The organism is Phycicoccus sp. (assembly GCF_035325325.1).
Taxonomy (GTDB): Bacteria; Actinomycetota; Actinomycetes; order Actinomycetales; family Dermatophilaceae; genus Phycicoccus.
This window is the reverse complement of record NZ_DAOLAC010000012.1, coordinates 1-55665: the sequence shown is the minus strand read 5'-3', so window position 1 is coordinate 55665 and position 55665 is coordinate 1. Positions and strand designations below refer to the sequence as shown.

49 protein-coding genes and 2 tRNA genes are annotated in these 55665 nt (G+C 72.2%); 33 read left to right on the top strand and 18 right to left on the bottom strand.

Annotated features, from left to right (window positions below; all coding sequences use genetic code 11):
• Positions 1 to 265 precede the first annotated feature (265 nt).
• Positions 266 to 2137, bottom strand: coding sequence for an acyl-CoA dehydrogenase (locus tag PKA89_RS09450; protein ID WP_324418939.1), 1872 nt, complete (start codon positions 2135 to 2137; stop codon positions 266 to 268).
• 143 nt (positions 2138 to 2280) lie between these two features.
• Here PKA89_RS09450 and PKA89_RS09445 point away from each other — a divergent pair, with 143 nt between their 5' ends.
• Both PKA89_RS09445 and PKA89_RS09440 read left to right on the top strand, forming a co-directional pair.
• Complete coding sequence (locus PKA89_RS09445) at positions 2281 to 3528, top strand: low temperature requirement protein A (RefSeq protein ID WP_324418878.1); 1248 nt, start codon at positions 2281 to 2283, stop codon at positions 3526 to 3528.
• Positions 3525 to 4064, top strand: a complete 540-nt coding sequence (locus PKA89_RS09440) for a hypothetical protein (RefSeq protein WP_324418876.1) — start codon at positions 3525 to 3527, stop codon at positions 4062 to 4064. Before PKA89_RS09445 ends, PKA89_RS09440 begins: the two co-directional genes overlap by 4 nt.
• A gap of 78 nt (positions 4065 to 4142) precedes the next feature.
• Here the strand turns inward: PKA89_RS09440 and PKA89_RS09435 are convergent, their stop codons facing one another.
• Both PKA89_RS09435 and PKA89_RS09430 read right to left on the bottom strand, forming a co-directional pair.
• Complete coding sequence (locus tag PKA89_RS09435) at positions 4143 to 4607, bottom strand: anthrone oxygenase family protein (protein ID WP_324418874.1); 465 nt, start codon at positions 4605 to 4607, stop codon at positions 4143 to 4145.
• Positions 4608 to 4771: 164 nt separating this feature from the next.
• Positions 4772 to 6055 carry a D-alanyl-D-alanine carboxypeptidase gene (locus tag PKA89_RS09430; protein WP_324418872.1) on the bottom strand — a complete coding sequence of 428 codons (1284 nt, stop codon included), beginning with the start codon at positions 6053 to 6055 and terminating at the stop codon, positions 4772 to 4774.
• A gap of 523 nt (positions 6056 to 6578) precedes the next feature.
• Here PKA89_RS09430 and PKA89_RS09425 point away from each other — a divergent pair.
• Positions 6579 to 7799 carry an IS256 family transposase gene (locus tag PKA89_RS09425; protein WP_324418870.1) on the top strand — a complete coding sequence of 407 codons (1221 nt, stop codon included), beginning with the start codon at positions 6579 to 6581 and terminating at the stop codon, positions 7797 to 7799.
• A 592-nt stretch (positions 7800 to 8391) separates the two neighbouring features.
• Positions 8392 to 8835, top strand: coding sequence for a hypothetical protein (locus PKA89_RS09420; protein ID WP_324418868.1), 444 nt, complete (start codon positions 8392 to 8394; stop codon positions 8833 to 8835).
• 195 nt (positions 8836 to 9030) lie between these two features.
• On the opposite strand, the gene PKA89_RS09415 is transcribed toward PKA89_RS09420, so the two are convergent.
• Entirely contained in the window at positions 9031 to 11907 is a 2877-nt protein-coding gene (locus PKA89_RS09415) for an NACHT domain-containing protein (protein ID WP_324418866.1), read from the bottom strand.
• Positions 11908 to 12466: 559 nt separating this feature from the next.
• Positions 12467 to 13249: a GntR family transcriptional regulator gene (locus PKA89_RS09410; RefSeq protein ID WP_324418864.1), complete on the bottom strand. Its 783-nt coding sequence runs from the start codon at positions 13247 to 13249 to the stop codon at positions 12467 to 12469.
• Between the two features lie 108 nt (positions 13250 to 13357).
• On the opposite strand from PKA89_RS09410, the gene PKA89_RS09405 reads away from it, so the two are divergent.
• From PKA89_RS09405 to PKA89_RS09375, 7 genes are all read left to right on the top strand, one after another.
• Positions 13358 to 13768 (top strand): plasmid replication, integration and excision activator, encoded by a 411-nt coding sequence (locus tag PKA89_RS09405; protein ID WP_324418862.1) that lies wholly within the window; start codon positions 13358 to 13360, stop codon positions 13766 to 13768.
• A complete protein-coding gene (locus PKA89_RS09400; RefSeq protein WP_324418860.1) occupies positions 13765 to 14025 on the top strand; it encodes a hypothetical protein in 261 nt (86 codons plus the stop codon). Before PKA89_RS09405 ends, PKA89_RS09400 begins: the two co-directional genes overlap by 4 nt.
• 386 nt (positions 14026 to 14411) lie before the next feature.
• Entirely contained in the window at positions 14412 to 15566 is a 1155-nt protein-coding gene (locus PKA89_RS09395) for an FtsK/SpoIIIE domain-containing protein (protein ID WP_324418858.1), read from the top strand.
• Entirely contained in the window at positions 15563 to 15940 is a 378-nt protein-coding gene (locus PKA89_RS09390) for a WhiB family transcriptional regulator (RefSeq protein ID WP_324418857.1), read from the top strand. The genes PKA89_RS09395 and PKA89_RS09390 overlap by 4 nt, the downstream gene beginning before the upstream one ends.
• A gap of 12 nt (positions 15941 to 15952) precedes the next feature.
• Positions 15953 to 17509 (top strand): replication initiator, encoded by a 1557-nt coding sequence (locus tag PKA89_RS09385; RefSeq protein ID WP_324418856.1) that lies wholly within the window; start codon positions 15953 to 15955, stop codon positions 17507 to 17509.
• Between the two features lie 5 nt (positions 17510 to 17514).
• Positions 17515 to 17730: an excisionase family DNA-binding protein gene (locus PKA89_RS09380; RefSeq protein ID WP_324418855.1), complete on the top strand. Its 216-nt coding sequence runs from the start codon at positions 17515 to 17517 to the stop codon at positions 17728 to 17730.
• On the top strand, positions 17730 to 18833 hold the full coding sequence (locus PKA89_RS09375; protein ID WP_324418854.1) for a site-specific integrase: 1104 nt from the start codon (positions 17730 to 17732) through the stop codon (positions 18831 to 18833). Before PKA89_RS09380 ends, PKA89_RS09375 begins: the two co-directional genes overlap by 1 nt.
• Positions 18834 to 18924: 91 nt before the next feature.
• Here PKA89_RS09375 and PKA89_RS09370 read toward each other — a convergent pair.
• Positions 18925 to 18998: transfer RNA gene (locus PKA89_RS09370), tRNA-Gly, on the bottom strand.
• Positions 18999 to 19094: 96 nt separating this feature from the next.
• Between PKA89_RS09370 and dcd the strand changes: the two genes are divergently transcribed.
• The 3 genes from dcd (at position 19095) to PKA89_RS09355 (ending at position 20823) form a co-directional block, all read left to right on the top strand.
• Positions 19095 to 19670, top strand: coding sequence for a dCTP deaminase (gene dcd, locus PKA89_RS09365; RefSeq protein WP_324418853.1), 576 nt, complete (start codon positions 19095 to 19097; stop codon positions 19668 to 19670).
• Between the two features lie 9 nt (positions 19671 to 19679).
• Positions 19680 to 20051 (top strand): divalent-cation tolerance protein CutA, encoded by a 372-nt coding sequence (gene cutA, locus PKA89_RS09360; RefSeq protein WP_324418852.1) that lies wholly within the window; start codon positions 19680 to 19682, stop codon positions 20049 to 20051.
• Between the two features lie 82 nt (positions 20052 to 20133).
• Positions 20134 to 20823 (top strand): alpha/beta fold hydrolase, encoded by a 690-nt coding sequence (locus PKA89_RS09355; protein ID WP_324418851.1) that lies wholly within the window; start codon positions 20134 to 20136, stop codon positions 20821 to 20823.
• On the opposite strand, the gene PKA89_RS09350 is transcribed toward PKA89_RS09355, so the two are convergent.
• Together PKA89_RS09350 and PKA89_RS09345 are read right to left on the bottom strand one after the other, a co-directional pair.
• Positions 20786 to 22201 (bottom strand): MFS transporter, encoded by a 1416-nt coding sequence (locus PKA89_RS09350; RefSeq protein WP_324418849.1) that lies wholly within the window; start codon positions 22199 to 22201, stop codon positions 20786 to 20788. The two genes, PKA89_RS09355 and PKA89_RS09350, sit on opposite strands and share 38 nt — an antisense overlap.
• A 49-nt stretch (positions 22202 to 22250) precedes the next feature.
• On the bottom strand, positions 22251 to 24035 hold the full coding sequence (locus PKA89_RS09345; protein ID WP_324418847.1) for a chloride channel protein: 1785 nt from the start codon (positions 24033 to 24035) through the stop codon (positions 22251 to 22253).
• Between the two features lie 27 nt (positions 24036 to 24062).
• Here PKA89_RS09345 and PKA89_RS09340 point away from each other — a divergent pair, with 27 nt between their 5' ends.
• From PKA89_RS09340 to PKA89_RS09320, 5 genes are all read left to right on the top strand, one after another.
• Positions 24063 to 24578, top strand: coding sequence for a MarR family winged helix-turn-helix transcriptional regulator (locus PKA89_RS09340; protein ID WP_324418845.1), 516 nt, complete (start codon positions 24063 to 24065; stop codon positions 24576 to 24578).
• 73 nt (positions 24579 to 24651) lie between these two features.
• Positions 24652 to 25791 (top strand): ATP-binding cassette domain-containing protein, encoded by a 1140-nt coding sequence (locus PKA89_RS09335; protein ID WP_324418843.1) that lies wholly within the window; start codon positions 24652 to 24654, stop codon positions 25789 to 25791.
• Positions 25792 to 25793: 2 nt separating this feature from the next.
• On the top strand, positions 25794 to 26438 hold the full coding sequence (locus PKA89_RS09330; protein ID WP_324418841.1) for an ABC transporter permease: 645 nt from the start codon (positions 25794 to 25796) through the stop codon (positions 26436 to 26438).
• The gene (locus PKA89_RS09325) at positions 26435 to 27196 is read left to right on the top strand and encodes an ABC transporter permease (protein ID WP_324418839.1); all 762 of its coding nucleotides are present in this window, start codon (positions 26435 to 26437) and stop codon (positions 27194 to 27196) included. The genes PKA89_RS09330 and PKA89_RS09325 overlap by 4 nt, the downstream gene beginning before the upstream one ends.
• Before the next feature lie 74 nt (positions 27197 to 27270).
• The gene (locus PKA89_RS09320) at positions 27271 to 28194 is read left to right on the top strand and encodes an ABC transporter substrate-binding protein (protein ID WP_324418837.1); all 924 of its coding nucleotides are present in this window, start codon (positions 27271 to 27273) and stop codon (positions 28192 to 28194) included.
• A gap of 122 nt (positions 28195 to 28316) precedes the next feature.
• Here the strand turns inward: PKA89_RS09320 and PKA89_RS09315 are convergent, their stop codons facing one another.
• Complete coding sequence (locus PKA89_RS09315; RefSeq protein ID WP_324418937.1) at positions 28317 to 31868, bottom strand: heterodisulfide reductase-related iron-sulfur binding cluster; 3552 nt, start codon at positions 31866 to 31868, stop codon at positions 28317 to 28319.
• Positions 31869 to 32071: 203 nt separating this feature from the next.
• Between PKA89_RS09315 and PKA89_RS09310 the strand changes: the two genes are divergently transcribed.
• The 3 genes from PKA89_RS09310 (at position 32072) to cysE (ending at position 34503) form a co-directional block, all read left to right on the top strand.
• On the top strand, positions 32072 to 32803 hold the full coding sequence (locus PKA89_RS09310; RefSeq protein ID WP_324418835.1) for a hypothetical protein: 732 nt from the start codon (positions 32072 to 32074) through the stop codon (positions 32801 to 32803).
• 171 nt (positions 32804 to 32974) lie between these two features.
• Positions 32975 to 33904, top strand: coding sequence for a cysteine synthase A (gene cysK, locus PKA89_RS09305; protein WP_324418833.1), 930 nt, complete (start codon positions 32975 to 32977; stop codon positions 33902 to 33904).
• 2 nt (positions 33905 to 33906) lie between these two features.
• Positions 33907 to 34503: a serine O-acetyltransferase gene (gene cysE, locus PKA89_RS09300; RefSeq protein WP_324418831.1), complete on the top strand. Its 597-nt coding sequence runs from the start codon at positions 33907 to 33909 to the stop codon at positions 34501 to 34503.
• Here cysE and PKA89_RS09295 read toward each other — a convergent pair.
• From PKA89_RS09295 to PKA89_RS09270, 6 genes are all read right to left on the bottom strand, one after another.
• On the bottom strand, positions 34496 to 36862 hold the full coding sequence (locus tag PKA89_RS09295; protein ID WP_324418829.1) for a CHAT domain-containing protein: 2367 nt from the start codon (positions 36860 to 36862) through the stop codon (positions 34496 to 34498). The genes cysE and PKA89_RS09295 overlap by 8 nt on opposite strands.
• Positions 36863 to 37041: 179 nt before the next feature.
• Positions 37042 to 37524, bottom strand: a complete 483-nt coding sequence (locus PKA89_RS09290) for a carboxypeptidase regulatory-like domain-containing protein (protein ID WP_324418827.1) — start codon at positions 37522 to 37524, stop codon at positions 37042 to 37044.
• The gene (locus PKA89_RS09285; RefSeq protein ID WP_324418825.1) at positions 37521 to 38123 is read right to left on the bottom strand and encodes a sigma-70 family RNA polymerase sigma factor; all 603 of its coding nucleotides are present in this window, start codon (positions 38121 to 38123) and stop codon (positions 37521 to 37523) included. The genes PKA89_RS09290 and PKA89_RS09285 overlap by 4 nt, the downstream gene beginning before the upstream one ends.
• Positions 38120 to 39928, bottom strand: a complete 1809-nt coding sequence (locus tag PKA89_RS09280) for a S8/S53 family peptidase (RefSeq protein WP_324418824.1) — start codon at positions 39926 to 39928, stop codon at positions 38120 to 38122. The genes PKA89_RS09285 and PKA89_RS09280 overlap by 4 nt, the downstream gene beginning before the upstream one ends.
• 477 nt (positions 39929 to 40405) lie before the next feature.
• Complete coding sequence (locus PKA89_RS09275; protein WP_324418822.1) at positions 40406 to 40792, bottom strand: protoporphyrinogen oxidase; 387 nt, start codon at positions 40790 to 40792, stop codon at positions 40406 to 40408.
• 97 nt (positions 40793 to 40889) lie between these two features.
• The gene (locus PKA89_RS09270) at positions 40890 to 41270 is read right to left on the bottom strand and encodes a hypothetical protein (protein ID WP_324418820.1); all 381 of its coding nucleotides are present in this window, start codon (positions 41268 to 41270) and stop codon (positions 40890 to 40892) included.
• 94 nt (positions 41271 to 41364) lie between these two features.
• On the opposite strand from PKA89_RS09270, the gene PKA89_RS09265 reads away from it, so the two are divergent.
• From PKA89_RS09265 to PKA89_RS09255, 3 genes are all read left to right on the top strand, one after another.
• Positions 41365 to 41451, top strand: a tRNA-Ser gene (locus PKA89_RS09265).
• Between the two features lie 126 nt (positions 41452 to 41577).
• On the top strand, positions 41578 to 41970 hold the full coding sequence (locus PKA89_RS09260; RefSeq protein ID WP_324418818.1) for a cupin domain-containing protein: 393 nt from the start codon (positions 41578 to 41580) through the stop codon (positions 41968 to 41970).
• Positions 41967 to 42932, top strand: coding sequence for a DUF1206 domain-containing protein (locus PKA89_RS09255; RefSeq protein WP_324418817.1), 966 nt, complete (start codon positions 41967 to 41969; stop codon positions 42930 to 42932). Before PKA89_RS09260 ends, PKA89_RS09255 begins: the two co-directional genes overlap by 4 nt.
• Before the next feature lie 9 nt (positions 42933 to 42941).
• On the opposite strand, the gene PKA89_RS09250 is transcribed toward PKA89_RS09255, so the two are convergent.
• On the bottom strand, positions 42942 to 43940 hold the full coding sequence (locus PKA89_RS09250) for a LacI family DNA-binding transcriptional regulator (protein WP_324418814.1): 999 nt from the start codon (positions 43938 to 43940) through the stop codon (positions 42942 to 42944).
• Between the two features lie 166 nt (positions 43941 to 44106).
• Between PKA89_RS09250 and PKA89_RS09245 the strand changes: the two genes are divergently transcribed.
• The 5 genes from PKA89_RS09245 (at position 44107) to PKA89_RS09225 (ending at position 48024) form a co-directional block, all read left to right on the top strand.
• Entirely contained in the window at positions 44107 to 45216 is a 1110-nt protein-coding gene (locus PKA89_RS09245; RefSeq protein WP_324418812.1) for a substrate-binding domain-containing protein, read from the top strand.
• Between the two features lie 2 nt (positions 45217 to 45218).
• Entirely contained in the window at positions 45219 to 46244 is a 1026-nt protein-coding gene (locus PKA89_RS09240; protein ID WP_324418810.1) for an ABC transporter permease, read from the top strand.
• The gene (locus tag PKA89_RS09235) at positions 46241 to 47074 is read left to right on the top strand and encodes an ATP-binding cassette domain-containing protein (RefSeq protein ID WP_324418808.1); all 834 of its coding nucleotides are present in this window, start codon (positions 46241 to 46243) and stop codon (positions 47072 to 47074) included. The genes PKA89_RS09240 and PKA89_RS09235 overlap by 4 nt, the downstream gene beginning before the upstream one ends.
• A 98-nt stretch (positions 47075 to 47172) precedes the next feature.
• The gene (locus PKA89_RS09230; RefSeq protein ID WP_324418806.1) at positions 47173 to 47571 is read left to right on the top strand and encodes a universal stress protein; all 399 of its coding nucleotides are present in this window, start codon (positions 47173 to 47175) and stop codon (positions 47569 to 47571) included.
• Positions 47572 to 47820: 249 nt separating this feature from the next.
• Entirely contained in the window at positions 47821 to 48024 is a 204-nt protein-coding gene (locus PKA89_RS09225; RefSeq protein WP_204132061.1) for a cold-shock protein, read from the top strand.
• A gap of 270 nt (positions 48025 to 48294) precedes the next feature.
• Here the strand turns inward: PKA89_RS09225 and PKA89_RS09220 are convergent, their stop codons facing one another.
• Positions 48295 to 50175: a penicillin-binding transpeptidase domain-containing protein gene (locus PKA89_RS09220; RefSeq protein WP_324418804.1), complete on the bottom strand. Its 1881-nt coding sequence runs from the start codon at positions 50173 to 50175 to the stop codon at positions 48295 to 48297.
• Positions 50176 to 50330: 155 nt separating this feature from the next.
• Here PKA89_RS09220 and PKA89_RS09215 point away from each other — a divergent pair, with 155 nt between their 5' ends.
• Together PKA89_RS09215 and PKA89_RS09210 are read left to right on the top strand one after the other, a co-directional pair.
• Complete coding sequence (locus PKA89_RS09215) at positions 50331 to 51785, top strand: LCP family protein (protein ID WP_324418802.1); 1455 nt, start codon at positions 50331 to 50333, stop codon at positions 51783 to 51785.
• A 153-nt stretch (positions 51786 to 51938) separates the two neighbouring features.
• A complete protein-coding gene (locus PKA89_RS09210) occupies positions 51939 to 53405 on the top strand; it encodes a mannitol dehydrogenase family protein (protein WP_324418800.1) in 1467 nt (488 codons plus the stop codon).
• Here PKA89_RS09210 and PKA89_RS09205 read toward each other — a convergent pair.
• A complete protein-coding gene (locus PKA89_RS09205) occupies positions 53402 to 54433 on the bottom strand; it encodes an AraC family transcriptional regulator (protein WP_324418799.1) in 1032 nt (343 codons plus the stop codon). The two genes, PKA89_RS09210 and PKA89_RS09205, sit on opposite strands and share 4 nt — an antisense overlap.
• 265 nt (positions 54434 to 54698) lie before the next feature.
• Here PKA89_RS09205 and PKA89_RS09200 point away from each other — a divergent pair.
• On the top strand, positions 54699 to 55665 hold a 967-nt coding region (locus PKA89_RS09200), incomplete at its 3' end, for a sugar ABC transporter substrate-binding protein (RefSeq protein WP_324418797.1).

Sequence of the window (55665 nt, the reverse complement as noted above, 5' to 3'; positions counted from 1 at the left end):
CGGAGGCTGCCGCCCGCGGAGGCGGGGGGGTGCCGGCAGCCGCCGCACCGGGCGGGTGACGACGACCCGCGAGAGCCACGTCGACCCGGCCACCGGCACGCGCGTCGACCGCACGGACATCGACCCGCACTGACCGACCCCCCGCACGACGACCGACGGCCCGCCCTCCCGAGAGAGGGCGGGCCGTCGTCGTGGGTCCGGGCTCGGCGCGTGCTCCGGGCAACGCGCCGGGCCCGGGGTCGAGGGGGCCGCAGGAGGCGAGGCCTCAGAAGGCCGACTCGGGGACGTCCATGAGGTCGTTGTCGGTGGCCTCGGCCATCGCCCGCTCGGCGGTCAGCCGCGGGAGGACCTGCCGGGCGTAGAACTGTGCCGCCGCGACCTTGCCCTCGTAGAAGTCCTTGTCCCGGCCCTCGGCGCCGGCCTCGAGCTTCTCGAGCGCGACGGCGGCCTGGCGCAGCAGCAGCCAGCCGACGACGAGGTCGCCGGCGCCGAGCAGCAGCCGCGAGGTGTTCTGGCCGACCTTGTAGAGGTTCGGCAGCTCGCCGCCCTGGCGCGGGTCGGACTTCATCAGCTCGCCGACCATGTAGCCGAGGATGCCCTGCACGTCCTCGACGCCCCGGCCGAGCAGCTCGCGCTCGCGGTCGATGCGGCCGCCGTGCGCGCCGAGGTCCTTGGCGAACTCCTGCATCTGGGTGGCGAGGTGGGTCAGGGCCTGGCCCTTGTCGCGGACGATCTTGCGGAAGAAGAAGTCCATGCCCTGGATGGCCGTCGTGCCCTCGTAGAGCGTGTCGATCTTCGCGTCGCGGACGTACTGCTCGACCGGGTAGTCCTGGAGGAAGCCGGAGCCGCCGAAGGTCTGCAGCGACTCGGTGCCGAGCAGCACCCAGGCGCGCTCCGACCCGAGGCCCTTGACGATCGGCAGCAGCAGGTCGTTGACCCGGTTGGCGACGTCGGCGGGCGAGCCCTTCTCGAAGGTCTCCTCGCCGGTGGTCAGCACGTGCTGGTCGACGACGTCCTGCTGGCTCGCGGTGTAGAGGACGAGCGCGCGCAGGCCCTCGGCGTACGCCTTCTGGAGCATCAGCGAGCGGCGCACGTCGGGGTGGTGGGTGATGGTGACCCGCGGCGCGGTCTTGTCGGTCATCTGGGTCAGGTCGGCGCCCTGCACGCGCTCCTTCGCGTACTCGAGCGCGTTGAGGTAGCCGCTCGACAGCGTGGCGATCGCCTTCGTGCCCACCATCATCCGGGCGTTCTCGATGACGTGGAACATCTGCGCGATGCCGTCGTGCACCTCGCCGAGGAGGGTCCCGGTGGCCGGGGCGTCGCCGCCGAAGGTGAGCTCGCAGGTGGGGGAGACCTTGAGGCCCATCTTCTTCTCGACGTTGGTCACGTAGACGCCGTTGCGCTCGCCGAGCTCACCGGTCTCGAGGTCGACGTGGTACTTCGGCAGGATGAAGAGGGAGAGGCCCTTCGTGCCCGGGCCGGCGCCCTCGGGGCGGGCGAGGACGAAGTGGACGACGTTGTCGACCATGTCGGACTCGGCGCTCGTGATGAACCGCTTCACGCCGGTGATGGTCCAGGTGCCGTCGTCGTTCTGCACGGCCTTGGTGCGGCCGGCGCCGACGTCCGAGCCGGCGTCGGGCTCGGTGAGCACCATCGTGCAGTGCCAGCCCTTCTCGACGATCCACTTCGCGAGCTGCTTCTGCTCCGGGGTGCCGAGGACGTGGAGCAGCTTGGCGAAGGAGTAGGACGCCGCGAACATCGCGAGGGCCGGGTTGGCGCCGAGGAGCATCTCGTTGACCGCCCAGCGCAGGCTCGGCGGGGCCACGGTGCCGTCGAGCTCGGCGGGCAGGTCGATGTTCCAGAAGCCGCTGTCGCGGTAGGCCGCGAAGGACTTCGCGAACGACTCGGGCATGGTGACGGCCTGGGTCTGGGGGTCGTAGACCGGCGGGTGGCGGTCGGCGTCGGCGAAGGACTCGGCGATCTCGTGCTCGGCGAGCCGGGAGACCTCCTTGAGCATCTCGCGGGCGGTGTCGGCGTCGAGCTCGGCGTACGGGCCGGTGCCCAGCACGTCCCCGCGACCGAGCACCTCGAAGAGGGTGAACTCGATGTCGCGCAGGTTGCTCTTGTAGTGGCCCATGGTGGTCCTCCCGGAGACGTCGCAAAGTGAGCGCTTGCTCACCAGTGTGCTACTCATGGGTAACACACGCAACCGGTCGGGTCTTCCCGCAGGTGGTGCGCCGTGCCGGGCCGCTCGCGCCGGGCGGCGGCATACTCGGGGAGGTGAGCATCGTCCCGGTCCCGCTGCGACGCGCCGTCACCGCGCGCGACCCGCACGAGGACGGACGCGTCTCGACGCCGCTCGAGCTCCTCTTCGACCTCGTCTTCGTCGTCGCCGTCGCGAGCAACGCCGCCCAGCTGCACCACGGGCTGTCCGCCGGGCACTACGGCACCGTGCTCGGGTACGTCCTCACCTGGTTCGCCATCTGGTGGGCGTGGATGAACTACACGTGGTTCGCCTCGGCGTACGACAACGACGACGTCGGGTTCCGGCTGCTCACCTTCGTCATCATGAGCGGGGCGCTGGTCCTCGCGGCCGGGGTGCCCCAGCTCTTCGACAGCGGCAACTCGGGAGTCGTCGTCGCGGGCTACGCCGTCATGCGGTTCGGGATGGTCGCGATGTGGCTGCGGGCCGCAGCGGGGCACCCGGAGGGGCGGTTGACGGCCCTGACCTACGCCGGCGGCATCGCGGCCGTCCAGGTGCTGTGGATCGCCCGGCTCTGGGCGCCCGAGGGATGGCTCGTCGCGACCTTCGTGCTCCTCGTGGGCGCCGAGCTCGCCGTGCCCCTGCTCGCCGAGGGTCGCAGCGGCTACACGCCGTTCCACCCGCACCACATCGCCGAGCGCTACGGCCTCATGACGATCATCGTCCTCGGTGAGGTCATCCTCGCCGCCGTGGCCGCCGTCCAGGGCGTCATCGCCGCGGGTGCCGGCAGCGAGGGCGGTGGGGGGCACACGGCGCCGTTCGAGACCTCCGCCACCGCCGGTGTCACGTGGGGGATGGTGCCGCTCATCGTCGGCGGGCTCCTCGTCGTGTTCTCGCTGTGGTGGGGCTACTTCGCCCGCGAGAACGCCGAGCTGGTCGAGCGGGAGCGGATGGTGTGGGTCTTCGGCTACGGGCACTACCTCGTGTTCGCCTCGATCGCGGCGGTGGGGTCCGCGCTGGCGGCCGCCGTCGACGTCGTGGCGGGGTCGTCCGAGGCGTCGCCCCGGGGCATCGCGCTCGCCCTGGCGGTGTCGGTGGTGGTGGCGATGCTCGCGCTGTCCGCCCTGCACGCGCTCGCCGACGGCGGCGGGCTCGCGTCGCTCGCGCCGGGGCTCCTCGTGGCCGGCGGCTGCGTCCTCGTCGCCCTCCTCGCGCCCTCGATCGCCTGGGCGGTCCTCGGGGTGGGGATCGTCGCGGCCGGGGTCGTCGTCCACAAGGTCGTCGTGGGGTCGGCGGCGGCCGGTCCGGTGGAGGTGGCCGCGTGAGCGCCGACGACGTCCTCGCCGAGGCCCGTGCCCACGTCGACGCCGGGCGCTCGTGGAAGGCGCGCGACCTGCTCGCGGCGCACGTCGAGACCGCCGAGGACGCCGAGGCGCTCACCCTCCTCGGTCACGTGCTCCACGGGATGGGTGACCTGCCGCGGGCCGGGGCGATGTGGTTCGCCGCCGGTGCGAAGGGTCCGGAGGCCGACGAGGCGGTCGCGGCGTGGCGCGAGCAGTCCGGGGACGACTTCGCCGTGATGTGGCGCTCGCTGCCCCAGCCGGTGCGCGCGGAGCCGCGGGCCGCCCGGATCGAGGCGCTGCACGCGAAGGCGCTCGTCGCGGAGCCGCGGCTCGACGCGCCGGACGAGCCCCTCGTGCGGCACGGTGAGCTCGTCGCGCGTCCCGAGGACGGGGACGACGCGGAGGGCGGCGGAGTCGACGGCGCCCAGGTCATCGGCTGGATCCTCGCCGCCCTGTTCGTCGTGTGCGCCGTCATCGGCGTCGTCACCGTCATCGGCTGGGTCGTCCCGAGCAGCTGAGTCGCTGCCGCGGTGGCGTCGTGTGCTCAGGTGGTCGTCCCGGCGACCACCTCGGCACACGACCCCGGGGGCCAGGGCTCAGCCGCGGGCCAGCGCCGTTGCGATCAGGGCCGTGGCGGCCACCGACACGACGACGCGGACGAGGTTCCAGCGCACCCAGGTCGGTTCGTCGAGCAGTGGGCGCGCGGCGGCCGCGTCGTCGCCGGCTGCGGCGGCGGCCTTGAGTGCGTCGTTGCGCGGCAGGTGGACCCGGACGGTCACGACCGTCCCGACGAGGTGCAGCACGAGGGCGGCGCCGACCCAGGGGCGCTGGGTCGGCGAGGCGGCGAGGAGGGCTGCTGCCGCGAGCAGCGGAGCCCCGACGAAGGCCGTGGCCATGAACCACGGGTTGACGATGCGGCGGTCGAGCGCGGCGAAGGTGGTGACGGCGACGTCGTCGGGCAGGTCGCGAACGGCGGGCATCACGGTGTGCGCGTAGAGCAGGTAGACGCCGGCGAGCAGTCCGGCCGAGACTGTCGCCGCGACGAGGAGGACCTGCGCCATGCCGCGAGCCTAGGCCCCGGACGGCTGCGCCCCGTCGAGCTGGCGCGACGGACGCGGGTTCGCGTCGTTCCGGCGCGTCACGGTCGTCGCGCCCCACCAGCGCAGCCGGTGCGGCGGGCCTGCCTCACCGATGTCGCGGCGGTCCCCGACGGCAGGCGACCCCGTCACCAGCAGCCGGTGATCGTTGCGGCCAGGCCGTCGACCGCCCGCTGCAGCGCCAGGCTCGAGCGCTTGCCGTTGACGAGGAAGGAGAACACCTTGGTGCGTCCATCGGCTCCCACCGTGTACCCGGAGAGCGCGACGACGTCGGAGAGGGTGCCGGTCTTGGCGCGGACGAGCCCCGCGGCGCAGCTCGACGGGGCGGTGGTGAAGCGGCCGGACGACGCGGAGAGCGTCCCGGTCCGCCCCGATGTGGGGAGCGCCCACGGCCCGGTGATCGCGGCCAGCTGGGGTCGGGCGGGGTCGACGGCGGCGTCGACGATGCGGGCCAGCTGCACCGCGCTCATCCGGTCGGCGCGCGAGAGGCCGGAGCTGTCGTACAGCGTGGTCATCGCCAGCCCCGAGCGGGTCATCTGCACGTGCTGGCCCACTCGTCCGCCGCTCCAGGTCGCGGCGTAGCCCAGCTTCAGGGCGACCAGCCGGCCCAGGGCCTCCGCGATCTCGTTGTCGCTGCTGATGAGCATCCGCTGAACCATCGTCGAGACCGGGGAGCCGGCCGCTGACGCGATCACGGGGGCCGTCGCGGCGACCTGGGTCCTGCCGCGGTAGTGGGAGGTGATGCCCTGGGCCTGCAGCCGGGTCGCGAAGTAGACGCCCACGTCGGCGGAGGTGTCGGCGACGTCCCGCTGGTCCCGGACCAGTCCGCGCAGCGGGGTGAAGGAGGAGGGCACGTAGCTGCTGAGCCAGCCTCCGGCCAGCGTGGGTGCCGGGAACACGCTGTCGTCGATGTAGATCTGGGCCCTCGGCTGGCCGCTGCTCCGCAGGGCCGCGGCGGTGCTGGCGGCCATCGAGTCGAGCATCGCACTCGACAGGGTCGGGTCGCCGACCCCGTGGACGACGACGACGTCCGGTGTCGCACCCTGCTGCACCGTGGTGGTGTACCGGGTGTCGGGGCCGAGGGCCGACAGCGCGTTCTGGGCGGTGACGAGCTTGGTGTTCGAGGCCGGCATGAGCGCGGTGGAGGCATTGCGCCCCCAGAGGACCTTGTTGGTTCCCGCGTCGATGACCACACCGCTGAATCCCGCGCCGAAGGTCGAGCTCGCGGCCCGGGCGGTCAGCATCGCCACCATCCGCTGGTCCGCGACGTTCGGTCCCCACACGTACGGCTCGGGGGGACGGGTCCCCGGCAGGGGCCGGGCGGAGGCGCCGGGCTGGCCCAGCAGCACCGTCAGCGCCATGGCCGTCAGGAGGGAGAGGAGGACCGTCGCGGGTCGGCGGTGGAGGGTCATGGTGGGACCTTCTCGGGGTACGGGCACGGGGCCGAGGGCCCCTGCCAACCGACGGTGCCAGGAGGCTACCTCCGTGCTGCGGTCGGCGTGCGGAGGACACGGGAACCCGACGGCGTCGGCTTGAGTGGTTCCACAGGAATGCGTTGCGCTCGAGGTCCTGACGCCGAGGTGCTGGCACGGTTGCCGGCGTGGACCTGCCCACGACCCGAAGGGCCGATGACGGGATCCCTCACGGGGGGCTCGCTTCGCTCGCGAGGGGATCGTCCCGATTCCCGTCGTGCTTCCGTGTCTGAACGAAGGAACCCCCGACGAAAAGCGTGTCGGGGGTTCCTTCGTTCAGAGCCGATGACGGGATCCGTCCCAGGGGGGCTCGCTGCGCTCGCGTGCGGGTCCTCCCACGCGGCGCGACAGCGCCCCGTGGAGTGGTGGGGTTTGGGTGACGGCGCGGCGTCCTGAATAGAGGGGGCCACCGGCGAGATTCTCGATGTGTACCGCCAAGCACGCATCGAAGGAGACCTCACCGATGGCCTTGCCCCAGTCTGCCGTGTCCGAGCTGTTCGAGGTGTTCCGCACCGGCGAGGGCACCGACTTCATCCGAGAATGCGTCCGGGTCGCGATGCAGGAGCTGATCGAGACCGAAGCCACGGCCGCGGTCGGAGCCGGCCGCTACGAACGCACCGAGACCCGCGCGACCGAACGCAACGGCACCCGGCCGCGGCTGCTCACCACGCACGCCGGGGACATCCAGCTGGCGATCCCGAAGCTGCGCGCCGGGAGCTTCTTCCCCAGCATCCTGGAGCCGCGTCGGCGGGTGGACCAAGCGCTGTACGCGGTGGTGATGGAGGCCTACGTCCACGGCGTGTCCACCCGCTCCGTCGATGACCTGGTGGTCGCCCTCGGCGGGTCGGGCATCTCCAAGTCCGAGGTCTCCCGGATCTGTGCCGGCCTCGCCGAGACCGTCGGGGCGTTCCGCACCCGACGCCTGGACCATCTCGAGTTCCCGTACGTGTACCTCGACGCGACCTACCTGCACGTGCGCACCGAGCAGGCCATGGTCGTGTCCAAGGCGGTCGTGGTTGCCACCGGCGTCACCAGTGAGGGTCGCCGGGAGATCCTGGGTCTGGACGTCGGCGACAGCGAGGACGAGGTGTTCTGGCGGGCGTTCCTGACCGGGCTGAAGAAGCGCGGCCTGTCCGGGGTGCGCCTGGTGATCTCCGACCAGCACGCCGGCCTGACCGCCGCGATCGGTCGGGCCCTGCAGGGCGCGGCGCACCAACGGTGCCGGGTGCACTTCATCCGCAACGTCCTGGCGCACGTGTCCAAGGGCGAGCGGGAGATGGTCGCCGCGGTGTTCCGCACGATCTTCGCCCAACCCCGTCTCGCCCCGATGGCCAAGCAGTGGGACAAGGTCCGCGACGAGCTGGCCGCCCGCTACCCCAAGGTCGGGCCGTTGATGGACGACGCCAAGACCGAGGTCCTCGCCTTCGCCGGGTTCCCCCGGGAGCACTGGCGCAAGATCTGGTCCACCAACCCCCTGGAGCGGCTGAACAAGGAGATCAAGCGCCGCTCCCGCGTCGTGGGCATCTTCCCCAACGAAGCCGCCGTCATCCGCCTCATCGGAGCCGTCCTGGCCGACACCCACGACGAGTGGGCCACCGACGAACGCCGCTACCTCTCCGAAGAATCCATGGCCAAGATCGGCACCACCGAGCATGATGACCCCGTCGCCCTCAACCAGGGCTGACCGGTCGGCATCGAGATGACCTCAAAGCCCACCACTCCGCGGGACTCTTACCGCGGCGCGCGTGGGACCCGCCGATTCCCGGCTCACCTCACCAGTGAACGACGAAGGACCGGACGGAAAAGCGTGTCCGGTCCTTCGTCGTTCAGAGCCGATGACGGGATCCCTCACGGGGGGCTCGCTTCGCTCGCGAGGGGATCGTCCCGATTCCCGTCGTGCTTCCGTGTCTGAACGAAGGAACCCCCGACGAAAAGCGTGTCGGGGGTTCCTTCGTTCAGAGCCGATGACGGGAATCGAACCCGCGTGTCCAGCTTGGGAAGCGAGCGGACGGGTCCTTCCGGGCTGCGATCACGCACGGCTGCAGTGGCTTTGGTGGTGCCTGATTGGTGCGTTCTGGAGGGTGATTGGGCACGATTGGGCACGCGGGCAGGGAGAGCCACCGATCCGTAGCGGAGCAGGGGAGCCAGCCGGAGTGGTCGGGTCAAGGGTGGCCGGAGGTCATCGCGCAGCGACGCGTAGCGCCCTTGAGGCGGCCCGGAGGCTGGCGGAGAGTGGAGCGCAGGGTCGGCGGCGGTTGATGGGTCATCATGTATTCGTGGCGAACGTCTTCCGCTTGTCGCGCGTGCAGCGGCTGGTGTGTGCGGCCCCTCTCCTGTTCGTGGTGGTGGTTCTGGCTTCGACGGCGTTCGAGGCCCGCCTGTCGACAGGGCAGAGATCGGTTGGATCGTTCGGCGCCGCCGTAGTCCTCGTCGTGATCGTTCGGTTCTGGTTCTTGCGAGTGATCGCTATGAGTGAGTACGTGCTGGTCGTCAACTTCGTGCAGCGGTATCGCATCCCCTGGGACGAGGTAGATCGGTTCGTCTTCGACGGCGGCATGTCGATGCGCTTGGGCGATCTTCGAGAAGTCCGTGTTTCGGCGTTCTCGTGGCCGCGAGGGGCTTCCCCGATCATCGGTCGTCGAGCGCACGGCGCGGTCGTAGAGCTGGAAAGGCTGCGCCGCCAGGCCGTCGACCGTATGCGTGCGGATGGCGGAGGCTGAAGCCCAGTTCCGGCCGGCCGCTGAGGGGAAGCACTTGCCGTAAGGTTGGGCGCGGGGTGCGACGGGGGTGCGCGGAGGGCGCGCAGCGCCCGGAGCGCGGGGGTCCCTGTCGCGGGGCCCCCCGCGCTTCTGCGCGCCGGAGGCGCGCCTTGAGTCAGTAAGGAAAGTCCTCACAGGCATGCTAGGAGTGCCAAATTATATGGAGCGTTCTGGCGGCCTGGCGGCGCTCACGACCGCCTTATTAAAGAATCCCTTGCTAGTGTCTGCAGACCGGCTGGATGGGACGATGCGGTAGTCGCCTCTGAGCCACATTGTGAACCAAGTGGGCGCTCCGGGGACAACGACTTCGACCTGAGGGGTTGGCTCGTCTCTGTTTCGGGGTCCTCGGCTTGTCCGGTGGAAACTAACTGTCTTGAGCGTCCGAACCGGTATGTCCGGATCGTCGCGCAACGCAAACGTAATAGTGTCGTCCAACGAGCTTTCGATGAGAAGGCATTGAAGCCACAGCATCACGTCGCGCACATGCTTGGGCCTAGCAGAACTCCAAGCGAATTCACGAAACTTGTGCCAATCGCGAGACAGTTCCTCAACTGAATACATAATCGTGCGAGCAATCTCATCCGTTACCTGCATGCGCGGTATCACGCGCTCACTCGTCCACTGAAGCACATCGCCAGCATGCGGAATTGGAGCGCCAGTGGCAACGCTATGCAGTGCCATCAGGGGAAGTCCAGGCACGCAGGTTCCGAAAATGCGGTTTGCAAGCCTTAGTTGTGGAGATGTCGCCTGGAGAAATATCTGGAACTGGCCTGCATCTCGAAGGGAGAGGAACTGAGCAACTGCCGAATCTGACCAAGTCCGGGAATCTGAGACAAGGCACTCTTCAACAGTTGGGAGCCAGGTAGAATCGAATACGGATGATTCGCTTATCAAGTACAGCCTGGCATACCGCCGCGAGAATTCAATCAGCGCATCAGTGGCGTGGCCTTCGTCCTCGCCGATCCCCAGCCGCACTAGTACCCTAGCCATCGGATCTCGGTATAGCTCGAGAAGGGCAAGCATTTCAGAGTGTGCAAGATTTGGATCACCATCGCGCCATGTTCCGAATAGACGATCGAGAACCCAATCCATAGTCTTGGCGCGAAGGGGTGTTGCGTTCGCAACTCGCAGACAAAGGCTCAATGACCCAGCTTCGCCCGCGACGGGCTGCACACGCGAGCCGATAAGCCGAGAAACGAGTGTCTCTGCGGCACCCTCATACTTATCCTCGGCCGCTTGAACCATTAGTTCCGCGATAAGAGAGCTAGGGTTTCGTGCGTATGCTTCCATGATCTTTTGGACGGCGGCATCCTTGGAGCCACTCTTGCGGATCATAGCCTCCGCGGAAAAGAATTCCAGGAATGTGCTGTGCGTGAACCCGAACAGTCGTAGATCATTGGTTGAATATCCGCGGGCGCTGAGGAGCCACGCGCGGTCCGCGCAAAACTCAAGGAAGTCGCTTGCGCGAGTCGCAGCGGACTCAGGATCGATCCCGGCGGTGTCCGTAAGGAAGCTGCATATGACTTTGGCCAGCTGACGTTCGTCAAGCGCACCCCGTGTTGACGGTGTGGTGTAGTAGAAGTACGCAAGCTCTTGCATAAGTCGTTCGCCGTACTGGCGATGGTCGAAAGGCTGCGCCACGTGTCGCATAGCGTCCCAGCGTCGAAAGAGTAGGTCGGCGCAATCAGAGTAGACGCTCCGCCGATTCTGGGGTATGTAGCCCTTCGCTCGATGAAGAGTACAAAGAAGGGACAGCATCAACGGGTTGCGGCGCACATCCTCAATCGTTCGCGATTCCGCCAGGAAATCGTCGACTTCATCGATGGGCCTCCCGGTTAGCGAGAACCACCTGCGCGTATATTCGACGACTTGCGCGTCGGAGTACTGATTGAGTAGATAAACTCGATAGTCGTCATTGAACTTTGCTCGTGGATACCCTATGCGCCTGCTCGAGATCACAACCTTGCACAAAGGATAGCGTCTGGCTAGCGCTTCAATCCGCCGGATAAAGTCCCGCCTATGGGTGAGATCCGTGATCTCGTCAATTCCATCGAAGATCAGAGCCGCTTTCCCGATGGTCAAACAGTCCAGCAGGGCGTCTTCCGTCAGAGGAATTGCCAACGTTGTCTTGAGTTGTTCAACGATGAGATGCGTGAGCGGTGCCGCATCGACTGGGACTTCTCGCACTCGGACGAAGATCGGGGCGACTCGGCGGTGGCCCGTCGCGGTCTGATGCGTAAGGCGACGGAGAAGCGTGCTCTTCCCCACGCCGGGATCCCCGATGATCACGGCTCTATGAGGAAGATCGTCCGGCGCGACAAACTTCAGCGATTGAGATTCATCTTGATAGTCCGACAGGGTGCGGTCGACGAAGAGCTGATCAAGAGAGTAGCGGGAATCCTCGTACAGCTGTTGCGTGACGACATCGCTGAACATGTCGGCACTTGCCGTTGAGATGTCGGCCGTTGCCAACCGGGCGCGCTCTAGTCGTTGAACGTCCCTCACGACTTCTAGCAATTCAGAGAGCGCTGGGGGAAGCGCCGCTGAATAATCGTCCAAGACGGAGTAGGAAGGCGAGGCCAGTAGCGCGTGGTAATCGGATCCGAGGAAGGAAGTGACGACTTGCTCGCTCGGTAGTAGTTGGTCGGCATAATTTCGCAATAGGTCCCAGACGACGGGCGTGCTATCTGACCAATCTTCGCGTTCACTGGCCACGCTGTACGCAACGGCACGGCGCGTGAAGTCATCTCTCAAGTGGCCATCCAGTGCCTTGGATTCCGATCTTGAGAGCGGGGACAACAACGTCGCCAGGCAAGGTAAATGAATGGCGTCCGTGGTGCGCAGGAAGTTCAGGATGTCCTGCAACTGGTCGTCGGTGAGCAATACCTTGTCTTCGCGGCCTTGCAGCACTTGGTGGGCCGCGCTGCGGGCCTGCGCATCGTCAAACGAAGGGTTGGCTACCGTCCGTACGACACTAACGAGCATTGCAGAGCCTACGTTCGCCAGGAAGCCGGCGAGGATCTCGTCAAGCAACTTCCCTCCTTGGTTGCTTTGCGCCGACGTCGGCAGTGGCCCGACGACTAGCAGTCTGTTGGCGGGCCCACCATAGCGATGGCAGGTTCTGCGCGGTGTTCGTTGACGTGGTGCGCCACTTCCCCTAGCGGCGTCCATCCCAGGCGGACGTAGAGGCCTACGGCGGCTTGATCTTTCCGCATGACGTCCAGGACTGCCCGGCGACCGATCCTTCGTGCCGCTTCACTCGCTGTTGCTACGAGCGCTTGGGCGAGTCCTTGGCCGCGAGCGGGTGGTGCGATGAAGAGGCGGCCAAGAACGGCTGTGGGGACCGCGCCGAAGCGGCGGGCGAACAGTCGCGGCGCCTCGTCTCCAGGCCCTGGCTCCGTAAGGGAGACGTGCCCAACTGGCGTTCTGTTAACTTCGGCCGTCCATGCTCCGATGGCGTTCGGCAGGTCGAGCCAGGCAAGGGGGTCGTCGACGCCCTCGACGGGGTAGCCATCGGTGGCGTGCACTTCGACGAGCACCTTGGCCAGAGCGGGCAAGTCTTCGTCGGTTCGGGGCCGGATCGTCGCAGTCATCAGTCGTCCACCTTCATCGTGTAGTCCAGACCTGAGTAGTCGGCGCGCATCTTGAACTCGGTGAGCTCGAACGGTCGCCGCTGTTCGTCCAAGCCGGTGTGGGTCACAACGAGCAGCGGAACGCCGCCGGGCATTCGGAGGTCCCGCGCCTCGTCTCGGGTGGGCATGCGGGCGGTGACCTCTTCACGCGTGTAGGTGATGGCGTAGCCCCGGTCCTCGAACCGCGCGTAGAGGTCGCCGGCCCCGAGGTTGTCGCCCGTCGCGAGTTCGGTGCCCTTGGCGATTTCCCAGGGGATGTAGGTGGCGCCGACCTGGACGGGCTCACCGTCGACGAAGTACCAGTTGACGCGCTCGACGACGCTCTTGGTCCGAGGCGAGACGTCCAGGCGCTCGGCGACGTGTGCGGGTGGCTGAACGCGGCCGATGCGGTCGAGGGTGGCGTTTGGCGTGAGGCCCTGGGCGATGACCTCGGCATGGAAGGGGGAGAGCCCTGTCTCCTCGCGCACCTTGCGGGAGTAGCGATGCTGCCCGAAGCGCATGAGGCGCGGCCGGGCGCGGACGAATGCCCCGCGTCCGTGTTCGGCCGTCACCAGGCCTTCGTCGGTGAGTAGGCGGACGGCTTCGCGTGCCGTGTTGCGCGCGATTCCGTGCTCCTCCGCCATGACGCGCTCCGACGGGAGGCGGTCACCGGGTGCCAGCTCTCCGCGACCGATCTGTCCGCGCAGCTCGTTCGCCAGTCTCCGGCTGGCCGGCTCGTGAACGTGTCGTGATGTCACTCCCATGATGACAGCCTAGCCAACTGGCGCAAGCCACCTCTTGACAGAACTGGCTCAAGCCACTCCAATAGATCCACTGGCTTGAGCCAGTACTTCCGGAGTGAGGAGCGAGTCATGGCGATGCAGCGACGAATGAAGGTGGCGCACCACGAGGTGTTCCCGGCCGGTGCCTTCTTGAAGGGGGCGGTGGAGCCGGTGGGCGACTTCAACGCTTCCCCGCGGGAGGACGGGTCACGTCCCCAGCAGGTGGACAAGGACACGGGCCTGCCCTTGTGGCAGGTGACGGTGCTGGACGCGGACGAGGAGGCCTCGCGGAAGGAGACGGCGCTGTCGGTGAAGTTCGCGGCGAAGCAGCAGCCGGTGCCTCCGGAGAACAAGTCGGGCATGCCCTGGACGCCGGTCGAGTTCGTCGGGCTGACGGCCCTGGCGTGGATCGATGACTCCGGGCCCCGTCCCCGTCTCGCATGGTCGTTCCGGGCGGAGGGGATGGTCGCGCCCGGCTCGACCTTGAAGGCCGCGTCGTGACCTCCGTGGACCTCGACGCGCTGGCCCGCTCGTTCGGGGTCGGTACGGATGAGGCGTTGGCGGAGGAGTTGCTGGGGGTCCACGCGAAGACCGAGGACGCGGCCGAGCACATCCTCAGGCTGGGTCACGCGGGCGAGGACGTGCCGGGCTTCGCCGAGGCGATGGCAAGCGTCGCCGGGTGGTTGGACGTCGCCGCCTCGTGCGTGGACCGGGCCCTGGCGGCGTGTGAGACGCACGAGCGGGGCGAGCGGGGATGAGCGCCGTTGGCCGCTTGGGCTGGTTCGGCCGGTGGCTGTGGCTCTGGCTGACCGGGCATCGCCGGATCGTTGCGATCTGGCTCGTGCTCGCGACTGTGGCCTCGTGGGTGCGCGGGGAGTCGCTGATGGCGTGGGTCGCGACGGGGCTCGCAGTGCCGTTGGCGCTTGCTGGGTGGGCCTGGTGCCTCCCGGCCGGGTACGAGCGGGTCGTGGCGGGGCCGTCGCGGCGTCGGCGGTGGCGGCGGCACGTACGACGGAACTGGACGGGTCTGGCGGAGGCGTGCGGCTGGACCCGCCTCCTGAGAGACCGCTCGGTGGTCGGCTCCCGGCAGCGGTCGGCACAGGCGGTCCCACGGCTGCGGTCGGTCCGTGCGGAAGGCTCGACGGTGACCCTCGTCGTCCGGGCACGGGCGGGTCAGACCCTGGACCAGCTCGAAGCGGGCGTGCCGGGTTTGGCGGCGACGCTGGACGCCCTGTCATGGCGGTGCACCGCCTACCGGGGCTCGACCTCGACCCTCCTCGTCGAGCTCGTCATGCACGACGCGCTCCGGGGGCCACGGGACGGGAGAGTCCCGCTCACCCCGACCTCGGCTGAGCCGGGCCACCTGCTGCCGCTCGGACGCCGGGACGTCGGCGGCACCTGGGGGCTGACCGTCGCCGGGCGGCACACGCTCGTCGCCGGCTGCTCAGGTTCCGGGAAGGGCTCGGTGCTGTGGGGCCTGGTCGCCGGGCTCGCGCCGCTGGTGCCGTCCGACACGGTCCGGCTGTGGGGCATCGACCTGAAGCACGGCGTCGAGCTCCGGATGGGTCGCGCCCTGTTCGCCACGGTGGCCGACACCGGCCCCGACGCCCTCGCCGTCCTGGCGGCACTGCTCGACGTCGCGGAGAGGCGCGGGCAGGCGATGGCCGGTCAGGTCCGCGCCCACACACCGCGGCCGGGCGACCCGCTGCACGTCCTGGTCATCGACGAGCTGGCTGACCTCGTCGCGTACGCCGACCGGGAGAGCCGTATGGAGGCCGCGCGCCTGCTGGCCCGGCTTCTGACCAAGGGCCGCGCACTCGGGGTGGTGGTGGCCGCGTTCGTGCAGGACCCGCGCAAGGACGTCGTCACGATGCGGAACCTGTTCACCCAGCGAGTGGCGCTACGTCTGCTGTCGGACCAGGAGACCGCGATGGTCCTCGGCGACGGCGCGGCCCGGACCGCCCCGGCCCACCGGATCTCCCCGACCGCACCCGGCACTGCCTGGGTGGTTGACGACGAGGGCAACAGCGACCGGGTCCGCGCTGACTACTGGCCCGATCCGGTGATCCGCGAGCTGGCCGCGCGCTACCCGTGCCGGAGCCAAGTCGTGCCGTCTCCGCCAGCCCCGCAGGACGGCGACTCCGTCGACGAGACCCCCGAGGACGGGCCACGGCTGAGGTCGGTGCCGACCGGCCCGCCCGAGAGGGCGCCCCGCCCCCGGCGTCCCCGCTCCCCGCGGGCCCCGCGAGCCCGTGCGGCGGCCGGTGCGACGTCGGCCGACGGGAGGCGGTCGGAATGAGCCACCGGTACGGCCCGGACCGGGTCGCGCTGCACCCCTATGGAATCCGCCTCCCCTACGTGGAAGCCAGCGCCGCCGTCCTCGACGAGCTCGACGGCATCCGCTGGCGCGAACGCGGCTCCTGCGCGGGCACCCCGCACGGCGGCTGGTTCGAGGACACGCGCGCCCCTGCCGCTCGGCGCGCCCGCTCCATCTGCGCGGGATGCCCGGTCCGCCGCAAGTGCCTGGCCGCCGCGCTGCTGTACGGCGAGGAGTACGGCATCTGGGGTGGGCTCGACCCCGACGAGCGCCTTCCGCTCGACGACGCCCTCCGCGACGGTGCCCCGCTGAGGAGTGTCGTCGACGCTGCGCTTCACACCGACCGGGCCGCCTGACCCGAGGCCGCCATGCCTACCGCTGCGCTCCCCACCACCCGACCCCCGGCACGGTTCGGCGGGTTCGGTGAGGACGCCCCGCTCGACGTGCCGGCCCTGCACGGCGCGACCGGTGCAGGCTTGCTTGGCCGGTTCGCGGACGGGTCGATGGACGCGTTCGCCGACACGCTTACCGCGGTGCACAACTGCGCCCGCCCGGTCCGGCTCGCGGGGTCCTCGACGACCGTCGACGCCCGCACCGGGGAAGTGCTCTCGACGTTCCGCTCGGCGGACGCACCGTTGGGGGTGCTGTACCGGCCGTGCGGGAACCGGCGCGCGCACGTCTGCCCGGCCTGCTCGCGCACCTACGCCCGGGACACCTTCGCCCTGATCAGTGCCGGGGTCGCCGGGGGCAAGACCGTGCCGGAGCAGGTGGCGGACAACCCGCTGCTGTTCGCGACGTTCACCGCCCCGTCGTTCGGGCTCGTGCACGGACACCGCGGCGGGAGACCGTGTCGTCCGCGGCGTCGGGACGACCGGACCCGCTGCCCGCACGGACGCCCGCAGTGGTGCACCGCCGTCCACGAGCCCGGCGACGCCAGCTCCGGCGCCCCGTTCTGTGCGGAGTGCTACGACACCGCCTCGGCGGTCGTGTGGCAGTGGCACGCCCCCGAGCTGTGGCGGCGCACGACCATCGCCCTGCGCCGGGCCGTGGCCGTCCACCTGGGGGTGACGGAGTCCGGGCTGGGCGAGCACGCGTCGATCCAGTACGCCAAGGTCGCCGAGTACCAGGACCGCGGCCTGGTCCACTTCCACGCCCTGATCCGCCTCGACGGGCCCGCCGACGCCGGGATCGGTGCACCCGCGCCGGCCGCCCTCGACGGTCCGATGCTCGCGGCGCTCGTCCGGGAGACCGCTCCGGGTGTGACCGTCCTGGCGGAACCCGTCGACGACGAGGACTCACCGCGCGTCCTGGCCTGGGGTGCCCAGCTCGACGTCCGTGTGGTCACCCCCGGCCATCGGAGCGACGACCCGACCGCGGCCCTCACCCCGGGGCAGGTCGCCGGCTACCTCGCGAAGTACGCGACCAAAGACGTCTCCGGTCTGCACGGCGAGGGCCAGCACCGGCCGCACATCGTGGCCTTCCGGGCCGCGTGCACCGACTTGGCGGAACGAGCTGCACGGCACCACGGCGAGGACCACGACTACCAGCGGATGAGCAAGTGGGTCCACATGCTCGGCTTCCGCGGCCACTTCGGCACCAAGTCACGCCGCTACTCGGTGACCCTGGGCGCGCTCCGCCGTGCGCGGGCCCGGTGGCAGGCGATGGCCGCGGAGTCGCGACGGACTGGTGAGCCGATCGACACTCGCGACCTCGAGCGCCGTCTTCTGGCCGTCGACGCGGAGGAGACCACTGTCGTCGTCGGCTCGTGGACCTTCCTGGGCACCGGGTGGCGCGACGCCGCCGAGGAAGCCCTCGCCCTGGCAGCCGCGGCCCGAGCGCGGGAGTACGACCAGTGGCGCGCGGAGCGACGGGACGGACACGACGCGGGGACAGGAACCAACGGAGCAACGACGAGCACGAGGTGATGGCGATGGACGAGACGACGGAGATGCAGCGGCTGTTGACGGTGCACGAGGTGGCGGAGGTGCTGGGCACGGCGGACGGGTTCGTGCGGCAGCTCGTGGCGGCACGGCGCATCCGGTTCCTGCGGGTGGGGAAGCACCTGCGGTTCCCGGCGTCGGCGGTGCCGGAGTACCTGGCCGCGGTGACGGTGGAGCCGCTGCCGTCACGCGGGCGGAGTGCGTGATGGGCAAGCGGGTGCGGGGGTCGATCCGCCGGCTGCCGTCCGGGCGCTGGCAGGTCCGGTACACCGGCCTCGACGGGCTGCGCCGGACGTTGGAGCAGACCCACCGGACGAAGGCGGAGGCCGAGGCGGCGTACGCGATCGTGGCGGCGGACATGGCGACCGGGCGGTGGGTGGACCCGTCGCTGGCCGGGGTGACGTTCGGGACGTACGCGGCTCGTTGGGTGGCGGAGCGGGCGACGATCACGGGCCGGACCCGCGAGCTGTACGCGACACTGCTGCGGCTGCACCTCGCTCCCTACCTGGGCGAGGTCCAGCTGCGGTACGTCTCACCCGCGCTGGTGCGTCGGTGGCGGCAGGGTCGTCAGGACGCGGGGGTGGGTGAGTCGACCATCGCGAAGGCGTACCGGCTGCTGCGCTCGATCATGGCGACGGCGGTGGATGACGAGGTGATCCTGCGGAACCCGTGCCGGATCAAGGGCGCGGGGACGGAGGTGGCGTCGGAACGGCCGATCCTCACCCCGGTCGAGGTCGCGCGGCTGGCGGAGGTGATCGAGCCGCGCTACCGGCTCGTGGTGCTGCTGGCGGTGTACGGCTCGCTGCGGTGGGGTGAGCTGATGGGGTTGCAGCGGAACGACCTCGACCTGGACCTGATGACCCTGACGGTGCGGCGCTCGGTCTCGGAGGTCGGGGGCCGGCTGGTGGTCAAGGGTCCGAAGTCGCGCGCGGGTCTGCGGACCATCGCCCTCCCGCTCGGGCTCCGCGAGGACATCGAGCAGCACATCGACGCGTTCGCGGAGGACGGGCCCGAGGGCCGGCTGTTCGTGGGCCATCGGGGCAACACCCTGCACCGGTCGAACTGGACGAAGGTGTGGTCCGCGGCCCGGTCGGCGGCCGACCTGGACCCGCGCGTGCACCTGCACGACCTGCGGCACACGGGCAACCACTTCGCTGCCGCGTCGGGGGCCAGCACGCGCGAGCTGATGCACCGGATGGGGCACGCGAGCATGCGCGCGGCGCTCATCTACCAGCACGCCACGGCGGAGCGGGACGCCCGGATCGCGGCGACCCTGAACCAGGTCCTCAGCGGGGGTGCCGGGCGGTGATTGGGCACGCGTTGGGCACGCGAGGCACCTGCGCCGTGGTGCCGGTGAGGGGGCGGGTCGGCCGCATGTGGCCTGACCTGCGGTGATGCGGTGGAGCCGATGACGGGAATCGAACCCGCGTGTCCAGCTTGGGAAGCTGGCGCTCTACCATTGAGCTACATCGGCGTGCCGGGTCGAGCGACCTCCCCGGCGCCCGGAAGTCTAACCGAACCGGGCCACGGTGCCGCACCCACCCCGATCGGTCACCGGTAGCCTGACGGCGTGCTCCTCTCCGACCGTGACATCCGGGCCGAGGTCGACGCCGGGCGGGTGGCCCTCGACCCGTGGGACCCGGCGATGATCCAGCCGAGCAGCGTCGACGTGCGCCTCGACAAGTTCTTCCGGCTCTTCGACAACCACAAGTACCAGGTGATCGACCCGGCCCAGGACCAGGCCGACCTCACCCGGCTCGTCGAGGTCGACCCCCAGGAGGGCTTCGTCCTGCATCCGGGCGAGTTCGTCCTCGGGAGCACCCTCGAGACCGTCTCCCTCCCCGACGACCTCGCGGCCCGCGTCGAGGGCAAGTCGAGCCTCGGCCGCCTCGGCCTGCTCACGCACGCGACGGCCGGCTTCGTCGACCCCGGGTTCACCGGCCACGTCACCCTCGAGCTGAGCAACGTCGCGACCCTGCCGATCATGCTCTGGCCGGGGATGAAGATCGGCCAGCTCGCGTTCTTCCGGCTCTCCAGCCCGGCCGACACCCCGTACGGCTCCGAGGGCTACGGCTCGCACTACCAGGGCCAGCGCGGCCCGACCGCCAGCCGCAGCTTCCAGAACTTCCACCGCGCCGACGTCTGAGCCGCCGCGGTGACGGAGCCGGCGACGACCCCGGACCCGGCGGGCGACGCCCTCGTCGAGGTCCACGTCACGACCCCGGACCGCGCGAGCGCCCTCCACCTCGCGCACGCCCTCGTCGACGCGGGCCTCGCCGCCTGCGTCCAGGTCGTGCCGGGCATCACCTCGGTCTACGTCTGGGACGGGGCGGTGCAGGAGGACGAGGAGCACCTGCTCCTCGTGAAGTCGACGGCGGCCCACTTCACGGCCATCCGCGAGCTCGTCCGCGCCGAACACCCCTACGACACGCCCGAGGTGCTGGCGGTCCCCGTCACGGACGCCGACACCGGGTACGCATCGTGGGTGCGGACCACCGTCCGAGGAGCCACGGCCGGACCCGCCTGACCCGAGAGGGGTACGCGACGCGATGCAGGAGCGCGCCACGGGCACCCGGCCGGTCCCGGCCGGGCTCGCACCCACCCATGCCATGAGCCGACCCGAGCCGTCCCGCCCGCGCACCCTCGAGGCCCTGCTGCTCGCCCCCGACGGCGGCGGCGGTGCGCGCCTGCGCGGGTTCGTCCCCGACCGCCCCGCGGGGGTCGTCCTCGTCCTCCACGGGGGGCGCGAGAACAGCCGTCAGCGGGTGACCCGGTTCCAGCTGGCCGTGCTGCGGATGCTGCCCTTCGCCGAGTCGATCCGCCGGGCCGGTGGCGGGTCGCTCGCGGTCCTGCGCCTCACCTACCGCGTGCGCGGCTGGAACGGCCACTCCCAGGACCCCGTCGTCGACGCGCGCTGGGCGCTCGAGCGCATCCGTCGCGTCCTGCCGGGCGTCCCGGTGGCCCTCGTCGGCCACTCGATGGGCGGCCGGGTCGCGCTGACCCTCGCCGCCGAGCCCGGGGTCGCGGCCGTCGCCGGGCTGGCCCCGTGGGTCGAGGGTGACCTGCGCCCGCCGCGCGCGGGCACGCCGGTGCTCCTCATGCACGGCTCCGCCGACCGGATGACCGACCCGCGCCGCACCGCCCTCGTCGCGCACCGGTGGGACGAGCTCGGGGCCGACGTCACCTGGGTGCGAGTGCGCGGCGAGCGCCACGCGATGCTCCGGCGGGCCGCCGAGTGGCACCGCACGGTCGCCGACTTCGTCACCGGCGCGCTGCTCCGCCGAGACCGACCCAGCTGACCACTCCACCGGCCACGAGGAGGCCGGCGCACCACAGCATCGCCCCGCGGAAGCCGCTCGTCATCGCGACCGGGTCGAGGTAGGCGTCGCCGCGCAGCCCGACGACCGCGGGCAGGGCGGCCACGGCGAGGAGCGAGCCGGCCCGGGCCACGGCGTTGTTGACGCCGCTCGCGACGCCGGCGTGCCGGTCGGGGGCCGACGAGAGCACCGCGGCGGTGAGCGGCGAGACGAGCGAGGCGAGCCCGAGCGCGAAGACGACCATCCCGGGGAGCACGTCGAACCAGCCCGCGTGCGCGTCCACGCGGAGGAGCAGCAGGGCGCCGGCCGCGCACAGGAGGGGTCCGACGGTCATCGGGAGGCGGGGGCCGATGCGGTCCGAAAGGGCCGCCGCCCGCGAGGAGAGCAGGAGCATCACGACGGTCAGGGGCAGCGTCGAGAGGCCGGCCGCCAGGGCGCTCCATCCGGCGGCCTGCAGCTCGAGGACGACGAAGACGGTGATCGCCCCGAGCGCCCCGTAGACGAGGAGGGTCATCGCGTTGGCGGCCGAGAACACGCGGGAACCGAAGAGCGACAACGGCATCAGCGGATGTCGGGAGCGCCGCTCGACGACGACGAAGCCCACGCCGGCCGCCACGGCGAGCAGCCAGCCGCCGACGAGCCCCGCGACCGGGAGGGTCTGCGACGCGGTGAGCACGTACGTCGTCGTGCCCAGTGCCACGACGGTGAGGCCGGCGCCGAGCACGTCGAAGCGGCGGCCGACGGCATCGGGGTCGTGGCTCTCCGGGGCGGCCCGGGCGGTGAGCGCGACGACGGCGACGCACAGCGGCACGTTGATGCCGAAGACCCAGCGCCACGAGGCGTGGTCGACGAGCCAGCCGCCGACGAACGGGCCGACCGCGGCGGCGACCCCGGAGAGGCCGGCCCAGGTGCCGATGGCCGCCGCGCGGTCGGCCGGCCGGAACGAGGTCTGGATGATGGCGAGGGCGCCCGGCGTGAGGAGCGCGCCGCCGACGCCCTGGAGCACCCGGAGCCCGACGAGCTGACCCGGCGTCTGGGCCACGGCGCAGAGGGCGGACGCGAGGGCGAACCACCCGACCCCGACGAGGTAGACGCGCCGACGGCCCCAGCGGTCGCCGAGGCCCCCGCCGACGAGGACGAGCGACGCGAGCGCGAGGAGGTAGCCGTTGACGACCCACTGGAGCTGGGCGAGCGAGGCGCCGAGGTCGGTGCCGATGGTGCGCAGCGCGACGTTGACGACCGACCCGTCGAGGATGGCGACGCCGCTGCCGAGGACGAGGCCGATCAGCACGCGGCGCCCGCGCGGGGAGCGCCGGTCGAGGTGCTCGTCGGGTGGCACGGTCTCCTGGGCGGCGGTCACCTCGACCCCAACGCGCGGCGGCCCCGATCGCATCCCGGCCGAGTGCGGGTCAGCCGGGCGGGCGCGCCCGCATGCTCGCGAGGGCGTCGCGGTAGGTGACCCACCCGACGGGGTCGACGCCGTCCTCGTCGAGGATCGGCATGCCGCCGACCCCGCTCTGGTTCAGCGCGTCGAGGACCCGGTCGAGGGTGTCGGTGACCCGGACCCGCTCGGGCAGCTCGGTGACCATCTCGGCCGGTTCGACCTCGTGCCGGCCGTCGACGAGGGCCTCGGAGACCGCCCGGGCGGTGACGACGCCGTGGTACCCGCCGGCGGCGTCGACCAGCGGCAGGACGCCGTAGCTGGTCCCGGAGAGCCGGGCCGCGACGTCGCGCAGCGGTGTGCCGCCCTCGACCGGCCGCGGCAGGGGCCGCATCACCTCGCGCACCGGCGTGCGGGCGGCGGCGGACTCCGGCGCCGGCGCCCCCAGGTCGACCCCGCGGCGGCGCAGCTTGAGCGTGTAGACCGAGTCGTGCGAGAGCGCGTGGCTGACGAGGGTGGCGATGACGATGGCCGTCATGAGCGGCAGGATGATCGAGTACTCGCTGGTCAGCTCGAACATGATGATGACGGCCGTGATGGGGGCGCGGGCGGCGCCGGCGAACACCGCGCCCATCCCGATGAGGCCGTAGGCGCCGACCGGGCCGGCGACCCCCGGCAGCACCGAGTGCGCCACCGCCCCGAACGCCGCGCCGAGCATCGCCCCGATGAACAGGCTCGGCGCGAACACGCCGCCGGAGCCGCCGATGCCGATGGTCAGCGACGTCGCGAGCATCTTGCCGACGAGCAGCAGCAGGAGGAAGGCGATGGCGTACCGGCCGTCGATCGCGTCACCGAGCACCGGGTAGCCGACCCCGTACATCTGCGGGAGGACGAGGAGCACCAGGCCGAGAAGCAGCCCCCCGACGGCCGGCCGGGCCCACTCCGGGCCGCGCCACACGGCGTCGCAGACGTCCTCGACCCGGTAGAGGATCTTGGTGAACGCGACGCCCGCGCCGCCGGCGACGACGCCGAGCACGGCGAAGAGGAGGTACTCGCTCGGGTGCTGGACCGTGAAGGCGGGCAGGGCGAGGAACGGCTCGTCGCCGAGGACCGCGCGTCCGATCGCCGAGGACGTGACGGCCGAGAGGACGACGAGCCCGAAGGACTGCGCGGTGAAGTCGGCGAGGATCAGCTCCATCGCGAAGAAGACGCCGGCGAGCGGGGCGTTGAAGGTGGCCGCGATGCCGCCGGCTGCGCCGCACGCCACGAGCACCCGCATCCGTGGCTCGGTGACCCGCACGACCCGGCCGATCGTCGAGCCGAGCGCGGACCCGATCTGGACGATGGGTCCCTCGCGGCCCACCGACCCGCCGCCGCCGATGCACAGCGCCGACGCGAGCGCCTTGACCCCGGCGACCTGCGGCTTGATCCGCCCGCCGTTGCGGGCCACCGCGTACATCACCTCGGGGACGCCGTGGCCGCGGGCCTCCCGGGCGAAGCGGTGGACGAGCGGGCCGTAGAGGAGACCGGCGACGACCGGTGCGAGGACCACGAACCAGCGACCCAGGCCGGGCACGTGCGGGTTGGCCGCGCCCGGGACCGCCGCGTAGTCGGCGTGCCCGGTGAACACCCGGGTGAAGGTGGCGACGAGCCACCGGAAGAGGACGGCCGCCGCCGCCGTGCCGGCACCGACCAGCAGGGCCATCGCGAGGAACCCGCCGCGCGATCCGCGCATCCGTTCGGCCTGGGTCGTGACCCGCCGCCACCGGCCGTACATCGGGGTCGGACGGGGAGCGGCGGCGGTCGAGGGCATGAGTTGCAGTATGCAATAGTTGCATCCATGAGGGAAAATCGCGGGGCGGCCGGAGGGGCTCCGCCGCCGGAGGAGGCCGAGGAGCTCGACGCCATCGTCGGCGCGGTGCTCGTTGCGTCCCGGGTGCTCGTCGCGGTGTCCGCGCGCTCGCTCGCCGACGTCGAGGACACGGTGACGCTCACCCAGTTCCGCACGCTCGTCGTGCTGAGCGGCCTCGGCGAGACCCGGCTCAACACGCTCGCCGAGCGGCTCGACGTCGGCGCCTCGAGCGCGCTGCGCACCGTCGACCGGCTGCTCGCCGCCGGGCTCGTCACCCGCCACGAGGACACCCGCGACCGACGCGCCGTCGTCATCGCGCTCACCCCGCGCGGCCGCCGGCTCGTCGCCACCGTCACCGACCGCCGACGGGCCGCCATCGCCGAGGTCGTCGAGCGGATGCCCGCGTCGCGACGCCGGGGGCTCGTCGCGGCGCTCACCGCGTTCGCCGAGGCCGCCGACGAACCGGTGCCGACCCCGCAGGAGGTCCCGGCCGAGGGGTGGTGAGCGCCGGTCACGGTCGTCGAACCTGCGGGTGCCGGCCCTCCGCACCTGCGCAGATTCCCGTTAGGGTCGTCGGATGATCCGCTTCGACGGCGTGACCAAGCAGTTCCCGGACGGCACGGTCGCCGTCGACGACCTCAGCCTCACGGCGCCGACGGGGAAGATCACCGTCCTCGTGGGGCCCTCCGGCTGTGGCAAGACGACCAGCCTGCGGATGGTCAACCGGATGATCGAACCGACCCGCGGCTCGATCTCCCTCGACGGCCAGGACACCGGCCGGATGAACGAGGCAGAGCTGCGCCGCGGGATCGGCTACGTCATCCAGCACGCCGGCCTCTTCCCGCACCGCACGGTCCTCGACAACATCGGCACCGTGCCCCGGCTGCTCGGCTGGGACCGGAAGAGGACCCGTGAGCGCTCCCGCGAGCTGCTCGAACGGGTCGGGCTCGAGGCCCACCTCGGCGACCGCTACCCGGCCCAGCTCTCCGGCGGCCAGCAGCAGCGGGTCGGGGTCGCGCGGGCGCTGGCGGCCGACCCGCCGGTCATGCTCATGGACGAGCCGTTCTCGGCCGTCGACCCCATCGTCCGCGACCAGCTCCAGGACGAGTTCCTGCGTCTCCAGGCCGAGCTCGGCAAGACCATCGTCTTCGTCACGCACGACATCGACGAGGCGATCAAGCTCGGCGACCAGGTCGCGGTGCTGCGGGTCGGGGGGCACCTCGCCCAGGTCGCGGAGCCGTCCTACCTGCTCGCCCACCCGGCCGACGACTTCGTCGCGGACTTCGTCGGCCGCGACCGCGGGTACCGGGCGCTGCAGTTCCAGCCCACTCCGCGGCTGCCGCTGCGCCCCGAGCGCACGGCCGTGCTCGGCGAGCGGCCCGAGGGGGGCGGCGCGTGGCTGCTCGTCGTCGACGACGCCCGCCATCCCCTCGGATGGGTCGAGCCGGCGCGCATCGGCGACCGGGCCGTCGAGGACGCCGACCTGCATCGCGGCGGCACGGTGGCCAGGGCCGGCGGCACGCTGCGCGGCGCACTCGACGCGGCACTGTCGTCGCCGTCGCGTCGCGGGGTCGTCGTGGACGACAGCGGTGCACTCGTCGGCACGGTCCTGGCCCACGAGGTCCTCAGCGCCATCGAGGACCCCGACCGCCCCGAGCGCGACGAGGACGACCCGGTGCACGGCGGGGCCGTCACGCTCGCCGAGGACGCGGGCTGAGCATGGACTGGCTCGCGTCGAACTGGCGGACCGTCATCGACCTCGCCCTCTCGCACCTCTACCTCGCGGGGGTGCCGCTGGTCGTCGGCTTCGTCTTCGCGATCCCCCTCGGCTGGGTGGCCAAGCGGTGGCCGCGCTCCTACCCGTCGGTCGTGACGACGACCGGGCTGCTCTACACGATCCCGTCGCTCGCCCTGTTCGTCGTCATGCCGCTCATCCTCGGGACCCAGATCCTCGACCCGCTCAACGTCGTCGTCGCGATGTCGGTCTACACGGTGGCCCTGCTCGCCCGGACCGTCGCCGACGGCCTCCGGTCGGTGCCCGACCACATCGAGCAGGCGGCGACCGCCATGGGCTACAAGGGGATCCGCCGGCTGTTCGGCGTGGAGCTGCCCCTCGCCGCACCGGTCATCGCCGCGGGGTTGCGGGTGGCGGCCGTGAGCAACGTGAGCATCGTGTCGGTCGCGTCGCTCGTCGGGGCGTCCCAGCTCGGCGACCTCCTCATCGACGGCTACAACCGGGTCATCTGGGGCGAGCTGCTCACCGGCATCCTCGCCACGGTGGCGCTGGCCCTCGTTCTCGACGCGGTCATCGTCTTCGGCGCCCGGCTGGTCACCCCGTGGCTGCGGGCGGGGGCGGGCGCATGATCGGCTCGATCCTCGCGTGGTTCACCGACCCGGCGCACTGGTCGGGGGAGGACGGCGTCCCGCACCGCCTCTTCCAGCACCTCTGGTACACCGGCGCCACCCTGCTCGTCGCGGCGCTCGTCGCGATCCCGCTCGGGCTGTGGATCGGCCACACCGGTCGGGCCCGGTGGCTCGTCTCGGCGGCCAACGCGGTCCGTGCCGTGCCGACGCTCGGCCTGCTCCTCGCCGCCTCCTTGTGGCTGGGTCCGCACCTCCAGGGGGATCTCGCCTACGTCGTCCCGAGCATCGGCGTGCTCGCGATCCTCGCGGTCCCGCCGCTGCTCGCCGGCACCTACGCAGGCATCGAGGCCGTCGACCCGGCGGCCCGCGACGCCGCCAAGGGGGTGGGGATGAGCGGCCGCCAGGTGCTCTGGCAGGTCGAGGTGCCCAACGCCCTGCCGCTCGTCATGTCCGGGGTGCGGTCGGCCACCCTCCAGGTCGTCGCGACGGCGACCATCGCGGCCTACCCGGGCCTCGGCGGCCTCGGCCGGTTCATCATCGACGGGCAGGCCTACGGCGAGTACAGGACGGCGGCCGCGGGCGCGCTCCTCGTCGCCGCGCTGGCCGTGGCGCTCGAGGGCCTGCTCGCGCTGGTGCAGCGCCGGGTGGTCTCGCCCGGGTTGCGGGGCGTTGTCGGTGGGTCACGAAACGATGACGATGCCGACCCGGCGGAAATGGATCCCGCCGCGGAGCCGGTTGACGTCCGCGCGCACGCCTGAAGCCCATCTCGACCCACCCACGCATCGCACACCGAGCCACCGGCCCCCAAGGCCACCACGAAAGGGACCGACCGATGAAGCGCAGAACCGCACTGGCCGCCGTCGCCGTCGCCGCCGCCCTCGGGCTGACGGCCTGCGGCGGGGGCAGTGACCCGCTGGCCTCCGACTCGCCGACCGCGTCCGCCGGGGGAGGGAGCGGCTCCGGCGGCGCGATCGTCGTCGGTGGCGCCAACTTCTCGGAGTCGACGCTCCTCGCGGAGATCTACGCCGGCGCCCTCAAGGCCAAGGGCATCGACGCCACGACGAAGACGAACATCGGCGCTCGCGAGGTGTACCTGCGGGCGCTGCAGGACAACTCGGTGCAGGTGTTCCCCGAGTACACCGGCGCCCTCGCGCTCTTCTACGACAAGTCGTACTCCGGCACCGACGCCGACGAGGTCTACGCGCACGTCAAGGAGGTCCTCCCCAAGGACCTCACCGTGCTCGACAAGTCGGCCGCCGAGGACAACGACTCGATCAACGTCACGAAGGAGACGGCCCAGAAGTACTCGCTGACCAAGGTCTCCGACCTCGCGAAGGTCGCCGGCGACCTCACCCTCGCCGCGCCGCCGGAGTTCAAGCAGCGGCCGCAGGGCGTGCCCGGTCTCGAGAAGACCTACGGCATCACCTTCAAGTCGTTCCGCCCGCTCACCGGCCAGGCGATCATCCAGGCCCTCGCGAACGGGCAGGCCGACGCGGCGAACATCTTCTCCACCGACCCGGCGATCGCGGCCAACGGCTTCGTGACGCTCGAGGACGACAAGAAGCTCTTCGGGTCGCAGAACATCGTCCCGCTCGTGCGGGCCGACCGCGCCGATGAGGTCAAGGACGCGCTCAACGCGGTGTCGGCCAAACTGACGACCGAGGCGATCGCCGGGATGCTCAAGCAGACCGACATCGACAAGAAGGACCCGAAGACCGTCGCGCAGGAGTTCCTGGCGAGCAACGGCCTCGGCTGACCCTCGCCCGTGGCGCCCGGCTTTCCCGCCGGGTGCCGGAAACCCCGGGGTCGCACCGGAACCTTTCCGGTGCGACCCCGGGGTTTCTCGTGTGAGGGCCGTGCGCGGGTGGCGTCGGGGCGTCAGTCCCAGGGGTCGGGCTCGTCCAGGAGCGACGCGTCGCCCCCGAAGGAGCCCGCGGTCGGCTTCGTGCCGGTCGACGGCGCCGGCTTCTCCGCGGCCTCCGGCTCCCCGTCGCCCGTGTCCTCCACCTCGGGGGTGGACGGCTCGCCGACTGTGGCGTCCTCGTCCACGGGGGAGGGCTCGGTCTCGGGGTGCTCGGCCCCTGACGCGAGCTCGGCCTGCTCGGCGGAGGCCTCGGGGGCGTCCGCCTCCGACTTCTCGGCCGGCGTCGTCGCCGCGTCGCTCGTCGCCGCCTGCCCTGCGGGCTCGTCCCAGGGGTCCGGCTCCTCGAGGAGCGAGGCGTCTCCGCCGAACGACACGTCCGCCGGGACGGCGGGAGCATCCGACGGCTCGGCGGGGGCCTCGCTGGTCGGCTCCTCCGGCTCCTCCGGCTCCTGCACGGACTCCGTCGGCGTGGGCGCCGGCTCCGCTGCAGGCGTCGAGTCCTGATCGGCGGGCTCGTCCCACGGGTCGACGTCGTCCTCGACCGCTGCCGGGGTGTCGTCGGTGGCGGCAGCGGCGGACCCGGCCTCCCCGGTCGGCGCTTCCGTCGTCTCCCCGGCGGGTGACGCGGCGGCCGTGTCGGCGGGCTCGTCCCACGGGTCCGGCTCGTCCTCGGTGGGGGCGGGCGCAGCCGTGGCCGCCGAGGGGTCGGTCGCGGGAGCGGCCGTGTCGGCGGGCTGGTCCCACGGGTCCGGCTCGTCCTCGGTGGGGTCGGGCGCAGCCGTGGCTGCCGAGGGGTCGGTCGCGGGAGCGGCCGTGTCGGCGCCCTCGTCCCAGGGGTCGACGTCGAAGGTCGCCGCGGCGGCGTCGACCTTCGCCTTCTCGGGCGAGGGTTCGCCCTCCGAGGCCCCGGCCGCCGTGTCGACGGTGGCGGCCGGCTCGTCCCACGGGTCCGGCTCGTCCTCGGTCGGGGCCGGTGCTGCGGCAGGCTCCGCGGTGGTCGCGGCCGCGGCCGAGCCCGACGGCGCCGCCGGCTCGTCCCAGGGGTCACCGTCGTCGGCCGGGCTGCTCCCGGCCTCGGTCACCGAGGTCTCCGCGACCGCGGCAGCCGTCGCTCCCGCCGCCGTGGCAGCCGCAGCCGCCGGCGCGGCGGCCTCCTGGACCGGGGCCTCCTCGACCGGGGCCTCCTCGACCGGGGCCTCCTCGACCGGGGCCTCGACCACCGGAGCAGCAGCGGCCTCGGGATCCTGCCCGCGACGCACCGCCGCGAGCAGCATCTGGGCGACGTCGACGACCTCGACCTCGTCACCGACCCCCTGCGCCTGCTTCGCCGTCAGCCCGTCGGAGATCATCACGCGGCAGAACGGGCAGCCGATGGCGATCCGCTCCGCCCCGGTGGCCAGCGCCTCGTCGGTGCGGTTGGTGTTGATGCGCGTTCCGAGCTTCTCCTCCATCCACATCCGGGCACCGCCGGCGCCGCAGCAGAAGGACTTCTCGCCCGAGCGCGGCATCTCGCGCAGCTCGACGCCCGGCAGCGCGCCGATCAGCTCGCGCGGCGGGGTGTAGACGTGGTTGTGCCGGCCGAGGTAGCACGGGTCGTGGTAGGTGACGGAGGCCGCGGTCGACGCGACGTTCTTCGCCGACGACATCCCGGGCGCCTCGTCCGGGCGGGCCACCGGCACGAGCTTCTTCTCGCGCACGAGCCGGTTGAGCAGCTGGGTGTGGTGCACGACCTCGTACGAGCCACCGAGCTGTGGGTACTCGTTCTTGATCGTGTTGAAGCAGTGCGCGCACGTGACGACGACCTTGGTCACGCCGAACGCGCCGAAGGTCTCGACGTTCTGCGCGGCGAGGGTCTGGAAGAGCAGCTCGTTGCCGGCGCGCCGGGCGGAGTCGCCGGTGCACGTCTCGCCGTCGCCGAGGACCGCGAACGAGACCCCGGCGCTGTCGAGCAGCTCGGCGACGGCCCGGGTCGTCTTCTTCGCACGGTCCTCGTAGGCGCCGGCGCAGCCGACCCAGAACAGCCACTCGACCTCGGACGCCTGCTCCACGTCCTGGCCGAGCACCTTGACCGGGAACGGCAGGTCCTTGGCCCAGTCGAGGCGCGCCCGGGCGCCCATGCCCCACGGGTTGCCCTTGCCCTCGAGGTTCTTGAAGAGGCCGCCGAGCTCGTTCGGGAACGCCGACTCGATGAGGGTCGCGTACCGGCGCATGTCGACGATGTGGTCGACGTGCTCGATGTCGACCGGGCACTGCTCGACGCAGGCGCCGCAGGTCGTGCACGACCACAGGACGTCCTGGTCGATGACGGCGTCCGGGCCGTGCGGGTTGTACGCCGTCAGGGGCGCGGCGGGGTCGTAGCCGGTGTCGCCGACGAGGGCCATCGAGGTCCAGTCGACGACGTCGACCGACCCGGCCGGCTCGATGCCGTCGGTGGGCACGGTCTGCGCGGCTGCGGCCACCGAGGCCAGCGCCTTCTCCGGGTCCCCGCCGGAGGACTCGAGCGCGCGCAGGTACGGCGCCTTGGCGTCCGCGTGGTCGCGCAGCGTCATCATGAGCAGCTTCGGGGACAGTGGCTTCTCGGTGTTCCACGCCGGGCACTGCGACTGGCAGCGGCCGCACTCGGTGCACGTCGAGAAGTCGAGCAGGCCCTTCCACGTGAAGTCCTCGACCGCGCCGACCCCCAGCCGGTCGCCCTCCTCCATCTCCTCCATGGCCTCGAGGTCGAACGGCTTGCCGCCCACCGTCATCGGCTTCGCCGCACCGAGCGCCGCCCGGCCCGACGCCTCGCGCTTGAACCAGATGTTGGGGAAGGCGAGGAAGCGGTGCCACGCGACGCCCATCGTCGGCTGGAGGGCGATGGTGATCATCCAGGCGAACGAGACCAGGATCTTGACGGTCGCGACGACGTACACCCACGCCGCGATGCCCGACGCCGAGGTGCCCGCCCACCAGCCGGCCATCCAGCCGGTCAGCGGGAAGTGGCCGACGAGCGAGGTGCCCGGCTCGAAGCGCTGCACCATCGCCGCCTCGAGGCCACGCAGCAGGAGGATGCAGAGGGTGACGACGAGGATGGTCAGCTCGACGTAGTAGGCCTGCCAGAAGGTCGACCCGAAGAAGCGTGAGTTCCGCCCGCCCTCGCCGGCGGCCCGCTTCGGGTGGTTGCGCTGGCGGATCGCCATGAGCACGAGAATGCCGACGAGCCCGCCCCACGCGAACACCTCGACGACCCACTCGAACGGCGCGAAGTGCCCGATGAGCGGCAGTCGGTAGTCGGGCTGGACGAGCTGGAAGAACGCGTTGACGAGGGTCGTGAAGAGGATGATGAACGCGAGCGCCGTGAACCAGTGCGCCGCCGCGACGACCCTGAGCCGCGACATCCTCGTGTGCCCGAGGAACTCCTTGGCCAGGGTCCAGGTGCGGGCCGCGGGCCGGCCGGTGCGGTCGGCGTCCGGCCGGCCCAGTCGGTAGAGCGACACGAACCGGCCGACCTGCCGGAAGAGCAGCGCCCAGCCGATCGTCGGCACGACGAGGCACAGCACGATGCCGACGACCTGCACGGCCGTCACCCCGCCGAACCGGTCGTCGAAGGAGGGGAGGACGTCGCTGGCCAGGGCAGGGGCGAGGGCAGCAGGCATGCGCGCCAGCGTACCGGCCGGTAAGCGAGCGCTCACCGGTCTGTGACAACCGTCAACGCACGCCCCGTGCGCCACAGGCCGTCCCTGTGCGCCGCACAGCCGGGCCACAGGTCGCGTTCCTAGCGTTCGGCCCCATGCGAGTCGACGACGCCCTGCGCAGTGACCTCGTCCAGGACGTCGTCGACGAGGCGGTCGGCCGGGGCCACCGCGCCGACCCCGTGCTGCCCGCGACCGGTGGGCCGGCGGGCAACGCGGTCCTCACCGCGTGGACCGGACTGGTCCTGCTCGTCCTCTTCGTCGCCGAGCTGCTCACGCTCTTCGACGTCCGGGGTCTCATCTCGTGGCACGTCGCCCTCGGCGCCATCCTCGTCCCGCCCGCCCTGCTCAAGACGGCGAGCACCGGGTGGCGGCTCGTCCGCTACTACCTCGGGCACGAGCCCTACCGGGTCGCCGGACCGCCGCCGATGCTGCTGCGCCTCCTCGGGCCGCTCGTCGTCCTCTCCACCCTCGGCGTGCTGGCCTCGGGCACGCTCCTCGTGGTGCTCGGCGAGTCCCGCGGCCGCCAGTCGCTGCTCTCGCTGCTCGGCTTCCGGCTCGACTGGGTCACCGTGCACGAGGGCTTCTTCGTCGTGTGGTGCGTCGCCACCGGCCTGCACCTGCTCGGCCGGATCGTCCCGGCGCTGCGGCTCACCGTGCGCCGGCTCCGTGGCGCGGTCCCCCCGGGCCGGGTCCCGCGCGGCGTCGCGCTCGTCGTGGCCGGAGGGCTCGCGGCCGTCCTCGCCGTCGTGCTCGTCAGCGCCGACGCCTCGTGGCAGCAGGACCGTGTCGGCCGCGACGGCCGGCCGGCCCAGGGCGCGCCCCGCTGAGTCGGCGTCGCCGGCCGGGCCGCCTCCGCGCACCGGGCGGCCGTTGTCGGACGGGATAACTCTCTGTTGGAATACGCATAAGCGATCCGGGGTTGGCCCGGAGAGCAGGTCCGATGCAGCGTGCCGTCGCCCCGCAGGGCGTCGGTGCTCCCGACCAGAGAGGCGACCCAGATGCCCATCCTCGACGACGTGACCCAGGCCGTCGGCAACACCCCGCTCGTCCGGCTCAACCGGATCATCGACGGGGACGCCACCGTCGCCGCCAAGCTCGAGTTCTACAACCCGGCGAGCTCGGTCAAGGACCGCATCGGCGTCGCCATCGTCGACGCAGCCGAGGCATCCGGCGCGCTGAAGCCGGGCGGCACGATCGTCGAGGCGACCTCCGGCAACACCGGCATCGCCCTCGCGATGGTCGGCGCGGCCCGCGGCTACAAGGTCGTCCTCGCGATGCCCGAGTCGATGAGCAAGGAGCGTCGCGCCCTGCTGCGCGCCTACGGCGCCGAGCTCGTCCTCACCGACCCCTCGACCGGGATGAAGGGCGCGGTCGCCAAGGCCGACGAGATCGTCGCCGAGCGCGACGGCGCCGTCCTGGCCCGCCAGTTCGCCAACGCCGCGAACCCGGAGATCCACCGGAGGACCACCGCCGAGGAGATCTGGAAGGACACCGACGGCCAGGTCGACATCGTCGTGGCCGGCATCGGCACGGGCGGCACGATCACCGGCGTCGGTGAGGTCCTCAAGTCGCGCAAGCCCAACGTGCAGATCGTCGCCGTCGAGCCCGAGGAGTCCCCGATCCTCAACGGTGGCCAGCCCGGCCCGCACAAGATCCAGGGCATCGGCGCCAACTTCGTCCCCGAGATCCTCAACACCGAGATCTACGACGAGGTCATCGACGTCAACGCCCAGACGTCGGTCGAGTGGGCCCGCAAGGCCGCCACCCAGGAGGGCCTGCTCGTCGGCCTCTCGTCCGGCGCCGCCCTCGCCGCGGCCAACCAGGTCGCGAGCCGCCCGGAGAACGCCGGCAAGACGATCGTCGTCATCATCCCCAGCTTCGGCGAGCGGTACCTCTCGACGATCCTCTTCGAGGGACTCGTCGACTGACCATGTCCTTCCTCCAGCAGGCACGTGCGACGGTCCGCGAGGACCTCGACGCCGCGATGCGTCGCGACCCGGCCGCCGAGACGCGCCTCGACGTCGCGTTCAACTCGCCCGGGCTGCACGCGATCTGGTCCTACCGGCTCGCACACCGGCTGTGGGACAAGGGTGCCCAGTGGCGACCGGTCGCCCGCCTGCTGTCGACGCTGACCCGGGCGGTCACCGGGGTGGAGATCCACCCCGGTGCCCGCATCGGGCGGCGCTTCTTCATCGACCACGGGATGGGTGTCGTCATCGGCGCCACCGCGGTCGTCGGCGACGACGTGATGCTCTACCACGGCGTCACGCTCGGCGGACGGTCGCTCGCCCGCGGCACCAAGCGGCACCCGACCCTCGGGGACCGCGTCACGGTCGGCACCGGCGCCCGCATCCTCGGCGACATCGAGATCGGGGACGACGTGCAGATCGGCGCGAACTCGGTCGTCGTCAAGGACGTCCCGGCCGGTGCGGTCGCCACCGGTGTCCCGGCGAAGGTGCGGATGCCGCAGCTGCCCGGCGAGGACCCCTACGACGCCCTCTTCGCCGAGCCCGCCCTCTTCATCTGACCCCCGACGCCGAGGTCGTCCCCGCCGACCAGTCGGCGCCGTAGACGGCGAACAGCCTCCCCTCGGGCAGGCCCGCCGTGGCCGCCTCGAGCGCGGCGGCGGCGTCCAGCCCCTGCCGCAGCCCGGTGTGGTGCCGACGGACCAGCTCGTGGGTGACGTCGTCGCGCACCGGTGCGACCGCGGCGAGGACGGACCGGACCCCGGAGGCGAGCAGCGCGGCGGTCAGCCCGAGCGCCTCGTCGCCGGGACGCAGGCGGGCGCTGCCGACGTCGCACGACGCGAGGACGACGTGCTGCGCCGCGACGCCACGGCGGTGCAGCTCGTGGGCGAACACCGGGCCGTCGTGGAGGCGGACCGACGAGAACAGGGGTGACTCCTCGTGGTGCGTGCCGTGCGCCGCGACGTGGACGACGTCGGTCGTCGCCATCGCGTCGACGAGCGCCTCGGCGGTGGCCCGCTCCCCGGTGAGGGCGCGCCCGCGTCCCCAGGCCTCGAGCACGGCCGCCACCTCGTCGTCGGCGCGGTCGACGGACGGCCCACCGACCGCGAGGACCGTTGCCGCCGAGCCGGGTCCGCTGCGCCGCAACCACGACGTGGCGGAGCCGCTGACCGTGAGCGGCCGCCCCTCGATCCCGGGAACCATTCGCCACGGCACGGACGGGACGGCCATCGACGGGATGACGACGATCCGGCCGGCGTCCGTGGCCAAGGCGTCGGCGAGAGCCGCTCCCAGGCGCGCGAAGTTGGCCGCGAGCGAGCGCCGGACCGCCTCGGCCAGCGGCGCGGCGGTCGCCAGGGCGAGGGCCCGCAGGTCGGCCCGCGTGCGGCGCGAGAGCTCGACCGCCTCGTCCGCCGGGCAGACGGTGCTCAGCCGGGTGCCGTGCGCGTCGAGGGTGACGGCGCGCAGCATCCCGCCGTGCGAGTACAGGACCAGGGCCGCGGTGTCGCGGGCGGCGAGCGCCCGGCGCACCTCGGCGTGCGAGGCCGGCCGGAGGCCGTCGACCACGGCGGCCGCGCGGGCGTCGAGCTCGCGCTCGCGCCGGCCGACCTCGCGCTCGAGGCGAGCCGCCTCCTCCCGCAGGGCCTCCGCCCCGGCGGCGTCGGCGTCGCCCTGCTGCCGCCGCGCCATCCGCAGGCGGGCGAGCAGGTCGGCGAGCCGCTCGTCGTCGCGCGACGCCGGCGCCCCCGGGAGCCGGAGGGAGAGCGCGCGCCAGCGCTCCGTGGCGGCGAACACGGCGCTGGGACGGCCGGTGGCGACGGCGGCGTCGAGGTCGACGGCGGCCAGCCGCCGGCCGTGCAGCGCCACCGCGGAGCGGATGTCGAGGCTCGAGGTGGCTGCAGAGCTGCGGGCCAGCCGCAACGACGCCCGGCGCAGGATGCGCGAGCGGGCCGCCGCGTCCCCCGAGGCCTCGGCGATGCGGGCCGACACGAGGTCGAGGTGCAGCTCGTCGCTGAGCACCGCCCGGTGCCGGCGGCCGGCCCGCGCGACCTCGTGCCGGGCGGTCCCGAGGTCGCCGCGGGCGACGGCCGCCTCGGCGCGCAGCACCGCGACGTGGTGCTCGAGGACCGGGGAGCCGGTGCCGCTCGCGTCGAGTGACTCGACCGTCTCGAGGACCTCGCGCCCTACGTCCCCCGCCGCCAGGCGCGCCCGGGCCAGGAGGACGTCGGCGTGCAGCCGCCAGGCCTCGACCTGGTGCGCCGTGAAGAAGGCGGCCGCCTCGGCGGCGGGGGCCGCGGCCGCGGCGGGGTCGCCCCGGACGACGGCGCACCGGGCGAGCTCGAGCAGCACCTCGCCCCGCACCCGCCCGAGCTCGTGCGTCGTCGCGATCCCCAGCGCGTCGGTGAGCAGGAGCGTCGCCTCGTCGACCAGCCCGGCCTCGATGTGGGCGCGGGCTTGGTCGAGCCGCGTCGTGGCGACCGACTTGTCCGGGTAGAGCCGGTCGGCCTCGGCCATGAGCCGCAGCGCCTCGGGCACCTCCCCGCGCAGCAGCGCGAGGCATCCGAGGTCGTGCACGGCCATCGCGTGGACGTCGGTGTCGCCGCCGGCCGAGGCCACCCGCGAGGCGGCGTCGAGGTCGGCCGCCGACTCGCGGAACTGGCCGAGGTACTGCCGGGCCAGGCCGCGGTTGAGGAGCGAGACGGCGAGCTCGCGGTGCCCGACGAGGTCGCCGTCGTCGCGCACGTCCTCGAGGGCGGCGACGGCGTCGGCCCAGCGGCCCGAGCGGGCGTGGAAACCGGCCCGCTGGATGGCGGCCAGGGCCCGGAGGGACTGCGCCGCAGGACCGTCGCCCGCCACCCGCTCCGCCGCGGCGAGCATCCGCAGTGCGGCGGCGAGGCCCTCCCGCTCGAAGATGGGCACCGCGAGGGTGACCATCGCCCGGGCCCGCATCCGGGCCGAGTCGGGGCCGTGCTCGCCGTCGAGCAGGTCGACCGCGCGGCGGAGCAGGCGCTCGGCGTCGACCGGTCGGCCGGACGCGTTGGCCCGCAGCCCGGCGGCGACCAGCTCGGAGGGCGTGCTCGTCGTGCTCGTGGCGATCCTCAGAGCTCGATGGACGGCGTGATGACCGGCTTGGTCCCCTCGTCGACCGGGTGGAGGACGAACTGCACGAGCCCCCGGTGCACTCCCTCGAGGACGAAGCGGCCCTCGTCCTCGACGTCGACCGACCGCGTGCGGTCGCGCTCGCGCAGCTCGATGCGGACCGGTCCGCCGGTGACCCAGCCGTCGATGCGGACCTCGTCGGTGCCGGTGGCGACGACGCTGACCATCGCGGTGAACGGTCCGCCGGTGAAGGTGAGCGTCTCGGCGCGGGTGTAGTCGACGCTGCGGACCAGCGCCTCGTCGGCACCGACCCGGGTCAGCTCGGCCACCTCTGCGTGCAGCGCCTGCACGGTGAGTGCGAACTTCACGTCGTCGGTGAGCCCGGCCGGCACGGGGTCGAGCCGGGCGTGCAGGTCGCGCAGGGCCTGCAGGACGGTGGCGTCGACGTCGTCGAGCCTCTCGGTGGCCAGGTCGTCGGTCACGATGCACCTCCCCACGCCGGGTCGGTGCCCAGCGCTTCTCGTAGCTTGGCCAGGCAGCGGCCCCGGGTGGGCCCGATGCTCCCCACCGGCATCCCGAGCGCCTGCGACACCGCGGCGTAGTCGGGCCGGTCGGAGAACGCGATGACCCGCAGCAGCGCCTGGCAGCGTGGGCTGAGGGTGGCGAAGTGCCTCCACAGGGCGCCGTCGCGCTCGGCGAGGACGCTGGTCGTCGCGGGGTCCGGGGTGTCCGAGACGACCTCGGCCGGTACCTCGCCCACCTCCCGGCCGTGCGCCTTGACGACGCGCCAGGACTCGCGGCGCACGGTGGTGACGAGCCAGCCGAGGACGGCTCGCGGGTCGCTGATCCGGTCGGCGTTCTCGACGAGGCGCAGCCACGCGGTCTGCACGACGTCGGACGCGCTCGCGGCGTCGAGCCCCTGGCCGCGCGCCGTGTGCCACAGCACCGGGGTGAGGAGGTCGACGAGGGCGTCCATCCGTTGCCGGTCGCCGTCGCGGTAGGCCTCGAAGGCGGCACCGGCACGCACCGCGAGTCCCTCGCGCCCGGCCACGTCGCCGCGTCCCGGCTCGGTCGTCGTCATGGCCCGACCTGCGTCAGGGCGGTGCGGACGGCCTCGAGGCCGCGGGTCACGCACGCGCCCATCTCGGTGTCGCAGAGCGAGGCCGCGTCGCGCACCGCGCACGCGATCTGGCCGGCGACCACCGGTGCCGCGAAGGAGGTGCCGCTCCAGGAGGCGAACCCGGTCGTGAAGTCGTCCGGGTCGATGAGGGCGCGGTCGGTGGGGTCGTCGCGACGCGCTCGCACCCCGGCCTGGATGGACCCCCGCATCGTCGTCGGCACGGTGCTGACCACGGCCGCGCCCACCCGGTGCGTGGTGACCCAGGACCCGCTGTTCGAGAAGAGCGCGATCGTGGCGTCCCCCGGGTTGTAGGCGCCGACGCTCACGAGGGGAACCTGCGACGCCGTCTCGGGCAGGACACTCTCGCGCTCGACGGCGAAGCCCGCCGGGTAGAACTTCGCGGTCGTGCCGTCGTTGCCCGCTGCCGCGACCACGGCGACCCCGGCCGCCGCGAGCCGGTCGAGGAGGGCCTTGAGGGGCACGTCCTGGACGACCGCGTCGAGCGGGGACTCGTGGTAGTACCCGAGCGAGAGGTTGACGACGTCGACGAGGGCCTCGTGCTTCTTCTCGGCGATGGCCCAGCGCTGGCGCGCGAGCAGCAGCGCGAGGGCGTCGTGGACGTCCTTCTCGGCGGCCGCTCCGGCGAACGGGACGACCGGCAGGACGAGGATCTCGGCCTCGGGGCAGACCTGGCGGATGATGCCGGCGACGAAGGTGCCGTGCCCGGCCTCGTTGGCGAGGAGGCCGTCGAGCTCGACCGTGAGGCCCTCGCCCGGGGCGACCATCGGCCGACCCGGCAGCCCGAGGACCGTGGTGCCGCGCCCGGGATGGAACCAGTCGTGCGGGCCGACGGGGGTGTCGAGCACGGCGACGACCGGCGGCCGGCTCCCCGCGGGCGTGGGCCGGTACGGGTCGGTCATGAGGCAGACGACGGGCGTGCGACCGCCGAGCCCGGGCACCCCGTACTGCGAGGCCGCGCCGACCGAGCCCCAGTGGCCGACCGAGCCCCCCTCGCCCACGGAGCCCCACTCGCCGACCGACCCCCACTCGCCGACCGAGCCCCAGTGCCCGACGGAGCCCCACTCGCCGACCGAGCCCCAGTGGCCGACCGACCCCCACTCGCCGACGGACTGCCAGGCCCCCTTCCCCTGCGGCGCGGCCGCCTCGAAGTCGGCGCAGAGCATCAGGTGCTCGAGGGCGATGCCCTCCGGCGACTTCCCCTCCCGGCGGAGCGTGATCTCCTGGAGCACCGCCCACGCGTCCGGTGGTGCGGCGGCGGTGGGCGGCGGAGGCTGCTCGTCGTTCTCGCGGAGGCGTTCGGCGCGGGTCGCCAGCTCCTTCGGTGTGGGCCGGCGCAGGACGACCTGGGTCTGCCAGACGTCGTCGAGGTACTCGCGCTCGGCGTCGGAGGCGAGGCGCCCGAGGCACCGGTCCCCCTCGGAGACCTCGGCGACGAGGCCGAGGTTCTCGGCGACCGCGACGACCTCGCCCACGCCCTCGTGGCCGCGGAAGCCGGGGTCGGGGAGCCCGCGGACCAGGAGGGTGTTCGCGATGTAGGCGGTCGGCATCGGGGTGGGGACGCCGGGGGCGGTGACCGCGGTCGCGGGGTCGAGGACCCGGGCACCGAACGCACGCAGCACCGCCTCGGGGAGCGCGGGCGCGGGCGGTACGACGGCGGGCACCGGCGGCGTGCGGCCCACGTCCTTGGCCGGGCGCGGTCGGGATGTCCCGGGACCGTGGGTCGAGGGGGCGGTCGGACCTTCCATGGGTGTCTCCTGGCGGTGGCTCGCACCGAGCGAGGAAGGGTGCTCCCCGCACAGCGTAGTGACGTCGGCGTCACCCGTCAGGAGGAAATCGTGGGTCGCCTGATACACCGCCGTCGGTCGGGAGCGCGGTCGGCCCGATGCCCGGCCCGATGCCCGGCCCGGGGACCGGCTCGCCGAGGGATGTATCAGGACGCGGGCGGGCTGCTCCTCACCGTCGAGACCCGGGAGGTCACCACGACTCCGGGCCGGTCGCTCCGGGCGCCCGGTCCGGTGCGGGGCCCATCAGGGTGTCAGCCGTCGCGGCGTCCGGACCTGCGCCGCGGCGGCCACGCCGGTCCCGTTGGCGGGGAGCCGGTCACGTCGGGTCAGGTGCTCGCAGGGGAGCGCCGAGGGCGCAACCAGAGGGCGCCTCCCCGGCGTGGCCGGCGACCACGGGTGCCGGCGGCCCACCGCACGGTCCGGGCCGCGGCGGGGCGGTCAGTCGGTGGGGCCGGGGGGCCTCGTCGCCGCTGCCCAGGCGTCCGCGTGCTCGGCCGAGCCGCTCGCGGTGCCGGAGCCGTTCGTGGTGGCGCCGCCCGACCCGGAGGACCCGTGGCCGTCGTGGTGGATGGCCTCGGACGCGATGGTGCGGCCCTGGCGCAGCTTCTCGCCGGTGGCGCGTGCGGCGTCGGCGACGAGGTCGGCGACGACGGGCGCGGCCTTGGTGCGCGCGGCGTCCTTGGCCTGCGCGACCTGCTTCTGCACGGGGTCGGAGTTCCACACCTTGCTCGAGGTGCGGCGGATCTGCTCGTACCGCTGGGTCCCCGCCTTGGCCCCGAGGACGTAGCCGGCGGCGAGCCCGGCGAGGAAGGACAGCTTGCCCATGGGGGCTCCTTTCGTCGGCCTCCGACCTTACCCACCACGGGTGGGGCCGACACCGGGGCGGACGGTCGGGATGCCGACCGGCCCCCCGCGGAACGGGTCAGGCGGCCGGTCGGGGCACGGTGAGGGCGGCGAGGAAGGCGTCCGGGTCGGCGAGGCTGAGGTGCAGCCGGTGCACCCGCAGCGGCCACCCGAGGCAGCGTCCGGGGGCGGGTGGCTCGAGGTCGAGGACGACGAGCCCGTGCCGGCTGGTGTTGACGAGCCAGTCGCCGCGCCAGCCGTGGGCGCCGATGCTGATGGTGCGCAGCGGGTCGTGGCCGGCCGCGCGGATGCTCGCCCGGGGGATGCGCGCGTGCCAGGTGAGGCCGAGCCGGACCTCGAGGGTCTCGTCGGTGAGCTCGACGGTGGCGCGTCGCGAGGCGGCCAGCGCGAGGACCGCGCCCATCACCGGGTGGGGGTCGCGCATGGCGAACGTGCTCACCCCTCGATCGTCGCACCGCGCCGCCGCCTCGGACGCGACGTGTGACGGGCCCTACGCTGGGCGGGCGGTCCGGGCGTCCTCGCGCCCGGCCGATGGAGGGCTCGCATAGTGGCCTAGTGCGGCGGTCTTGAAAACCGCTAGGCGGGCAACCGTCTCGTGGGTTCGAATCCCACGCCCTCCGCGGCCTCCCTCATCCCGACTTCTTGCGAATCACCCACCTCGAGGCCCCCGATCTCCCGGGCCCGAGGTGGGTCATTCGCAAGAAGTCGGGGCAGGAGAGGGGCGCGGAGGTGGCTACCGTGGGCGGATGGACCACGAGCCGGTGCGCGTCGTCACCGACGCCAAGCTCGCCGAGGCGGACCCGACCCCCGGGATGCTGCGCCGGCGCGCGTTCGAGGTGCCAGGGCTGTGGGCCGGCCAGGTCGTCACCGACCCGGGCGGGGTCTCGGGCTGGCACCACCACGACTCCAACGTCAGCGTCCTCTACGTCGTGCGGGGCGTGCTGCGTCTCGAGTGCGAGGGCGTCGAGGGCTGGGTCGACGCCGTCGCCGGCAGCTACGTCCACGTCCCGGCCTTCACCGTGCACCGCGAGTCGAACCCCGGTCGCGAGCCGTCCCTCGCCGTCATCGCACGCAGCGGCGTCGGCATCCCGACGGTCAACGTGGGCCAGGCACCGCCACCGCACCGAGGACGAGGGTGAGCGCGCCGCCCCCTGCGCCCGACGGCACGACCCCGACGCCCGACACCGGTGCGCTCGAGCAGGTCCGCGAGGCGGCAGCAGACCTCGCCGCCCCGGTCGTCGACGCCGCGCAGGGCGCGCTGGAGGCCGCGCACGAGACCGCCGAGGTGGTCTCCGAGACGGCGCAGCAGGTCGTCGAGGTGACCGCGCAGGCGGCCGAGGTCGCCGAGACGCACGTCGCCGTCAGCGCCGGAGCGCGCTTCGGCTTCTTCCTCGACGGCGTCCTCCACGCCGCGATGGGGTGGGCCGGCCTGCAGATCGTCTGGCTCGGGCGCAGCCGCAGCACTGCCGACGAGTCGGGCGCGCTCACCGCCATCGCGACGACGCTCGGGGGACGCGCGGTCCTCTGGGTCGGCTTCGTCGGGTTCGCCGTGGTCACCGTGTGGAACCTCGCCCGGGCCGTCACCGGCCGGCACTGCCACACCCGGCTCAAGCGCCTCGAGCACGCCGCCGACGGCATCGCCTACGCCACGGTCGCGTGGGCGGCCGCCGCGTTCGCCATCGGGGCCGGTCAGAGCAGCCGCGACTCGACCGTCGGCATCACGCGGACCCTGCTGACCCTGCCCGGCGGGGTCCTCCTCGTCGTGGGCGCCGGGATCGCCGTGGCCGGGGTGGGCGCCTTCAGCATCTGGTCCGGGCTCTCGCGCGACTTCCTCGTCGACCTCGCCCGCCGCCCGGGGCGGGCCCTCGTCGTCGTCGGCATCGTCGGCTTCGTCGCCCGGGGCGTGGCGTTCGGCATCGTCGGCCTGCTCTTCGTCGTGGCCGCCCGCACCCACGACGTGCGGGCCTCGACCGGCATCGACGGCGCGCTGCACTACCTCCAGGCCGCCCCGGCCGGCCGGTACGCGCTCGCCGTCGTCTCGCTCGGCCTCGTCGCCTTCGGGATCTACCTCATGACCCGGGCCCGGCACCTGCGCCCGTGACCCCGCAGGTCACGCTCCGGGCGGGATCTCCCCGGAGCCGCGCGCGACGAGGGTCGGCTCGACGACGACGTGCTGCGGCGCCGAGGTGTCCCCGCCGATCCGCGCGAAGAGGCGCTCGGCGACGAGTCGGCCCATCTTCGAGACGTCCTGCCGGATGACGGTGAGCGGTGGGTCGAGCAGGTCGGCGAGCGGGAAGTCGTCGAACCCGACGAGCGCCACCGACCGGTGCAGCCCGCGCTCCTGGAGCGCCCGCACGGCCCCCGACGCGAGGATGTTGCGGCCGGCGAAGATCGCGGTCGGGGGCTCGGCGAGGTCGAGGAGCCGGTGGACGACCTCGCTCGCCTCGTCGGTCGAGGTGATGCCCTCGACGACGAGCCGCTCGTCGGGGCGCAGGCCACGGTCGGTGTGCGCCGCGGTGAAGCCGGCACGGCGGTCGCTGGCGGTCGTGATCTGCGGCAGGTGGAACAGCGCCGCGATCCGTCGGTGCCCGCGGTCGAGGAGGTGCTCCGCGGCCAGCCGGGCACCCAGCGCGTTGTCGGCGACGACCGAGTCGACGTCGACGCCCCGCGGGGGCCGGTCGACGAACACGGCCGGCGTGCCCGTGCGCAGCTCGGCGACGAGGTAGTCCTGCCGGTCGCTGGCCGGCATGATGACCACGCCGTCGACCCGACGGGTCACGAGGTCGTGGACGAGCTCCTGCTCGCGGTCGACGCCCTCGTCGAGGCTCGCGGCGAGGACCCCGGTGCGGTGCGCCCGGGCGGCGTCCTCGAGGGCGCGGAGCAGGCTGGCGGAGAACGAGTTCGAGACGTCCTGGACGAGAGCGCCGATGAGCCCGGAGCGGGCGCCGGTGCGCCGCAGGTTGCTCGCCGCGAGGTTGGGCCGGTAGTCGAGCCGGCGCACCGCCGCCCCGACGCGCTCGCGCACGTCCGGCGAGACGCCGGGCTCCTCGTTGACCACGCGGGAGACCGTCTTGAGGCTCACCCCGGCCAGCGCGGCGACGTCGCGCATCGTGGCACGCGACCGTCCGTCATTCGACAACGATGTCACGGCCATGTCTCGATTTGTACCGGTTGCCTTGACCTACGCGCAAGTAAACGGTAGAACTACGGCCTGACAACGTTGTCACAGGGCAGCATTGTCGATCCAGCCCAGTACTCGAAGGAGAGTCCGGATCATGCAGCTCCGTCAGGTTCCCACGACGCGCACCGCCCGCCGGGCCGTCGCCTCGGCCGCGATCGTCGGCCTCGCCCTCACCGCCACCGCCTGCAACCGCGGCAGCACCTCCGACTCAGGGTCCGGCGGCGGCGACGCCGCGGTCGGCGTCACCCTCATCACCAAGGACTCCACGAACCCGTTCTTCGTCGCCATGCAGAAGGGCGCCAAGGCCGACGCCACGAAGAACAACGTCAAGCTCACCGTCGCCTCCGGCAAGCAGGAGGGCGACGACCAGGGCCAGATCACGGCCATCGAGGACGCGGTCGCCCGTGGCGACAAGGGCATCCTCATCACCCCGATGTCCACCGGGGTCAACGCCGCGATCAAGAAGGCGCGCGACGCGGGCCTCTACGTCATCGCCCTCGACACCCCGCCGGACCCCGCCGACACCGTCGACATCACCTTCGCCACCGACAACCGCTCGGCGGGCAAGCTCGACGGGCAGTGGGCCGCGGCGACCCTCGACGGCAAGCCCGCCGTCATCGCGCTGCTCGACCTGTTCGACGACAAGATCGTCTCGGTCGACTACAACCGCGACCAGGGCTTCCTCGAGGGGATGGGCATCGACGTCGCCGACCCGAAGAAGAACGGCGACGAGGCCAAGACCGGCACGTACTCGGGGGGCAAGGGCGGCCAGTACACGATCGTCTGCAACGAGGCCGGCAACGGCGCCGAGGACGGTGGCCGCAGCGCGATGGAGAAGTGCCTCGCGAAGAACCCGGACATCAACCTCGTCTACACGATCAACGAGCCGACCGCCGTCGGCGCCAACGCCGCCCTCAAGGCGGCCGGCAAGACCGCGACGATCGTCTCGGTCGACGGTGGCTGCGCCGGCGTCTCGTCGGTCAAGTCCGGTGTCATCGGCGCCACGGCGCAGCAGTACCCGCTGAAGATGGCGACCCTCGGCATGGAGGCGATCGCCAAGATCGCCCGCGGCGGCGAGAAGCCGAAGACCACCGAGGGCCTCGACTTCTTCGACACCGGGGTCGCGCTCGTCACCGACAAGCCGGTCGACGGTGTCGAGAGCATCGACTCCGCCAAGGGCGCCGACCTCTGCTGGGGCAACTGAGCATGAGCTCCACCAGCAGCACGTCCGCCGCCGCCGAGTTCGCTCGGCGGCGGCAGACGCCCCTGCAGCAGCTGCAGCACCAGCTCCACCGCCGTCCGTGGTTGAGCCCGTTGTTCCTGCTGCTCGTGGCGTTCCTCGCCTTCTTCATCGCCACGCCGACGTTCCTCACGGCGAGCTCGATGGGGATCCTGCTGCAGCAGACGGCAGTCGTCGCGGCACTCGCGGTGGGCCAGACGCTCATCATCCTCACCGCGGGCATCGACCTGTCGGTCGGTGCGGTGATGGTCCTGTCGATGATGGTGATGGCCTCGCTCGCGCGCGACGGAGGGATGCCGGGGCTTCTCGCCCTGGTCATCGGTGTCGCCCTCGCGACGGTCGCCGGCCTGCTCAACGGCCTCCTGGTGACCCGGATCAACCTGCCGCCGTTCATCGTCACCCTCGGCACCCTGAGCATCTTCACGGCCATCGCCCTGCTCTACTCGGGCGGTGAGAGCATCCAGGCCGAGCACCTGCCGCGGTTGCTCAACGTCCTCGGCGAGGGCTTCGGCATCGGCTCCTTCCGGCTGACCTGGGGCATCGTCGTCGTCGTCCTCATCTACGCGGTGATGGCCTTCGTCCTGTCCCAGACGGCGTGGGGGCGCTACGTCTACGCCGTCGGTGACGACGCCGAGTCCGCCCGCCTCTCCGGCGTGCCGAGCCGGCGCATCCTCCTCGGCGTCTACACGGTGGCCGGCCTCATCTACGGCATCGCCGCGTGGATCCTCATCGGCCGGGCGGGCGCGGCGACGCCCAACGCCATCCCGGACGCCAACCTGGCCTCGATCACCGCGGTCGTCATCGGGGGCACCAGCCTCTTCGGTGGCCGCGGTCGGCTCATCGGCACCCTCATCGGCGCGCTGATCGTCCAGACCTTCGCCTTCGGGCTCTCCCAGCTCGGGGTCGACCAGCAGTGGCGCGTCCTGGCGACGGGTGTCCTCGTCATCGTCGCGGTCGCCATCGACCAGTGGATCCGGAAGGTGAAGGCATGAGCACCATGGAGCGGCTCCCGCTGACCCACGACGCCATCCCCGAGGGGCGGCGCCACATCTACGACACCGACCCGGTGCTCACCGCGCGCGACCTCGTCATCACCTTCGGGCGCGTCATCGGGCTCGACGGCGTGAGCCTCGACCTGTACCGGGGCGAGGTGCTGGCGGTGATCGGCGACAACGGCGCCGGCAAGTCCACCCTCATCAAGTGCCTCACCGGGGCCTACCTCCCCGACTCGGGCGCGATCCACCTGGAGGGTGAACGGGTCCACTTCCGCCGGCCCCAGGACGCCCGCGAGGCGGGGATCGAGACGGTGTACCAGCAGCTCGCCGTCATCCCCGCGCTCGACATCGCGAGCAACCTCTACCTGGGCCGGGAGGAACGCCGCGGCGGGATCCTCGGCTCGGTGTTCCGGATGCTCGACAAGGGCGGCATGGAGAAGCGGGCCGGGCAGTCGGTGCAGGACCTCGGCATCCAGACCATCCAGAACATGAGCCAGGCCGTCGAGACGCTGTCCGGTGGGCAGCGCCAGGCGGTGGCCGTCGCGCGGGCCGCGGCGTTCGGGTCCAAGGTCGTCGTCCTCGACGAGCCGACCGCGGCGCTCGGCGTCAAGGAGTCGGGCATGGTCCTCGAGATGGTGAAGCAGCTGCGGGACAACGGTCTCGCGGTCATCCTCATCAGCCACAACATGCCGCACGTGTGGGAGGTCGCCGACCGCATCCACATCCAGCGGCTCGGGGGCTGCGCGGGTGTCATCACCCCGCAGTCGCACGACATGGGCGAGGGCGTCGCCATCATGACCGGCGCCAAGACCCTGTCGGGGAGCTGATCCCCGAGGTGCCGCACCCGGCTCTCGCCGGGTGCGGCACCCGCTCCCCTCCGATCGGCCTCCCGTGCCGATCCCCTGCGGCACAACGGAGTGCATCCATGTCCATCGTCGTCGGGTACGTCCCCCGCCGGGAGGGTCTCGCCGCCCTCGAGGCCGCGGTCGCGGAGGCCCTCAGGCGGAACGAACCGCTCGTCGTCGTCAACGCCGGCGCCGACGCGGACCCGTTCGGGTCGGGTCTGGCCGAGCGGCGCGACCTCGAGGCGATGTGCCGGCCGCTCGCGGACGCAGGTGTGCCGCACGAGATCCGGCAACCGCGTCGCGGACTGTCGCCGGCCGACGAGCTCCTCGTCGCCGTCGAGGACTCCGGTGCCCGGCTCCTCGTCCTCGGTCCACGGGACCACCGCCACCCGCGCGCCGGGCACTCGGACTCGACCGTCGTCCGGCTCCTCCTCGAGGCCGGCTGCGACGTCCTCGTCGTGCGGTTCGCCGGCGTCTGAGCCGGCCGCCGCCACCCGCCGGCCACGCGGCGGCCACCCCCGACTCACCGGCCGGTGTCGCTCCGTGGACAGGGTGTGCACGGCACGCGGCGCTCACCCCGGGTCTCTGCTAGGTTCGCAGGCGGTTGCAGCAACAGCAGTACCTCGAAGGTCGAACTACCCTCGCGCCACAGGGGGCTGGAGTCGCATCCACGACCGGCACGAGGTGTGCCGGCCGAGTGACACACAGGAAAAGGAAGTACCCCCCACATGGCACAGGGCACCGTGAAGTGGTTCAACGCCGAGAAGGGCTTTGGTTTCATCGCCCAGGACGGCGGCGGCCCGGACGTGTTCGTCCACTACTCCGCCATCGACGTCCAGGGCTACCGCAGCCTGGACGAGGCCCAGCGGGTCGAGTTCGAGGTCACCCAGGGTCCGAAGGGTCCGCAGGCCGACCAGGTCCGCCCCATCTGACCCGGTACCACCGAGTCCTCGCAGACGACCCCCGTCCGGTGCTCCGGGCGGGGGTCGTCCGCGTCCGCCGCCCCGTCATCCGGGCCCGACCCCGACCGGATGCCGGGCTACCCCGCAGTACTCGTCGTGATGACGACCAGTACTGCCGGGCTACCCCGCAGTACTCGTCGTGATGACGACCAGTACTGCGCCGTAGCCCGCGCGCGACCAGTACTGCGCCGTAGCCCGCGCACGACCACTACTGCGCCGTAGCCCGCGAGGGGCGGCGCGTCAGGGGCGGGCGAGGAGGGTGAGGAAGTCCTTGGCCACCGGTGCCGCCGTCTCGCCACCGCTGACGCCGGCCTCGACGAGCACCGCGAACGCCACCTTCCCCTGGTACCCGGTGAACCACGCGTACGGCTTCTCGTCGACGCCGTGGTCGGCGGTGCCCGTCTTGCCCCGGACGGTGCCGCCGGGCGTCCCGCGCAGCACGGTGGCGGTCCCGGTCGAGACCACCTCGGCCATCATCGAGCGCAGTTGGGCGACGGCCTGCCCGTCGAGCGGCGCCGGGCGGGGGTTGCCGCCGTCGCCCCGGACGAGGACCGGTGGCAGGTAGGTGCCGCGGCCGACGCTCGCCGACATCACGGCGAGCGCGAGCGGCGAGACCTCGTCGCGCGCCTGCCCGATGACCGCCGCCGCCTGGTCGGTGCCCTTGCGGGTCTCGGGGATGCTGCCGTCGAACGCACCGTCCACCCCGAGGGTCCGCGCCCAGCCCGCGCCGATGCCCAGCGCCTTCGCGGCCGTCGTGAGGTCGGTCGTCGCGAGCTTCTGCGAGAGGGAGATGAACGCGGTGTTGCACGAGTGGGCGAAGTCCTGGCTGAACGGCACCGACCCGGGGATGGACTCGCCCGCGTAGTTGTGGAACGAGCGGCCGTCGACGGTGACGGTCGTCGGGCACGCCACGGTGCTCGACGGCGTCGTGACGCCACGGGTGAGGTACGCGTACGTCGAGGCGACCTTGAACGTCGAGCCCGGCGGGTACTTGCCGGTGATGGCGCGGTCGAAGCCACTGCTCGGCGAGTTCGCCGCCGCCAGCACCTCGCCGGTCGGCACGTCGACCGCGACGACGGCGGCCGGCACGGACAGGCGCGCGTCGGCGAGCGCCTGCTCGGCCGCCTTCTGGGTCGTGGGGTCGAGCGTCGTCTCGACGTCGGTGCCCGCGACCGCCTCCGTCGAGAACAGGGTCTTCTTCGCGTCGGTGACGACGGCGATCCCCGGAGTGCCGGCGAGCGTCGCGTCGTACTGCCGCTGCAGCCCGCTCAGGCCCGCCCGGTCGCCGGTGGCGTAGCGGCCCTTGCCCTGGTCGACGATCTCGGCGGTCACCTCTCCGACCGTCCCGAGCAGCGGCTGGCCGAAGGTGCGGGTCGGCCCGAGGGGCTGGGTGGCCGACGGGGCGATGACGCCCGTGATGGCGTCGAGCCGGGACCTGAGCGGGGCGTAGTCGGACTCGCGGTAGGTGATGACCGGGATGGGTGCCTGCGACCCGCTCTTCTTCCGGTCGGCGAGGGCCTTGACGACCGACCCGGGGGTGACGCCGGTGACCTGCTCGAGCGCCGCGGCACCGGCGGCGTCGGCGCGGACGGGGTCGAGCTGCACCTGGTACACCGTGCCCTGCGGCATGAGCGGCCGGCCGGCCCGGTCGAGCAGGTCGCCTCGGGTGGGGGCGCTGCGCTGGAGGGACATCCGGCCGCCGGCGGGCAGCTCGGGGTGCCACGGTGAGCCGTCGCCCGGGGCGGTGACGAGCCAGCGCTCACTGCGCTCGACGAGCCGCACGGGGGTCGAGTACCGCCACTCGTGCTCGCCCGGCAGGGTCCAGGTGACCTCGAGGGACGCGGTCGCGCGCGTGCCGTCCCGGTGCACGGTGCCGGCCCGCGCGGTGACCGCCGCGGACCCGAGGCCGGCGACCGCCGCCGTGAAGTCCTTGGCCGCACCGTCGCTCGCGAACGGCACCGCGCCGAGGTCCTTCCCGTGCCAGGCCGCCGCGTACCGGGTCAGCGCGGCCGTCGCCGCGACGTCGCGCGAGTGCTCGCGAGACATCCACCACCAGCCGCCGCCCGCCGCGGCGGCGAGGACCGCCACCACCGTCGCCACCCAGATCCACCGACGTCCCATGGGCCCCATCCAACCCGATGGTCGCCGCGGGCACCCGTCCGCGGCCGCCGTGCATCACACGTCCAGCGCACGCACAGGCTGCGTCCGTACACTTGGCCGGTCGTCCGTCCGCGCGACCCGGGACTCCCGGGCCGCGGACCACCGAAGGAGCCCCCGTGTCCGAGCCCACCCGGCGGAGCCGCTCCGCCGAGCGCGCGGCCGAGGCCCGCGGCTCCCGGCGGCGGCGCATCCTCGTCGTCCTCACCGTGTTCGTCGTCGTCGCCGCGATCGTCGGCGGAGCCGCCTGGTGGCGGCTCGAGGGCAACATCAGCCGGCTCGACATCAGCGGGGCCCTCTCGAGCGACCGCCCGACGCCGGTCGACACCAAGCCGCTCAACCTCCTGCTCATCGGCTCGGACACCCGGGTCGGCCAGGGCACGACCGACGCGAAGTCGGTCTCCGGGGCGCGCTCGGACACGACGCTCATCGCGCACCTGTCGGGGGACCGCAAGCACGTCACCGTGGTGTCGATCCCGCGCGACTCGATGGTCCCGATGCCGCCGAACTGTGACGCGAAGGTGCCGAAGCAGAACTGGCCGGTCCAGCAGTTCAACGCGGCGTACAGCCTCGGCGGCCCGGCCTGCCTCATCAACACCATCGAGGCCGACACCGGCATCTTCATCAACCACTTCGCGGTCGTCGACTTCAGCGGCTTCAAGGGGATGGTCGACGCCCTGGGCGGGGTGCCGGTGTGCACGCCGGTCGCCATCAACGACCCCAAGGCGCACCTCAAGCTCAGTGCCGGTCGGCACGTGCTGAACGGCACCCAGGCCCTCGGGTACGTGCGGGTCCGCTACACCGAGGGCGACGGCTCCGACCTCGGCCGGATCAAGCGCCAGCAGGCGTTCCTCTCCTCGATCGTCCAGGAGGCGACCCGCACCTCCCTCCTCCTGCGGCCCGACAAGCTCTACGGGTTCCTCGACGCCGCGACGCAGTCGCTGACCACCGACGAGGACCTCGGGCTCGGCACGATGAAGGACATCGCCACCTCGGTCAAGGACATCGGCGTCAAGAACGTCGCCTTCGTCACCGTCCCCGTGCAGACCTACCCCAAGGACCCCAACCGGGTCGAGTGGACCGATGCCGCGCCGACCCTGTGGAAGGCCATCCGCACCGACCAGCCGGTGACCCGGCCGAGTGCGTCGCCGAGCCCGAGCGCCTCGGCGACCCCGCTCACGGTCAGCCCTGCCGACGTCGCCTCGGTCGTCGTCGTCAACGGGACGGGCGCCGACGGCCTCGCCGCCCAGGAGGCCGAGGCGCTGCGGGTCCAGGGCTTCGGCCGGGTCTCGACCTCCTCGACCACCGAGCGCCGGGACGGTGTGCTCGTCGAGTACTCCAGCGGCCAGGAGGAGGCGGCCCGCACCGTCGCCGCGGCGTTCCCGGGCGCGAAGGTCGCGAGGACGACGGGACTCGGCACGGGCATCCGGGTGACGATCGGCCCGGGCGCGGCGCACGTCGTCGCCGTCCCCAACCGGCTCGGCACCACGCCGATCCCGGCGCCGAAGATCACGGCGCCGGCCCCGACGCAGTCCATCCAGGCCCGGACGGCGGACCAGGACATCTGCTCCTGAGCCGGACCGATACGAAGTCGTCGGCTCCTGGTGCTTTCGTTCGCGTCACGTCCCGGGGTCTCCCCAACGGCCCCCGAACTTGGTTTCATGCCGACGGACCCGCGAGGCCGCGAGTGAGGGCGGTCGGCGGCCGCGCCTGAAAGGACCCCTCCCGTGACCGCACTGACGACGTCGACGGCACCCGACGCGGGTGTGCCCGCCCCGACCTACGACCGCACCGCGGCGACGGTGGGCATCGTGCACTTCGGCTTCGGCAACTTCCACCGGTCCCACCAGGCGATGTACCTCGACCGCCTGATGGACACCGGTGAGGGCCTGGACTGGGGCATCTGCGGGGTCGGCGTGCTGCCCCAGGACGCCGCGATGCGCGACGCCATGCGCGCACAGGACTGCCTCTTCACCCTCGTCGTGCGCCACCCGGACGGCTCGCTCGAGCCACGGGTGGTCGGGTCCGTGCTCGAGTACCTCTTCGGGCCCGAGGACGCCGATGCGGTGTACGCGCGGCTCGTCGACCCCGCGGTGCGCGTCGTCAGCCTCACGGTCACCGAGGGCGGGTACCTCAAGAACGCGGCCACCGGGGCCTTCGACGCCGGCGACGAGGCGGTGCTCCATGACGTCGGGGACCTCGAGCACCCGCGGACCGCGTTCGCGTACATCGTCGAGGGCCTGCGCCGCCGTCGAGCCGCGGGACTACCCCCGTTCACGGTCCTGTCCTGCGACAACCTCCAGGGCAACGGCGACGTCTGCCGGCAGACCGTCGTCGGGTTCGCGCGGCTCGTCGACCCCGAGCTCGCCGCCTGGATCGAGGCGGCCGTGTCGTTCCCGAACTGCATGGTCGACCGGATCACGCCGGCGACGACGGACGCAGACCGCGAGACGCTGCTGCACGACTTCGGCATCGAGGACCGCTGGCCGGTACCCGCCGAGCCCTTCACGCAGTGGATCGTCGAGGACGAGTTCCCCCTCGGGCGACCGCCGTTGGAGGCTGTGGACGTGCAGTTCGTCGACGACGTCAAGCCCTACGAGCTGATGAAGCTGCGGTTGCTCAACGCGAGCCACCAGGCCATCGCCTACCTGGGGGCGCCCCTCGGCTACACGCTCGTCGACGAGGCGATGCGTGACGAGCGCATCCGCACCTACCTCGAGCGGTACATGGCCGACGAGGCGGCGCCGACCCTGGGTGAGCTGCCCGGCATCGACCTGCCCGCGTACATGGCCACCCTCGTCGAGCGGTTCGCCAACCCCGGCATCAAGGACACGCTGGTGCGCCTCGCGACCGACGGCGCCAACCGGATGGCCACCTTCACGCTCCCGGCGGTCCGCGCCAACCTCGAGGCCGGGCGGCCCGTCGCGCTCGGTGCCCTGATGGTCGCCGCGTGGGCCGAGTACTGGGCGCTCATCGCGCGAGGAGGCCTGCCGGACAGCGAGGTCCCGCCGGACGTGCACGCCTCGACCCTCCGCGCGGCGGCGGCCTCGGACGACCCGGCCGCGTTCGTCGAGGTGGAGGCGATCTTCGGGGACCTCGGCACCGACGAGCGGTTCCGCGGCGAGTTCCTCCGGGCCCGCGCCGAGATCGCCGCCGAGGGCGTCGCGGCGGCGGTGGACACCGCCCTCGCCTAGGTCTCGACCGGCGCCCGGAGCCCGAGGCTGAACACCTCGGGCGGCGGCTTCTGCGACGACTCGAGCTTGCGGTAGCTCGTCGGTGTCGTCCCGACCTCGGCGAGGAACTGGCGGTTGAAGTTGGCCATGTTGTGGTACCCGCTCATCGCCGCGACCTGCGCGATGGCGTGGTCGCTCGTGTCGAGAAGCCTGCGCGCGTGGGCGATCCGCAGCTTCTTGACCATGTGGCTGAAGGTCATGCCGGTGGCCGACTTGAAGTACTTCGAGAACGTCGGCTCGGACATGTAGGCCATCCGGGCCGCTGTGGCGAGCCGGATGTCGCCGGTGAGGTTCTCGAAGATGTAGGCCAGCCCGGCCTCGACGGCGCCGATCGAGTTGCTGTCCTGGGGCCGCCCGAGCCACTCGCTCGCGACCACCTCCCGCTCCTCGCGCGGGGCCTGGGCGAAGAGGCCGAGGAGCCGGAAGAAGTGCGCCATCTGCTCGGCGCCGCGGCTGCGGGTGACCTCGAGGATGGTCTCGGCCGCGCGCCACGCCGTGGCGCCGGAGAACACGAGCCCGCGGGTGGAGAGCCGCAGCACCTCGTCGACCTCCTGCAGCTCGGGGATGAGCTCCATGCAGCCGCGGATCCACTCGTCGGTGAACTGGATGACGGCGTCGCGGTCGACGGCCACCTGACCCGGCTCCAGGTCGCTCACCCAGTCGTGCGGCAGGTTCGGGCCCATGATGCTCACCTGGCCCGGCGAGAAGGTGCCGACGTGGTCGCCGGCGATGAAGCTGCCGTGCGACTTGGTGATGAGGTGGATCTCGTACTCGGGGTGGGCGCCCCAGCCGCAGATCTCGCTCGGGAAGTCGTGGGTCAGGGCCCGGATGGCGTGCTGCGGGTGCGGGGGGATGACCTCGCGGCGCGGTGCGTCGGCGTAGGGGCCGCGCACGAGCGGGGCGGCGGGCTCGCCGTCCTCGAGCGCGAGCGAGGGGAAGCCGGCGAGGCGGATGCGGGGGGTGCCCGTGGACTGATACGAAATTGTCACCACTCCCTCGTTGACGTCGTCGTCGGGCGCATCACACGCCGGGTCGCGCTGCGGTGCCGCTCACCCGTGAGAGCAGCCGCACGGGTGAGCGCAGCAAAATAGTATCGAAAGAGCGCGGGTCATGGTGCTTGTCGCCGCTTCGCGGGTCTCCCTACATTGCCGGTGTTCCACCGCGGCAAGGCGTATCGGAACGCTTCCCGGGCACACCCCGGGGGGCCACGCTCCTCCCGGGCGGGAGGGGTGAGACCTACCAAAGGAGTTAGGCATGCTCTTCACGAAGCGCGCCCTGACCTTCGGCGCCGGTGCGCTGGCTTCGGCCCTCGCCCTGGCGGCCTGCTCGTCGGGGAACGTCTCCACGGACAACGGCTCCGCCGGCGGCGGAGGCGGCAACGTGACCCTCAAGCTGGCCACCGTGAACAACGGCCAGATGAAGGACATGGAGAAGCTCAAGACCGAGTACGAGAAGGCCAACCCGGGCACGACCGTCAACTTCCAGGTCATGGAGGAGGGCGACCTGCGCGCCGCCGTGACCGCGGACGTGGCGAGCGGCGCCGGCCAGTACGACGTCGTGACGATCGGTGCGTACGAGACCCCGCAGTGGGGCAAGAACGGCTGGCTCGTCGACCTGACGCCGGACCTGCAGAGCGACTCGTCGTACGACGTGAACGACATCCTCCCGCCGGTGCGGGACGTCAACACCTACGACGGCAAGCTCTTCGCGGTCCCGTTCTACGGCGAGTCCTCCATCCTCATGTACAACAAGGACGTCCTGTCCAAGGCCGGCGTCACGCTCGGGATGAACCCGACGTGGCAGGAGGTCGCGGACGCGGCGAAGAAGGTCAAGACCGCGGACATGGCCGGCATCTGCATGCGCGGCAAGCCGGGCTGGGGCGACCTCTTCGCGCCCCTGACGACGGTCGTGCAGACCTTCGGCGGCAACTGGTACGACGACAAGTGGAACGCCACGGTCGACACCCCGGAGTGGAAGGAGGCCGTCACCTTCTACAAGACGATGCTCGACCAGTCCGGTGAGAAGGACCCGGTGTCCTACAGCTTCAACGAGTGCCTCACCGCGCTCAAGGAGGGCAAGGCCGCGATGTGGGCCGACGCCTCCGTCGCCGCGTCGATGCTCGAGGCCGACGACAGCCCGGTCAAGGGCAAGATGGGCTACGCCCACATGCCGGTGGTCAAGACCCAGCAGTCCGGCTGGCTCTGGAGCTGGAACCTCGCCA

What these genes read in the sequence shown, in the direction of transcription:
- PKA89_RS09450 (WP_324418939.1), bottom strand. Translation starts at nt 2,137, where the DNA reads ATGGGCCACTACAAGAGCAACCTGCGCGACATCGAGTTCACCCTCTTC.
- PKA89_RS09435 (WP_324418874.1), bottom strand. Translation starts at nt 4,607, where the DNA reads ATGGCGCAGGTCCTCCTCGTCGCGGCGACAGTCTCGGCCGGACTGCTC.
- PKA89_RS09430 (WP_324418872.1), bottom strand. Translation starts at nt 6,055, where the DNA reads ATGACCCTCCACCGCCGACCCGCGACGGTCCTCCTCTCCCTCCTGACG.
- PKA89_RS09425 (WP_324418870.1), top strand. Translation starts at nt 6,579, where the DNA reads ATGGCCTTGCCCCAGTCTGCCGTGTCCGAGCTGTTCGAGGTGTTCCGC.
- PKA89_RS09410 (WP_324418864.1), bottom strand. Translation starts at nt 13,249, where the DNA reads ATGGGAGTGACATCACGACACGTTCACGAGCCGGCCAGCCGGAGACTG.
- PKA89_RS09405 (WP_324418862.1), top strand. Translation starts at nt 13,358, where the DNA reads ATGGCGATGCAGCGACGAATGAAGGTGGCGCACCACGAGGTGTTCCCG.
- PKA89_RS09390 (WP_324418857.1), top strand. Translation starts at nt 15,563, where the DNA reads ATGAGCCACCGGTACGGCCCGGACCGGGTCGCGCTGCACCCCTATGGA.
- PKA89_RS09385 (WP_324418856.1), top strand. Translation starts at nt 15,953, where the DNA reads ATGCCTACCGCTGCGCTCCCCACCACCCGACCCCCGGCACGGTTCGGC.
- PKA89_RS09380 (WP_324418855.1), top strand. Translation starts at nt 17,515, where the DNA reads ATGGACGAGACGACGGAGATGCAGCGGCTGTTGACGGTGCACGAGGTG.
- PKA89_RS09375 (WP_324418854.1), top strand. Translation starts at nt 17,730, where the DNA reads ATGGGCAAGCGGGTGCGGGGGTCGATCCGCCGGCTGCCGTCCGGGCGC.
- PKA89_RS09355 (WP_324418851.1), top strand. Translation starts at nt 20,134, where the DNA reads ATGAGCCGACCCGAGCCGTCCCGCCCGCGCACCCTCGAGGCCCTGCTG.
- PKA89_RS09345 (WP_324418847.1), bottom strand. Translation starts at nt 24,035, where the DNA reads ATGCCCTCGACCGCCGCCGCTCCCCGTCCGACCCCGATGTACGGCCGG.
- PKA89_RS09340 (WP_324418845.1), top strand. Translation starts at nt 24,063, where the DNA reads ATGAGGGAAAATCGCGGGGCGGCCGGAGGGGCTCCGCCGCCGGAGGAG.
- PKA89_RS09335 (WP_324418843.1), top strand. Translation starts at nt 24,652, where the DNA reads ATGATCCGCTTCGACGGCGTGACCAAGCAGTTCCCGGACGGCACGGTC.
- PKA89_RS09330 (WP_324418841.1), top strand. Translation starts at nt 25,794, where the DNA reads ATGGACTGGCTCGCGTCGAACTGGCGGACCGTCATCGACCTCGCCCTC.
- PKA89_RS09325 (WP_324418839.1), top strand. Translation starts at nt 26,435, where the DNA reads ATGATCGGCTCGATCCTCGCGTGGTTCACCGACCCGGCGCACTGGTCG.
- PKA89_RS09320 (WP_324418837.1), top strand. Translation starts at nt 27,271, where the DNA reads ATGAAGCGCAGAACCGCACTGGCCGCCGTCGCCGTCGCCGCCGCCCTC.
- PKA89_RS09310 (WP_324418835.1), top strand. Translation starts at nt 32,072, where the DNA reads ATGCGAGTCGACGACGCCCTGCGCAGTGACCTCGTCCAGGACGTCGTC.
- cysK (WP_324418833.1), top strand. Translation starts at nt 32,975, where the DNA reads ATGCCCATCCTCGACGACGTGACCCAGGCCGTCGGCAACACCCCGCTC.
- cysE (WP_324418831.1), top strand. Translation starts at nt 33,907, where the DNA reads ATGTCCTTCCTCCAGCAGGCACGTGCGACGGTCCGCGAGGACCTCGAC.
- PKA89_RS09285 (WP_324418825.1), bottom strand. Translation starts at nt 38,123, where the DNA reads ATGACGACGACCGAGCCGGGACGCGGCGACGTGGCCGGGCGCGAGGGA.
- PKA89_RS09280 (WP_324418824.1), bottom strand. Translation starts at nt 39,928, where the DNA reads ATGGAAGGTCCGACCGCCCCCTCGACCCACGGTCCCGGGACATCCCGA.
- PKA89_RS09275 (WP_324418822.1), bottom strand. Translation starts at nt 40,792, where the DNA reads ATGGGCAAGCTGTCCTTCCTCGCCGGGCTCGCCGCCGGCTACGTCCTC.
- PKA89_RS09260 (WP_324418818.1), top strand. Translation starts at nt 41,578, where the DNA reads ATGGACCACGAGCCGGTGCGCGTCGTCACCGACGCCAAGCTCGCCGAG.
- PKA89_RS09250 (WP_324418814.1), bottom strand. Translation starts at nt 43,940, where the DNA reads ATGCGCGACGTCGCCGCGCTGGCCGGGGTGAGCCTCAAGACGGTCTCC.
- PKA89_RS09245 (WP_324418812.1), top strand. Translation starts at nt 44,107, where the DNA reads ATGCAGCTCCGTCAGGTTCCCACGACGCGCACCGCCCGCCGGGCCGTC.
- PKA89_RS09240 (WP_324418810.1), top strand. Translation starts at nt 45,219, where the DNA reads ATGAGCTCCACCAGCAGCACGTCCGCCGCCGCCGAGTTCGCTCGGCGG.
- PKA89_RS09235 (WP_324418808.1), top strand. Translation starts at nt 46,241, where the DNA reads ATGAGCACCATGGAGCGGCTCCCGCTGACCCACGACGCCATCCCCGAG.
- PKA89_RS09230 (WP_324418806.1), top strand. Translation starts at nt 47,173, where the DNA reads ATGTCCATCGTCGTCGGGTACGTCCCCCGCCGGGAGGGTCTCGCCGCC.
- PKA89_RS09225 (WP_204132061.1), top strand. Translation starts at nt 47,821, where the DNA reads ATGGCACAGGGCACCGTGAAGTGGTTCAACGCCGAGAAGGGCTTTGGT.
- PKA89_RS09220 (WP_324418804.1), bottom strand. Translation starts at nt 50,175, where the DNA reads ATGGGACGTCGGTGGATCTGGGTGGCGACGGTGGTGGCGGTCCTCGCC.